General features: G+C 65.5%; 43 protein-coding genes, 2 tRNA genes and 1 riboswitch (1 of these 46 running past the window's edge). Of the genes, 13 read left to right on the top strand and 32 right to left on the bottom strand.

What is annotated here, in order from left to right:
* The first annotated feature begins 83 nt into the window (after window positions 1-83).
* Entirely contained in the window at window positions 84-488 is a 405-nt protein-coding gene (locus tag BM144_RS05750) for a polyhydroxyalkanoate granule-associated phasin (RefSeq protein WP_092950337.1), read from the top strand.
* Window positions 489-570: 82 nt separating this feature from the next.
* Here the strand turns inward: BM144_RS05750 and BM144_RS23090 are convergent, their stop codons facing one another.
* The 6 genes from BM144_RS23090 to BM144_RS22625 form a co-directional block, all read right to left on the bottom strand.
* Entirely contained in the window at window positions 571-732 is a 162-nt protein-coding gene (locus BM144_RS23090; protein ID WP_175525960.1) for a hypothetical protein, read from the bottom strand.
* A gap of 139 nt (window positions 733-871) precedes the next feature.
* Entirely contained in the window at window positions 872-1,351 is a 480-nt protein-coding gene (locus tag BM144_RS05745) for an SgcJ/EcaC family oxidoreductase (protein WP_092950336.1), read from the bottom strand.
* A gap of 193 nt (window positions 1,352-1,544) precedes the next feature.
* Window positions 1,545-2,237, bottom strand: a complete 693-nt coding sequence (locus BM144_RS05740) for a response regulator transcription factor (RefSeq protein ID WP_092950335.1) — start codon at window positions 2,235-2,237, stop codon at window positions 1,545-1,547.
* 61 nt (window positions 2,238-2,298) lie between these two features.
* Window positions 2,299-3,978, bottom strand: coding sequence for a sensor histidine kinase (locus BM144_RS05735; protein ID WP_092950334.1), 1,680 nt, complete (start codon window positions 3,976-3,978; stop codon window positions 2,299-2,301).
* 24 nt (window positions 3,979-4,002) lie between these two features.
* Entirely contained in the window at window positions 4,003-5,049 is a 1,047-nt protein-coding gene (hemH, locus tag BM144_RS05730; RefSeq protein ID WP_092950333.1) for a ferrochelatase, read from the bottom strand.
* A 161-nt stretch (window positions 5,050-5,210) separates the two neighbouring features.
* Entirely contained in the window at window positions 5,211-5,744 is a 534-nt protein-coding gene (locus BM144_RS22625) for a hypothetical protein (protein WP_139225649.1), read from the bottom strand.
* Window positions 5,745-6,149: 405 nt separating this feature from the next.
* On the opposite strand from BM144_RS22625, the gene BM144_RS23580 reads away from it, so the two are divergent.
* The 3 genes from BM144_RS23580 to BM144_RS05720 are packed head-to-tail and all read left to right on the top strand — an operon-like array spanning window position 6,150 to window position 6,666.
* Window positions 6,150-6,284, top strand: a complete 135-nt coding sequence (locus tag BM144_RS23580; protein WP_281246080.1) for a hypothetical protein — start codon at window positions 6,150-6,152, stop codon at window positions 6,282-6,284.
* A gap of 3 nt (window positions 6,285-6,287) precedes the next feature.
* Entirely contained in the window at window positions 6,288-6,452 is a 165-nt protein-coding gene (locus BM144_RS23085) for a hypothetical protein (RefSeq protein WP_175525959.1), read from the top strand.
* The gene (locus BM144_RS05720) at window positions 6,445-6,666 is read left to right on the top strand and encodes a hypothetical protein (RefSeq protein WP_092950332.1); all 222 of its coding nucleotides are present in this window, start codon (window positions 6,445-6,447) and stop codon (window positions 6,664-6,666) included. The genes BM144_RS23085 and BM144_RS05720 overlap by 8 nt, the downstream gene beginning before the upstream one ends.
* On the opposite strand, the gene BM144_RS22620 is transcribed toward BM144_RS05720, so the two are convergent.
* Window positions 6,643-7,446 carry a hypothetical protein gene (locus BM144_RS22620; RefSeq protein WP_139225648.1) on the bottom strand — a complete coding sequence of 268 codons (804 nt, stop codon included), beginning with the start codon at window positions 7,444-7,446 and terminating at the stop codon, window positions 6,643-6,645. The two genes, BM144_RS05720 and BM144_RS22620, sit on opposite strands and share 24 nt — an antisense overlap.
* Window positions 7,447-7,624: 178 nt before the next feature.
* On the opposite strand from BM144_RS22620, the gene BM144_RS05715 reads away from it, so the two are divergent.
* Window positions 7,625-8,380: an HAD family hydrolase gene (locus tag BM144_RS05715; protein WP_092950331.1), complete on the top strand. Its 756-nt coding sequence runs from the start codon at window positions 7,625-7,627 to the stop codon at window positions 8,378-8,380.
* Here BM144_RS05715 and BM144_RS05710 read toward each other — a convergent pair.
* The 3 genes from BM144_RS05710 to BM144_RS05700 form a co-directional block, all read right to left on the bottom strand.
* On the bottom strand, window positions 8,332-9,711 hold the full coding sequence (locus BM144_RS05710; RefSeq protein ID WP_092950330.1) for a CoA transferase: 1,380 nt from the start codon (window positions 9,709-9,711) through the stop codon (window positions 8,332-8,334). The genes BM144_RS05715 and BM144_RS05710 overlap by 49 nt on opposite strands.
* Window positions 9,712-9,893: 182 nt before the next feature.
* Window positions 9,894-10,703, bottom strand: coding sequence for an alpha/beta fold hydrolase (locus BM144_RS05705; protein WP_092950329.1), 810 nt, complete (start codon window positions 10,701-10,703; stop codon window positions 9,894-9,896).
* On the bottom strand, window positions 10,703-12,031 hold the full coding sequence (locus tag BM144_RS05700; protein WP_092950328.1) for an O-acetylhomoserine aminocarboxypropyltransferase: 1,329 nt from the start codon (window positions 12,029-12,031) through the stop codon (window positions 10,703-10,705). Before BM144_RS05700 ends, BM144_RS05705 begins: the two co-directional genes overlap by 1 nt.
* A 112-nt stretch (window positions 12,032-12,143) precedes the next feature.
* Here BM144_RS05700 and BM144_RS05695 point away from each other — a divergent pair, with 112 nt between their 5' ends.
* Both BM144_RS05695 and aroC read left to right on the top strand, forming a co-directional pair.
* Window positions 12,144-12,596 carry a CBS domain-containing protein gene (locus tag BM144_RS05695; RefSeq protein ID WP_092950327.1) on the top strand — a complete coding sequence of 151 codons (453 nt, stop codon included), beginning with the start codon at window positions 12,144-12,146 and terminating at the stop codon, window positions 12,594-12,596.
* 244 nt (window positions 12,597-12,840) lie between these two features.
* Complete coding sequence (gene aroC / locus BM144_RS05690) at window positions 12,841-13,938, top strand: chorismate synthase (RefSeq protein ID WP_092950326.1); 1,098 nt, start codon at window positions 12,841-12,843, stop codon at window positions 13,936-13,938.
* Here aroC and BM144_RS05685 read toward each other — a convergent pair.
* From BM144_RS05685 to BM144_RS05665, 5 genes are all read right to left on the bottom strand, one after another.
* Complete coding sequence (locus BM144_RS05685; RefSeq protein ID WP_175525958.1) at window positions 13,930-14,814, bottom strand: YopJ family acetyltransferase; 885 nt, start codon at window positions 14,812-14,814, stop codon at window positions 13,930-13,932. The genes aroC and BM144_RS05685 overlap by 9 nt on opposite strands.
* A gap of 289 nt (window positions 14,815-15,103) precedes the next feature.
* Window positions 15,104-17,383: a hypothetical protein gene (locus tag BM144_RS05680; protein ID WP_092950324.1), complete on the bottom strand. Its 2,280-nt coding sequence runs from the start codon at window positions 17,381-17,383 to the stop codon at window positions 15,104-15,106.
* A gap of 333 nt (window positions 17,384-17,716) precedes the next feature.
* Window positions 17,717-18,166 (bottom strand): transcriptional regulator NrdR, encoded by a 450-nt coding sequence (gene nrdR, locus BM144_RS05675; protein ID WP_092950323.1) that lies wholly within the window; start codon window positions 18,164-18,166, stop codon window positions 17,717-17,719.
* A gap of 28 nt (window positions 18,167-18,194) precedes the next feature.
* Window positions 18,195-19,439: a serine hydroxymethyltransferase gene (gene glyA / locus BM144_RS05670; RefSeq protein WP_092950322.1), complete on the bottom strand. Its 1,245-nt coding sequence runs from the start codon at window positions 19,437-19,439 to the stop codon at window positions 18,195-18,197.
* Window positions 19,440-19,476: 37 nt separating this feature from the next.
* A riboswitch (ZMP/ZTP riboswitch) is annotated at window positions 19,477-19,635 on the bottom strand.
* A gap of 99 nt (window positions 19,636-19,734) precedes the next feature.
* Window positions 19,735-20,613, bottom strand: coding sequence for a lytic transglycosylase domain-containing protein (locus BM144_RS05665; protein ID WP_092950321.1), 879 nt, complete (start codon window positions 20,611-20,613; stop codon window positions 19,735-19,737).
* A 593-nt stretch (window positions 20,614-21,206) separates the two neighbouring features.
* Between BM144_RS05665 and BM144_RS05655 the strand changes: the two genes are divergently transcribed.
* Both BM144_RS05655 and BM144_RS05650 read left to right on the top strand, forming a co-directional pair.
* Window positions 21,207-25,091 carry a DUF748 domain-containing protein gene (locus BM144_RS05655; RefSeq protein WP_245783553.1) on the top strand — a complete coding sequence of 1,295 codons (3,885 nt, stop codon included), beginning with the start codon at window positions 21,207-21,209 and terminating at the stop codon, window positions 25,089-25,091.
* 242 nt (window positions 25,092-25,333) lie between these two features.
* Complete coding sequence (locus BM144_RS05650) at window positions 25,334-28,027, top strand: DUF349 domain-containing protein (protein WP_092950318.1); 2,694 nt, start codon at window positions 25,334-25,336, stop codon at window positions 28,025-28,027.
* Between the two features lie 331 nt (window positions 28,028-28,358).
* Here BM144_RS05650 and BM144_RS05645 read toward each other — a convergent pair.
* Together BM144_RS05645 and BM144_RS05640 are read right to left on the bottom strand one after the other, a co-directional pair.
* Window positions 28,359-28,443, bottom strand: a tRNA-Leu gene (locus BM144_RS05645).
* Between the two features lie 177 nt (window positions 28,444-28,620).
* A tRNA-Leu gene (locus BM144_RS05640) sits at window positions 28,621-28,705 on the bottom strand.
* Between the two features lie 19 nt (window positions 28,706-28,724).
* On the opposite strand from BM144_RS05640, the gene rnr reads away from it, so the two are divergent.
* Together rnr and BM144_RS05630 are read left to right on the top strand one after the other, a co-directional pair.
* Window positions 28,725-31,055, top strand: coding sequence for a ribonuclease R (rnr, locus tag BM144_RS05635; protein ID WP_092950317.1), 2,331 nt, complete (start codon window positions 28,725-28,727; stop codon window positions 31,053-31,055).
* Between the two features lie 50 nt (window positions 31,056-31,105).
* On the top strand, window positions 31,106-31,870 hold the full coding sequence (locus BM144_RS05630; RefSeq protein ID WP_092950316.1) for an SDR family oxidoreductase: 765 nt from the start codon (window positions 31,106-31,108) through the stop codon (window positions 31,868-31,870).
* 375 nt (window positions 31,871-32,245) lie between these two features.
* On the opposite strand, the gene glgA is transcribed toward BM144_RS05630, so the two are convergent.
* From glgA to BM144_RS05555, 15 genes are all read right to left on the bottom strand, one after another.
* The gene (gene glgA / locus BM144_RS05625; protein WP_092950315.1) at window positions 32,246-33,691 is read right to left on the bottom strand and encodes a glycogen synthase GlgA; all 1,446 of its coding nucleotides are present in this window, start codon (window positions 33,689-33,691) and stop codon (window positions 32,246-32,248) included.
* On the bottom strand, window positions 33,688-38,715 hold the full coding sequence (locus BM144_RS05620) for a malto-oligosyltrehalose synthase (protein ID WP_245783552.1): 5,028 nt from the start codon (window positions 38,713-38,715) through the stop codon (window positions 33,688-33,690). The genes glgA and BM144_RS05620 overlap by 4 nt, the downstream gene beginning before the upstream one ends.
* Window positions 38,667-40,493 (bottom strand): malto-oligosyltrehalose trehalohydrolase, encoded by a 1,827-nt coding sequence (gene treZ / locus BM144_RS05615; RefSeq protein ID WP_092950314.1) that lies wholly within the window; start codon window positions 40,491-40,493, stop codon window positions 38,667-38,669. The genes BM144_RS05620 and treZ overlap by 49 nt, the downstream gene beginning before the upstream one ends.
* On the bottom strand, window positions 40,490-42,649 hold the full coding sequence (gene glgX, locus BM144_RS05610) for a glycogen debranching protein GlgX (protein ID WP_092950313.1): 2,160 nt from the start codon (window positions 42,647-42,649) through the stop codon (window positions 40,490-40,492). Before glgX ends, treZ begins: the two co-directional genes overlap by 4 nt.
* Window positions 42,646-43,950: a glucose-1-phosphate adenylyltransferase gene (gene glgC, locus BM144_RS05605; RefSeq protein WP_092950312.1), complete on the bottom strand. Its 1,305-nt coding sequence runs from the start codon at window positions 43,948-43,950 to the stop codon at window positions 42,646-42,648. The genes glgX and glgC overlap by 4 nt, the downstream gene beginning before the upstream one ends.
* Before the next feature lie 370 nt (window positions 43,951-44,320).
* Window positions 44,321-44,704, bottom strand: a complete 384-nt coding sequence (locus BM144_RS05600; protein WP_092950311.1) for a response regulator — start codon at window positions 44,702-44,704, stop codon at window positions 44,321-44,323.
* A gap of 53 nt (window positions 44,705-44,757) precedes the next feature.
* Complete coding sequence (locus tag BM144_RS05595) at window positions 44,758-46,971, bottom strand: ATP-binding protein (RefSeq protein ID WP_092950310.1); 2,214 nt, start codon at window positions 46,969-46,971, stop codon at window positions 44,758-44,760.
* A gap of 79 nt (window positions 46,972-47,050) precedes the next feature.
* Window positions 47,051-47,755, bottom strand: coding sequence for a biliverdin-producing heme oxygenase (locus BM144_RS05590; RefSeq protein ID WP_092950309.1), 705 nt, complete (start codon window positions 47,753-47,755; stop codon window positions 47,051-47,053).
* 104 nt (window positions 47,756-47,859) lie between these two features.
* Complete coding sequence (locus BM144_RS05585) at window positions 47,860-50,529, bottom strand: ATP-binding protein (protein WP_092950308.1); 2,670 nt, start codon at window positions 50,527-50,529, stop codon at window positions 47,860-47,862.
* A gap of 18 nt (window positions 50,530-50,547) precedes the next feature.
* Complete coding sequence (locus tag BM144_RS05580) at window positions 50,548-52,527, bottom strand: hybrid sensor histidine kinase/response regulator (protein ID WP_092950307.1); 1,980 nt, start codon at window positions 52,525-52,527, stop codon at window positions 50,548-50,550.
* A gap of 5 nt (window positions 52,528-52,532) precedes the next feature.
* The gene (locus BM144_RS05575; RefSeq protein WP_092950306.1) at window positions 52,533-53,447 is read right to left on the bottom strand and encodes a sensor histidine kinase; all 915 of its coding nucleotides are present in this window, start codon (window positions 53,445-53,447) and stop codon (window positions 52,533-52,535) included.
* Window positions 53,448-53,479: 32 nt separating this feature from the next.
* Entirely contained in the window at window positions 53,480-54,547 is a 1,068-nt protein-coding gene (locus BM144_RS05570; RefSeq protein WP_353615067.1) for an ATP-binding SpoIIE family protein phosphatase, read from the bottom strand.
* Window positions 54,547-54,951 (bottom strand): anti-sigma regulatory factor, encoded by a 405-nt coding sequence (locus BM144_RS05565; RefSeq protein WP_092950304.1) that lies wholly within the window; start codon window positions 54,949-54,951, stop codon window positions 54,547-54,549. The genes BM144_RS05570 and BM144_RS05565 overlap by 1 nt, the downstream gene beginning before the upstream one ends.
* Window positions 54,941-55,315, bottom strand: coding sequence for an STAS domain-containing protein (locus BM144_RS05560; protein ID WP_092950303.1), 375 nt, complete (start codon window positions 55,313-55,315; stop codon window positions 54,941-54,943). The genes BM144_RS05565 and BM144_RS05560 overlap by 11 nt, the downstream gene beginning before the upstream one ends.
* A gap of 12 nt (window positions 55,316-55,327) precedes the next feature.
* Complete coding sequence (locus BM144_RS05555) at window positions 55,328-56,188, bottom strand: STAS domain-containing protein (protein WP_092950302.1); 861 nt, start codon at window positions 56,186-56,188, stop codon at window positions 55,328-55,330.
* A gap of 480 nt (window positions 56,189-56,668) precedes the next feature.
* Here BM144_RS05555 and BM144_RS05550 point away from each other — a divergent pair, with 480 nt between their 5' ends.
* Both BM144_RS05550 and BM144_RS05545 read left to right on the top strand, forming a co-directional pair.
* Window positions 56,669-57,634: an ABC transporter substrate-binding protein gene (locus BM144_RS05550; RefSeq protein ID WP_092950490.1), complete on the top strand. Its 966-nt coding sequence runs from the start codon at window positions 56,669-56,671 to the stop codon at window positions 57,632-57,634.
* 8 nt (window positions 57,635-57,642) lie between these two features.
* On the top strand, window positions 57,643-57,671 hold the 5' end (the start) of the coding sequence (locus tag BM144_RS05545; RefSeq protein WP_092950301.1) for an ABC transporter permease. It continues 856 nt past the right edge of the window; only the first 29 of its 885 coding nucleotides appear in the window; it begins with the start codon at window positions 57,643-57,645; its stop codon lies beyond the right edge, outside the window.

Raw genomic sequence — 57,671 nt, 5'->3', positions numbered from 1 at the left:
CACCGCGGCCGGCGCGCCGGCTGACAGCAGGCCGGCAACGGGCAGGGCTAGAGTGGGCTCTCAGTCCACACCAAGGAATGCCCATGCCCATCCGATCTTCCCGCCGCACCCAGGCCCTGGCCTTCCAGGGCGCACAGCTCGCCATGGCCGTGCCCTCGGTGGTGGCGCACCGCGTCGCCCGCATGGCCCTGGCCGGCGGCAACCCCTCGGAGCGCGACCGGCGCGAGTTCGGGCGCATGGTGGCCGAGAAGCAGTGGGCCTTCGTCCAGTCTTGGGCCGCGATGGGCACGCAGGCCCTGCTGGCCCAGCAAACCATGGCCGCCGGCATGGCGCGCCTCTGGTGGACCCCCTGGACGATGGCCATTGGCCCGGCGCTGGCGCGCCAGTGGCAGGACGCGGCGGTGGGCGTGCTCGGCAAGGGCATGGCCCCCGTGCGGCGGGCCGCCGTGGCGAACGCGCGGCGCCTGTCGCACACGCCGCTGGTCTGATCCGGTACGGCCCGTTCCGCCGGGGGCCGCTGCGGCGGCACCCGCCTGTGCGCCGCTTGCCGCCAGCCACGATTCGGTTCCCTCAGCCGGGCGATGGCGCGTCCCCCGCGCCCGGCGGCTGCGGCCGCGCGTGGCGCCGCGCACGCTGCGGCTGGCAGGGGGCATGGTCGTGGAAGAGATGCCGGTAGCGCAGGGCGGCGCACGGCGCGGCCGGGTGCGATGGGCGCGGATTCGGATGGGCCATGGCGATTGCGTTCCTGGACCGCCGGGGCACCAAGGCCCCCGGCTTGGCAGGCAGGGAAAAGGGAAGGGGAAGGAGAAGGCCTGCGGCGCCGTGCCGCGGCGGCGCAATGCACGCCGCCGCACGGTCCGCGCCGGCCCGCTTACTTGGCGGCGACTGTCTCGGGCATGGCCGAGGAGTGGTGGTGGGCGATCTTCCAGTCGCCGCCCACGAACTCGTACACGTAGGTGTAGCGGGCATGCACCTTCTTGCCGTCCTTGAAGGCGAACGTGTAGGTGCCCACGTCCTGCGCCACGTTGCAGCCGATGCGCACCACGCGGCTGTCGATCTTGCCCTCCGGGTGGCTTTTCAGGAACTTCACGAAATAGTCGTGGATCTGCGCCGTGGTCGTGCGCGGCTGGTTGGAGACCGTGGCCAGCAGCACGCCGTCCGGCGCGTAGTTGGCGACCACCTTGTCGGGGTCCAGCGTCTGCAGCGACGCGTTCCAGCGGTCGAACAGGGCCGTCACCTGCTTCTCGGTGATGGGCTGGCAGCCTTGCGCCGCGGCCGGCGCCTGTGCGAAGACAGGGGCCGAGAGGCCGAGCACGGTGGCTGCGATGGAAGCTGCGCGGATCATGGTCATGAGGGTTCCTTGGAGAGTCGAACAAATCACCGTTGTCTGCGGTGCTGCCTTTTCATCGGGGCAGGACTTCATTGTTCGGCGCTCGCATGAACGCAGGCGTGGCTGCGCGATGAAGGTCCGCTGACGGCTTCATGAACGCAGGATGAATGCGCCCGGGGCCGCGCACTGCCCCGGCTCCCCCAGACACACCCCGTCACGCCACGCTGTCGTCCAGGCGGTAGCCCAGCCCGCGCACGGTCTTCAGCAGGGCGACCGGGTGGCCGTCGTCGATCTTGGCGCGCAGGCGGCGCACGTACACGTCCACCACGTTGGTGAGCGGGTCCTCGTGCACGCCCCACACGTTGGAGAGGATGCGCTCGCGGCTGCACAGCCGGCCTGGCGCGCTCATGAGCAGTTCCAGGAAGGCCAGCTCCTTGGCGGTGAGGGCGATGGGCTTGCCCGCGCGGCTGGCCTGCATGCGTTCGAGGTCCAGCACCAGGTCGGCCACCTGCAGCGCGGTGGCCTTGGGCCGCTGCTCGCGGCCGCGCCGCAGCAGTGCCTCGATGCGCGCCAGCAATTCCTCGAAGGCGAAGGGCTTGGTGAGGTAGTCGTCCGCGCCGAGCTTCAGGCCGTTCACCTTGTCCTCGATGGTGCTGAGCGCGGTGAGCATCAGCACCGGCACCTGCAGCCCTTCGGCCCGCAGCGACTGGCAGAGATCGAGCCCCGTCATGCCCGGGAGCATCACGTCGAGGATCAGCAGCCCGTGTTCGCCGGTGCGCGCGAGCGCCAGGCCCTCGGTGCCGGTGCGCGCGAGTTGTACGCCGTAGCCCTCCGCGCGCAGGCCGCGCTGCAGGAAGTCGGAGACGCGCGGATCGTCTTCCACGATCAGGATCGGGGACTGGCTCATCGCGCGGCCTCCCTGCGGCCGCCGCCTGTGCGGTACGGGAAGGAGCGGGGGGGTGTCTGGTTCATGGCTGGAATCCTTCAGGCGCCTGCGCGCCGGCGGGGACCACGCAGGCAGGGGGCAGGTGCAGGCGCACCCGGGTGCCCCCGGGCTGCGCGCTCTCGATGGCAACGTTGCCCTGGTGCGCTTCGACGATGGATCGGGCGATAGACAGGCCGATGCCGGTGCCGTCCGCACGGTGCGCCCGCGCACGGCTGCCACGCATGAAGCGCTGGAACACGAGCGGCAGTTCCTCCGCGTCGATGCCGATGCCTTCGTCGCGCACCTCGATGTCGATGCCGCCGTCGGCGGCCACCTGCCAGCCCAGGCGCACGGTGCCCCCGGCATGCGAGTAGCGCACGGCGTTGTCCAGCACGATCATGAGCGCCTGCCGCAACCGCTCGGCATCCGCGTGCAGCAGGGGCACCTCGCTCAGGCCGTCGTCCGTGGGCGCGGCGCCGTCCGGCGAAAGGGCGGATTCCAGCCGCACGTGCACGCCGTGCAGCGCGCCCAGCGCTTCCGCCTGTTCGGCCGCGTCGCGCAGCAGGGCGCCCAGGCACATGCGGGCGGGCCGCACGACGAGCTGGTCGGCCTCGGCGCGCGCCACGAGCATCAGGTCTTCCACCACGCCGGTGAGCTGCTCCACGGCGCCCACGATGCGCACCAGGGTCTGCCTGTACTCGGCGGGCGGGCGGTCGCCGCCGCGCAGCGCGATCTCGGCCTCGCCGCGGATGGCGGTGGCGGGCGTACGCAGTTCGTGGCTCAGGTCGGCGAACAGCTGGCGGCGGCGCTCGTCGCTGCGCTGCAGCGCTTCGTGGGCCGTGCGCAGTTCGGCGGTGCGGGCCTCGACGGCATCTTCCAGCCGGCGGCGCGCGGCATCGGCCATGCGGCGGTGCTCCTGCAGTTCGGCCGCCATGGCATTGAAGTGTTCGGCCACGCGGTCGAACTCGTCGCGCGAGCCCGTTTCCACGCGGTGGTCGAGCGCGCCGGCCTGCAGCGCGCGCGTGCCGGCCAGCAGGCGGTCCAGCGGGCGCTGCAGGCGGCGCGTGAGGTGGGCTGCCAGCACGATGGCGGTGGCCAGCGTCAGGATGGCCATGGCCACCGCCTGGGTGCGCAGCTCGCGCAGGCCGCGCTCGGTGTCCGCGCGCGCCATGGGCACCGCGCGGCGCTGGCGCTCGATCGCGCCGCCCAGCAGTTCGCGCAGGTCGCGGCCGTCGGCCAGGTCGAACACCTGGTTGAGCTCGTGCCACACCGACGCGAACTCCGCGCCCGGCTGCAGGGGCTGCAGCAGCACGAGGCGCGCCTGCACGGCCGCGATGTTGGTGTCGAACAGCCGCGCCGCGGCGTTCAGCTCGGGCACCTCGGGCGGCGTGGCGATGCCTTCCTCCTCGGCCATTTCGGCCCAGAGGGCGGTGTCGCGCTCGGTGAGCTGGCGCAGCTGGGCCGCGTTCTTCTTCATGCTCGCGAGCAGCCCATCGCGCACCTCCACCGAGGCATCGACGTTCATGAGCCGCTGCGAGGCCCAGACGCGCAGGCGCTGCTTGTTGGCGGCGAGTTCGTTCAGCTCGGTGAGGATGTCGCTCGCGAGCCGGCTGTGCTGCGTGAAGTTGTAGACGCGGTTGGCGCCCCAGTAGACGAAGGCGGCCTGCATGCACACCAGCGCGACCAGCGCGGCAAAGGCCAGGGAAAGGCGGATGCGGAACATGGGACGGTCCGGCCGGTGCGCGCGTCAGGCGGCCGCAGGCACGCGCGCCGGGCCGCTCTCCCAGCCCGCGAGGTGCTGCTGCGCGATCCGGCTGAGCGCGGTGATCCAGGCGCCGTCGCCATTCAGGCACGGGATGTAGCGGAAGTCCGTCCCGCCCGCGTGCAGGAACGCCTCGCGCGCCTCCTGGTTGATTTCCTCCAGCGTTTCGAGGCAGTCGCTGGTGAAGCCGGGGCACATGACATCGACACTGCGCGTGCCCTGCTGCGCCAGGGCGATCAGCGAGGGCTCGGTATAGGGTTCCAGCCATTTCGCCTTGCCGAAGCGCGACTGGAAGGTCACCCGGTAGCGTTCGGGCGGCAGGCCCAGGGCCTGGGCCAGCAGCGAGGCCGTGGCCAGGCACTCCTGCTGGTAGGGATCGCCCAGGCGCACCGCGCGCTCTGGGATGCCGTGGAAGCTCATCACCAGCAGTTCGGCCGGCCCGCCCTCGCGCTGCCAGTGCGCGCGCACGCTCTGCGCCAGCGCGCCGATGTAGCCCGGGTCGTCGTGGTAGCTGTTGACGAAGCGCAGCTCCGGCAGCCGGCGCGTGCGGGTGGCGTAGGCGCAGACGTCGTCCACCACGCTGGCCGTGGTGGTGCCCGAATACTGCGGGTAGAGCGGCAGCACCAGCACGCGGTCCACGCCGCTCGCCTGGAGCTCCTCGAGCTGCGCGGCGATGGCGGGCTGCCCGTAGCGCATGGCGTGGCGCACCTGCACGCGCAGGCCCGCCTCGCCCAGCCAGCCGCGCAGCAGCGTGGCCTGCCGCTCGGTCCAGACGGCGAGCGGCGAGCCCTCGGGCATCCAGATGCTGGCGTACTTGGCGGCCGACTTGGCGGGGCGGATGCGCAGGATGATGCCGTGCAGGATCGGCAGCCACACGGCGCGCGGGATCTCCACGATGCGCGGGTCGGCCAGGAACTGCCCCAGGTAGCGCCGCAGCGCAGGCGCGGTGGGCGCCTCGGGCGTGCCCAGGTTGCACAGGAGCACCGCGGTGCGGGAGGCGGTCGGCGGATGGGCGGCGGCGGGCGCGGGCATGGACGGCATCGGGTCGGTCGTTGAGGGGTGGGCACGGCGGCCGGGTGGGCGCGCCGGGTGAACGGGAGTGAGATAAGGGAAACGAGAGAGGTGCGATAAATCGAGATTTGCCGGGCTTAAGTGGGATGAAACGTCGTGAATTTAGGAAAAGATGTTTTGTGTCAGGAAACGACAGGACGGTCGGCTGATGGCTCCGCGCCCTCATCGAGTGGCACACCTTTTCCTGTGACGAGGAGGCGTTGCATCTCGATGAAGAGCATTCCGACAGTGATCAAGTAGATCAGCCTTCCATCGTCTGGGGCAAAGAGACCGGCGCTTTCAGAATCACGTGGCGGATTTGCAGCCAAGTTAGTAACCCAGTCTTTGGCAGGGCTGGCGCTGAACGACGCCTCTTTTGGATGGTGAGCAAAGTGGTTCCGTATTTTTCTTACGAGGTGGAGTTGGCGACAAACTTTGGGTTGTAGAAAACCAAATGCGTGTGCGAAGTCGATGCGCTGAGAAAACGAGGACAGAGGACCGCTGGCTCCAAAAATCTTGTCACTCATGGATTTGTCAACCATCCGAGACTCCAGATAGGTGCCCAGAAAGTTTTCTAAGTAGCTTCCAGCGAGCACTGCCGCGCCTCTCTGGCTCTCGCTATGGAACATCGCAACCATGTCTTGGTAGTCATCAAGGTCTAGCGAGTGCGGCTTCATTTAAAGGAGATAGGGATGAAATTGAAAATTGTGTCACCCTCGGCCTGCTTCAGGAACCCGATGATCTGTTCCTCGGTGAATTTGCTCTTCCTCATGTCCGTCATCCTGATGAGCGGACTCCTTGCTACTTCACCTTGGTACGGCAGGAAGGGTGCAGGTCATTTGGTGCCGGTGGGCGCCTGGCGCTGCAGGGCACTTACATCGAAGCGATCAACGACATCGCCACAGCCGCACGTCACGGATCCGGTGCTGCGCGTGCTCCTACGCTACGCGTCAGCACCCTAGGCTTGGGGCGGCATCACGCCGGACTTCGAGATCCTGGGCGCCGCCGCCGAGGTGGTCGGCACCGAATATGTGGATCGCCCGGGCTACAACCGGGTGTTTCTCGGGGGCATGAGCGCGGGGGTGTCCGGGCCTTTCAGCCGCGCCGGTACCGCCGGCAACATGCTGGCGCCCCAGGTCACCCACGCTCTGATCACCCACGCCGACGTCCACCGCGCGTGGGGCATCGCCGAGCTGTCGGACACCCGCCGCCAGTAGCACGTGACCCTGCGGATGCAGGTGTTGCCCGAAACTGGCGTGATCGTGCCGGGTCAGTTCGTGCGCTTTCGGGATGCCCAGACGGTGATGGGCATAGTGCGCAGCACGTCCATCGAATGGAGCCGTCCGAGCCTGTGCCAAACCATTGCGGTTGAAACCCATGCGTAACGCCTACCGACAGTTCGTGGATCTGATGTCGGTTCGTCTGCTGCAGGTGGGCGATGTCACAACCGTCGTAGCGGGCGTGGCTACCGTGGCGTTGCCTGGCGGGGGCCTGCTGCAGGCGCGTGGGGACGCCCAGGTGGGGAGCCGGGTTTTTGTGCGCCATGGCGTGATTAAGGAAATAGCGCCGTCACTTCTATTTGTCGAGGGTGAGGCTTGATAGATCGCCCGAGACATCACCAGAGTTTTCCTCAAGACTCAGAGCTTTCCGAACGTGGTCATGAAGAGGTCGCATCCCCAACGCGGATGAAACCGCTTCGGCATATGCGACTACCGCCTTCGTGGCCCATTGGCAACATCCGGCTCCCATCCATGAGTTAGCCTGACTTGTGGAGTCATCTCGAGGGAGAAACTTTCTGGAAATTGCCCGCTTGAGCTTTCCGTCTACGAATGCACCCATACGGTTCATTCCTGTAGTTCCCATATCGAAAAACGCAGCTTTGTAGTGGGTGAGTTCGTTGCGGAGATCAATCACAAGCTCAACGTCTTGGCAAATCGTGGCTCCTTTGTCTAACCTGTCTCTGCCTGCTGCGAGAAGCAAGGCGTCGAATTTCGCGGTGATGGGCGATCGTTGGAGTTGCTTATTCTCGGCTGCAGCAGCGACAGCTGCGATCGCGCCTGCACTTAGGTGCTTCAAATGCCCAGCGTGGGGCACCATGGCATCTGCATAGAGTTCGCTCGCAAGCGCTTCCAAAAAAGCCACAGCAGAAAACAGTGCTGCAGCAACATAAGCTAGTCCAGCAACTCTGTCCTCTTCACTCCACGGGGCACCCTTCAGATTGCTCTCTAAGCTACGGATATTCCGGGTGAACAATGCTGCTGCCTGAACGTGCTGTATGGAGTAATACGTTTGAATTGAAACGGTTACAAAACCATGTGGAACCGTGCCTGCCAGATCGCAGCTCGAAGAGTGGGTCCGGGTCACGTTCGATTCGGTCACTTCCTTCCTCCCATTATGTTCCCGCCACGCATCTATAGAGAATGGCTGTGCTGCCTGCAATTATGTTGCACAGTGTGAAAACGCAGTAGCGCAGGTTTATCTCAGAATCAGACGGCTATTTATCGCGCCGCGCTTCAGCCGGGCATTGTGACAAACGATTGCGCTATTCTCGGCCACCATGCTCGATACCGCCCGCATCCGTGCCGTGACCCTCGATCTCGACGATACCCTCTGGCCGGTGTGGCCCACCATCCACCGGGCCCGCCAGGTGATGAACGACTGGCTCGCTCCGCATGCGCCGGCCGCCGCCGCGCTGCTGGCCGATCCGCAGTCCGACGCCGTGATCCGCGCCGAGGTGGTCCAGGCGCATGCCCATCTGTCGCACGATCTGAGCGCGCTGCGCCGCGAGAGCATCCGCACCGCGCTGCGCCGCGCGGGCGAGGACGAATCCCTCACCGATGGCGCGTTCGATGTGTTCTTCGCCGAGCGCCAGCGCGTGGATCTGTACGACGACGCCATCGCCGCGCTCGAATTCCTGGCCGAGCGCTATCCCGTGCTGGCCCTCACCAACGGCAACGCCAACCTGCGGATCATCGGCATCGACGGCTATTTCCAGGGCAGCGTGACGGCGCGTGAATTCGGCATCGCCAAGCCCGACCCGCGCATCTTCCACGCGGCGGCGGAGCAACTGGGCGTGCCGCCCGAGGCGGTGCTCCACGTGGGCGACGACGCCACGCTCGACGCCCACGGCGCGATGCAGGCGGGCATGCAGGCCGTGTGGATCAACCGGGGCGCGGGTGTCTGGCCGCACGAGGGCGCGGCGCCGGACGCCGTCGAAGACCTCACCGGCCTGTGCCGCCTGCTCACGCCCGCGCTGGGCACCGCTCACCAGCGCAGCGGCGAGCTGCCCGGCGGCTCCGAGCGCCTTTCGTAGCGCGCCGGCGTGCGTTCCAGCACGGCGCTGGGGCGCACGGCCCGCAGCCGGCCGAAACCCGAATCCGTTTCTTCGAGGTAGGGGCCGAAATCCGGCTTCGCGGCCTGCAGCCCGCCCGGCACGCGGCCCAGGCCGCGCAGCCAATGCCCCGTCTGCGCGAGCGACACCTGCACATGCCAGCTGCCGCCCTCCTGCTGCTGGCGGCGCAGCGCGGCCGCCGCGCCGAAGGCCATGAGCCAGCCGCTGGCCTGGTCGAGGATCTGCATCGGCAGCGGGCGCGGCCGGCCGCGGCCGTCGGCCTCGCCCTCGGCGTGGTTGAAGCCCATGGCCGTCTGCACCAGCGAATCGAAGCCCCGGCGGCCGGCCCATGGTCCTTGCGTGCCGTAGGCCGTGAGCGACACGCAGACGATGCCCGGCCGCCGCCCGGCCAGCGCCTGCGGCGAAAACCCGAGCGCGCCCAGGCCGCCGGGCCGGTAGCCCTGCGAGAACACGTGCGCGCCGTCCACCGCCTGCCAGAGCGCTTCGCGCCCCTCGGGCGTGCGCAGGTCGGCGTGCGCCGAACGCTTGCCGCGGCTCGTGTCCGCGATCGCGTCGATGTTGGGCAGGTGCGGAGCATTGACGAGCACCGTGTCCGCGCCCAGCGCGGCCAGCGCGCGCCCGGCGACCGGGCCGGCGAGCACGCGGGTCAGGTCCAGCACGCGCACGCCCGCCAGCGGCCGCGCGCCGCCCACCAGCGGCGGCAGTGCCAGGGGCGGCGCATCGCCGATGCGTTCGATCGCCATCACCGGCTGCGCGGCGATGGCCTGGGCCTGGGGCGTGGCATCCCACCCGGCGAAGGTGCGCAGCGCGGTGGCCACCAGCCCGCGTTCGGCGGCGGCGGTCTCGAAATCCAGTGCGCCCCAGCCGGCCATCGCCCGCTCCGCGTCGGCCCGCGTGGCGGTTTCCGGCGGCAGGCCCAGCAGCCGCAGCGCGCCGTCCCGGTGGTGGGCGAAGTTGGCGTGCACCCGGACGTGGCCGTCCGCGCAGCGGTAGAGGCCCGAAAACGTGTCCCACGGGTCGGGCGCCACGCCGTCCAGCGCGAACCAGCCCGAACACTCCACGGCGGCATGCAGCGCATCGACCGATACGCGCTGGCGCTCGCCGCCGCGCACGTGCCCCAGCTCGCAGGCGGCCAATGCCGCGGCGGCGATGGAGGACTGCGCCGCGGTGCCCACCGCGAACGACGACGGGAACACCGGGTCGCGCCCGGGCAGGTCGAGCCATTCGAGCGCCTGCCCGGGCAGGCCGGCCAGGCGCCACAGTGCGGCGGCGGGGGAATCGGACGAAGGCATGGGTGCGCTCCCGTGAAGCGGCCGGATGGGCCGCGGTTCCACCGCAGGCCCGGCCCCGCCATGCTGGCGAAAGGCCGGGAGGGAGTGGATTGCTATTGAATTAATAGCAAACTATTGAATGGATACGGCGGCATGGGGCATCTTTTGCTTCAGGCATGTATCCGCGTTGGCGCCACCGATCCTCAGGTGCCCAGGAAGGCGCGCAGCGCGGCCAGTGTTTCCTCCGGCGCTTCGGTCATCTGGTGGTGGCCCACGGGCAGCATCTCCACGCGCACCGACAGGCCCGCACCGCGCGCCGCGGCGATCAGCCCCTGCGCGGCGCGGGGCTGCGTCATCTGGTCCTGCGCGCCCAGCGCGAACAGCACCGGGCAGGCGAGGGCGGCGATCGCCGCTTCGGCGCCGGCGTAGCGGTCGCAGGCCACGAAGCCGCGGTGGAACACGTTGACCCGCGGGTTGCTGCGCAGCACGCGCCGCCCGAGCGCCATGCCCGCGCCGAAGGCCCAGAAGCCCGCGCCGGAGGGCGAGGCGAGGCTGCTGCGCGAGAACACGTTCACCATGCGCAGCGCTTTCTCGGGCTCGTTCAGCGCGGCCTCGATGAGCGCGGGCGAGACCTTCATCGGGTAGGCCGTGCCCACGAGCGCGAGGTGCGTGGCGGCGGTCCCGAGGCGCGCGGCCGCCTCCAGCGCGATCAGCGATCCCCAGCTGTGGCCCACGAGCGCCGCGCGCTCCACGCCGAGGGCGTGCAGCAGGTCCACCACGAAGCCGGCGGCCTGCTCCACGCTCTCGGGCGCATCGCCCTGGCTGCGGCCGTGGCCCGGCAGGTCCACGGCCAGCACGTTCCAGCCGTGGTGGGCGAGATGGCGGCTCTGGAAGCCCCACACGCTGTGGTCGTTGAGCACGCCGTGCACCATGACCACGGTGGGCCGGGCCGCGTCGAAGGGCTTGCCGCCCGTGTAGGCATAGGCCGCGTGGCCGTTCACGGTCACCTGCATCACGCACCTGCCTTTCCACTGCCGGCGCCACTGCCCGCCTTCTCGGCCGCCTTGAGCGCGCGCTTGAGGTCGTCGATCAGGTCGTCGGGGTCTTCCAGCCCGATCGAGAGGCGGATGGTCCCCTGCGTGATACCCGCCTGCACGAGCGCCTCGTCGTCCATGCGGAAATGCGTGGTACTGGCCGGATGGATCACCAGGCTGCGGCAGTCGCCCACGTTGGCCAGGTGGCTGAACACCTTCAGCGATTCGATGAAGGCGCGGCCCTGCGCGCGGTCGCCGCGCAGGTCGAAGCTGAACACCGAACCCGCGCCGCGCGGCAGCAGCCGCTGCGCGAGCGCATGGCTCGGATGGGATTCGAGCAGCGGATGGCCCACGCGCGCCACGAACGGGTGCGCTGCCAGGAACTCGACCACGCGCCCGGTGTTGCGCATGTGCCGCTCCATGCGCAGCGGCAGCGTCTCGATGCCCTGCAGGATCAGCCACGCCGTGTGCGGGCTCATGCAGGCGCCGAAATCGCGCAACCCCTCGCGCCGCGCGCGCAGCAGGAAGCCCCCGACGGTGGATTCTTCCGAGAACACCATGCCGTGGAAGCCCGCGTAGGGCGCGGCCAGCTCCGGGAAGCGCCCCGAGGCGTCCCAGTCGAAGCTGCCGCCGTCCACCACCACGCCGCCGATCACGGTGCCATGGCCCGAGAGGAACTTGGTGGCCGAGTGGTAGACCAGGTCGGCCCCGTGTTCGAAGGGCCGGATCAGCCAGGGCGAGGTCAGGGTCGAATCGACCAGCAGCGGCACGCCTGCGGCATGCGCGATCTCGGCCACGGCCGGGATGTCCAGCACGTCGAGGCCCGGGTTGCCCACGGTCTCGCCGAAGAAGAGGCGCGTTTCGGGCCGCACGGCGGCGCGCCAGCCGTCCAGGTCGCCGGGCCGCACGAAGGTGGTCTCGATGCCGAAGCGCCGCAGCGTGTAGTGCAGCAGGTTCTGCGAGCCGCCGTAGAGCGCCGTGCTGGCCACGATGTGCCCGCCCGCGCCCATCAGCGTGCAGATCGCCAGGTGCAGCGCGGCCTGGCCGCTCGCCACCGCGATGGCGCCCACGCCGCCCTCCAGCGCCGCCACGCGCTGCTCCAGCACGGCGTTGGTCGGGTTGCTGATGCGGCTGTAGACATGCCCCGGCCGCTCCAGGTTGAAGAGCGAGGCCGCGTGGTCGCTCGATTCGAAGACGAACGACGTCGTCAGGTGGATGGGCACGGCGCGCGCGCCGGTGGCGGGATCGGGCACGGCGCCTGCGTGCAGCGCCAGCGTGTCGAAGCCGGGGTCGGAATGGCCGGGCATCCGTTGTCTCCTATGTGTGATCGCAGCGCAACATTGTGGGCTATATTGCGCGGGCAACCCCGGCCCCCGCACCCCCCGCGTGCGGCGCGGCGTCCCCTTGGAGACCTCCCCCATGAAAGTCAGCGACATCCTCCGCGTCAAAGGCAATACGCTCTACACCGTCACGGCCGACGAACCCCTGGCGAAAGCCGTCGAGGTTATGGCTGAGAAGGACATCGGCTCGCTGGTGGTGATGGACCATGGCGACCTCGTGGGCATGCTCACCTTCCGCGAAGTCATCCAGGCCGTGGTCAAGAACGGCGGCGGCGTGGGCACGCTGCTGGTGCGCACGGCCATGGACGATGCGCCGCTCACCTGCACGCTCGAGACCGAAATGGACGAGGTGCGCCGCATGATGCTCAACCGCCACGCGCGCTACATGCCGGTGATGGACAAGAAGATGCTCATGGGCGTGGTCAGCTTCTACGACGTCGCCAAGGCCGTGGTGGACAGCCAGAACTTCGAGAACAAGATGCTCAAGGCCTACATCCGGGACTGGCCTGAGGAGAAGGAAGCGACCCCCTGAGCCGCTGCGCGGCTTCCCCCTTCTCTCGACGCGCTGCGCGCGTCGGGAAGGGTGACGACGCCAGCGGCCCGGCGAAGCCGGTTCCGCGGCGCCTGCTGGCTTGGCCTGCTCCGCGGCCTCTCGATGGGCGCGGCCGCAGGTACTTGAAGGCTGCGCACTGTGGATGAAGCACGCTGTCTTTATCCGAGGGCGCGCTACGCTGGTGGCCTCGACCCAGCAAGCGGCTCTGGGATAATCCCGCGCCATGAGCGGCAACACACTCGGCACCTTATTCGCAGTCACCAACTTCGGTGAATCCCATGGACCGGCCATTGGCTGCGTGATCGACGGATGCCCCCCGGGCATGGCGCTGTCCGAGGCCGATATCCAGGGCGACCTCGATCGCCGCCGGCCCGGCACCAGCCGGCACGTCACCCAGCGCAGCGAGCCCGACGCGGTCGAGATCCTCTCGGGCGTGTACGAGGGCCGCACCACCGGCACCCCCATCGCCCTGCTGATCCGCAACACCGACCAGCGCAGCAAGGACTACAGCAACATCGCCCAGAGCTTCCGCCCGGGCCATGCCGACTACACCTACTGGCACAAGTACGGCCTGCGCGACCCGCGCGGCGGCGGGCGTTCGTCCGCGCGCCTCACGGCGCCCACGGTGGCGGCCGGCGCGGTGGCGCGCAAGTGGCTGCACGAGAAATACGGCGTGCAGTTGCGCGCCTGCATGACCCAGCTCGGCGAGCTGGAGATCCCGTTCGAGAGCTGGGACCACGTGCATGCCAACCCCTTCTTCGCGCCCGTGGCCGATGTCGCGCGCTACGAGGAATACATGGACGCATTGCGCAAGGCGGGCGATTCGTGCGGTGCGCGCCTGCGCGTGCAGGCCACCGGCGTGCCCGTGGGCCTGGGCGAGCCGCTCTACGACAAGCTCGATGCCGACATCGCCCACGCGATGATGGGCCTCAATGCCGTGAAGGCCGTGGAGATCGGCGCCGGTTTCGGCAGCGTGGTCCAGCGCGGCACCACGCACGGCGATTCGCTCACGCCGGGTGGCTTCGCCAGCAACAATGCCGGCGGCGTGCTGGGCGGCATCAGCTCGGGCCAGGACATCGAGGTCACCATCGCGATCAAGCCCACCAGTTCGATCATCAGCCCGCGCGAATCCATCGACGTGCACGGCCACAGCACCGAGGTCGTCACCAAGGGCCGGCACGACCCCTGCGTGGGCATCCGCGCCGCGCCCATCGCCGAGGCGCTGCTGGCCATCGTGCTGGCTGACCACGCCCTGCGCCACCGTGCGCAGTGCGGCGACGTGGTGCACGCGGTGGCACCGATCCGTTCGTCGCTACTCTGACGCACGGGAGCCGGCTGCCTCCAGCACCTGCTCCATCATCCGGATGCGCGCCATCTCGATCGAGTTGCTGTAAGCGATCGTCTTTCCCCGCGCGTCCTGGCGTTCCTTCAGGTGTTCTGTGAAGTGCTGCTCGACATGGCGGCGGGTTTCCTGCGGGAGATCGTCCAGAACGTTCTTCGAGGTGGTGTGCTTGAAAAATGCCGGCGGCAGTGATTGTTTGCCATTTTTCACGGCGAATCGAATGCCTTGATCGTTTAGATCCTCGCCTTTGCCGTTTTTGGAGTGCATTTTTTCCATGGCCTTGCCCGAATGCAGCATCTCCTTGGCGACCTCCAGGGCGAATACCGCGCATCCCACGGGGCCTTTCTGCATGCCGGTGTTGATCAGCTCCAGACTCGCATGGGTGCCCTCCAGCGCTTTGGGAAGAATGCGTGAGGTTTCCGCGCAGGCCCAGAGGCTGTCGATGGCCACGACCGAGGGTGCGCCTTTCTTGCCGGAAACTTCCACGGCGACGACGTGTTTGGGTATGCCTGCCCCGAATCCCCGATCTATGTTGAGCAGGGCGCGCCATTTCTCACCCTGCCGGGTGTGGCTGACTGCCTCCTTGAAGCTCGAAGACTCTGTATCCGACAGATCGAATACTTTCAGCTTCAGGCCGGGCTCCAGGGTGTTTTGCACATCCACCATGGAACGCTGCCAGCGTGCGTCCTGCTCGGCGACGGGCGCCTGCTTTCCAGTGATATCGAACTGCCGCAACTGGTCGATGTAGCCGCGGACCTCGGCCAGAGGTGCCGCCAGGTTCGTACTGCGCGATGGCCCCGCGCCTTTTGGACTGGTTGCGCCGGATTTCGGCGACGGCAGACTGGCCCGCAGCATCGCGGTAGGCGAGGTCGACGAGCCTGGGCGAGAAGGCAGCTCCGTGGCACCCCCCGTAGGTCTTGAGGTGCTGCGGCGGGCCGCCGGCCCCTGAGGTGAGGCCCCGCCGGTGGGTGAGTAAATGGACGCGCGTCGGCTAGACGCGTCCGTGGAAAGGCATCCGCCCATGTTTAGACTCCTTCGGACCACATGGTGGGCGTTCGCAGCGGCCGGGTGAGTGCAAAAACGAATAGATGCGCTGTGGAGCGAACAGCCTTGCGTGGTCACGGCTGTGCCGTGGTGGCCGGCGTCAAGGGGTGGATACCGGAGCGACTGGCGATACCGCCGAGCCTGTGGCAGCGGGCGCGGCGGTGTTTGCCACCGCCGGTGCGGGCGCCGGTGCCGCGGGTGCCCGGTGGAACCAGCCCATGCGCCATGCCAGCACGCCCAGCACTACCAGCGCCGCGACCACCAGCGCCACGGCCCAGGCGGGCTTGCGCGATTCGGGGAACGGGTCGTCCAGCATGCGCCGCGCGCCCGGGGGCACGTGGGCCGTCTGCGAGAGCGATCCGCCCAGGCGCGTATTGATGCGCATGCGTCCGTTGATGGCCCAGCCGCTCGCGTCCAGGATCGGTCCGAGGCTGCGCTGGCGCAGCTTGAGCCATGCGATCAGCATGCTCGGGCCCGAGATGGCGAGCACGATGCCCGCCAGCGCGATCGGGATCCAGGCCCCCAGGTCCACGAACTTCGCGAACACGCCCACCACCACCGCGCTGAGGCTGCCCAGCGCCACGCCGATCGCCGCGACGGTGCCCACGTCCACGCGGCGCTGGCCATCGGCGGGCGCGGCGGCGGCGTCCGTGAGCGTCTTGGCGGGCGCCTTCGCCAGGCTGCCGGCCGTGGCACCGAGCGACTTCTCCACGCGCGAATCGCTCGCGGCGGCGCGCTTGGCCACCTGTTCCTCGATCATGCGCAGGAACTTCTTGTACGGCGAGAAGAAGGCCTGGGCGATGCTGGTGGGGTTCTCGATGATCTTGGTGATGGTGGCGTCCCAGTCGAGGCCATCGCGGTCGTAGAACACGCCATTGCGGCCCACGAAGAGGAAATCCACGTCGCCCGCCGTGAAGGCCGCGACGATGCCCATCTTCTTGCCCTTGCGCGTGCAGTCGCAGTACGCCAGATAGGTCTTGGCCAGGCCGGCGAGCTTGGCGTGCCGGCCGGCGTCCGGCACCTGCACGGTGAGGTCGCAACTGCGCGCATCGAGGTAGAGCGTGCCGGCCTGGAAGATCGCGCCCTCGCGCTGGTAGAAGGCCGAGAACGAGACGAAGTTGTTCAGCAGCCGGAGCAGATCGCGCTTGAAGCGCAGCAGCTTCTCCAGCGCCAGCGTGTGGCCGTTGTGCGCCTTTTCGGCCTCGTCCTGCGCGATCAGCGCCATCACCCGCTCGCGCACGCCGCTGCCGTGCAACTGGCGGATGGTGTCGGCATCGAGCTTGTCCAGGTGCGTGGCCGGCCGGGCCGAGAGCTGCTTGAGGCAGGGCTGCAGCGCGGAGAGCACGCGCTTCCAGTCGGCCTCGGCCAGCGTGTCGGCGTGCGTGCCCAGCAGCGGTTCGAGGGCCTTCTCGCGCAGCGCCTGGACGGCGGCCGTCCAGGCCGGGTTGATGCCGCGCGCGAGCGGCAGGTGGCCATCGGGCGTGAAGGGCGCCAGGGGCAGGGCGGCCACCGCGTCCGATCCCGGGGAGAGTTCCTGGCGCGCGAGTGTCGCGTAGTCCTCGTCCGAGGGGTGCATGGCGGAGCGCACGCGCGGGTCGTAGGCGGCCAGCCGCGCACGCGTGAAGAAATCGTCCACCTTGTGGCGCACCGCCTGCACGGCCTGCGCCGCCTGCAGGGTGCGGTCGCCCAGCGGCATGCCCTCGGGGTGGGCCTGCACGCCGTCCGCCCATTTCTGGAGCGCATCCACCTCGGCAAAGAACGCCTCGGCCGTCTTGCGGTCCACGCCCGCCGGCTGGTCCGCCACCGCCGGCACGCTGCCGTGCGTGGCCATGATGCGCTCCAGCGCCTCGCGGGCCTCCTCGTCGCCCTCCGCGGCCTGCGGCGGCACCACGCCGTCCCCATTGAAGCGCTGGGCATTCAACTGCTCGCTGCGCTCCAGCACGTCGGCGAGCGTGAGCGTGTCGGCGCCTTCGCGCCCGGCCAGCGCGAGGATGCGGCGGGCCTGCGCGGCCAGCGCGGCGCCGTCCTCCGTGGCCTCGTCGAGCGCGGCGATCGCCAGCGTGTCGCCGGGATGCGCCAGCTCGTCCGGATCGCGCAACTGGGCGCAGGCCCAGGCGCAGGCGGCCAGCAGCTCGGGCGGTCGGATGCGGCCATCGCCGTCCGCGTCGATCAGATCCAGCGTGCGCGCATCGAACTCCACGCCGCGCGTGGGGCAGGCCAAAGCCACCCAGAGTTTCTGGTCGAGCTCGGCCAGGTGCGCGATGTCGGCGCCTGAGCGGATGGCGACCTGGTCCACGCCCCCGGCCCGGAAGAACTGCCAGGGATGCGCGGAGGCGCGGGATGAAGAGGAGGAAGGAAAGGGCGGTGCGGAATGCGGCATGGATCGGCGGGCGGAATGCGGGGCACAACGGGGCGGCCGGAGGCCGCGCCGGGCCCGCTGGGAGCAAGCCGCGGGGCCGCGGCGGCGCGTCCGGCGATTGTGCCGGGGCCGGACAGTGCTGCGCGTAGGACCATGCCCGGCACACCGCGGCCGCAGCGGCGGGGCCACGTTGCACGCACGAGGCAGGGCCAGGCGGGGCTTCAGGCCGGCTCAGGCATCAAAAGTGCGCCATGCCGCCGGATCCATTCGATTGTTTGCTATTTAATTGATAGCAAATGCCTGCGCTGCGCCACGCCGCCCTCGGAAAAGACGGGGCTTGCACGCCGGCCGGACCTACTTGCGCACTTCGTCCACGAGCGCCCGGAACTCGTCGATGTCCTCGAAGCTGCGGTACACGCTCGCGAAGCGGATGTAGGCCACCTTGTCGAGCTTTTTCAGCTCGCGCATGACCAGCTCTCCGATGCGGCTGGACAGCACCTCGCGCTGGCCCAGGTTGAGGAGCTTTTCCTCGATGCGCTCGATGGCGCTGTCGATCTGCGTGGTGCTCACCGGCCGCTTGCGCAACGCAATGCTGAACGAGCCGATGAGCTTGCTGCGGTCGTATTCGATGCGCCGGCCGTCCTTCTTCACCACGTTGGGGAAGTTGACCTCCGGGCGCTCATACGTGGTGAAGCGCTTGTCGCAGGCGCCGCACTGCCGCCTGCGCCGCACGAAGTCCCCGTCCTCGGCCACGCGCGTTTCGACCACCTGGGTCTCGGGGTGGCTGCAGAAGGGGCACTTCATCGGGGCGGGGCAGGGAGGCGCGCGCCGGTCAGCGGTAGACCGGGAAGCGGCTCGTGAGCGCGTGCACCTTCTCGCGCACGGCGGCCAGATTGGCTTCGTCGCGCGGGTTGTCCAGCACGTCGGCCACGAGGTTCGCCGTGATGCGCGTCTCTTCTTCCTTGAAGCCGCGCGTGGTGATCGCGGGCGTGCCCACGCGGATGCCGCTGGTCACCATCGGCTTCTCGGGGTCGTTCGGGATCGCGTTCTTGTTGATCGTGATGTGGGCCTGGCCCAGGGCGGCTTCGGCTTCCTTGCCGGTGATGCCCTTGGCGCGCAGGTCCACCAGCATCACGTGGCTTTCGGTGCGGCCGCTCACGATGCGCAGGCCGCGCTCGGCCAGCGTTTCTGCGAACACTTTGGCGTTCTTGGCCACCTGTTCCTGGTAGGTCTTGAACTCGGGCGTCAGCGCTTCCTTGAAGGCCACGGCCTTGGCGGCGATCACGTGCTCCAGCGGACCCCCCTGCAGTCCGGGGAAGATGGCGGAATTGATCGCCTTCTCGTGCTCGGCCTTCATGAGAATGATGCCGCCGCGCGGGCCGCGCAGGCTCTTGTGCGTGGTGGACGTCACCACGTCGGCATGCGGCACGGGGTTCGGGTAGACGCCCGCGACCACCAGGCCGGCATAGTGGGCGATGTCCACCCAGAGGATCGCGCCGATTTCCTTGGCGATCTTCGCGAAGCGCTCGAAATCGATGCGCAGGCTGTAGGCCGAAGCCCCCGCGATGATGAGCTTGGGGCGGTGCTCGCGGGCCTTGGCTTCCAGCGCGTCGTAGTCGATCTCTTCCTTGTCGTTCAGGCCGTAGGAGACGATGTTGAACCACTTGCCGCTCATGTTGAGGGGCATGCCGTGCGTGAGGTGGCCGCCTTCGGCGAGGCTCATGCCGAGGATGGTGTCGCCGGGCTTGAGGAAGGCGAGCAGCACGGCCTGGTTGGCCTGCGAGCCCGAGTTGGGCTGCACGTTGGCGGCATCGGCGCCGAAGAGCTTCTTCACGCGGTCGATGGCGAGCTGCTCGACCACGTCCACGTGTTCGCAACCGCCGTAGTAGCGCTTGCCGGGATAGCCTTCGGCGTACTTGTTGGTGAGCTGCGAGCCCTGCGCCGCCATCACGGCGGGGGAGGCGTAGTTCTCGCTGGCGATCAGTTCGATGTGCTGTTCCTGGCGGACGTTCTCGGCCTGGATGGCGGCCCACACTTCGGGATCGGTTTGCTCGACGAGGTTGTTGCGTTGGTACATGGCGTGGCAGTCCTATGAATGGTGTCCCTTGGAAAACAAGGGCTGCCCAGGCGAACGGCGGAACACAGCGGGCCTTGCAGCCCGTGCGGTACGCTTCCCAGTGGTTCACAGGATGAGGTTCCTGCCGGATTCCACGTCAGCGGCGGCATCTGCCCTTGCGGGAGCGCCGCGCCTATCGCCAGTCGCGTACCCCGCGAGTGTAGCGGACGCAAGGGCCGGTGAAGGCGCCGGTCGTGCAACAGCCCTCCAGGGCACTTGGGCCAGCGGCCGGCGTTGCGGCGAGGGAGGCAGGCGGTCAGAGTTCCGGCGACAGCAGGGCGACCTTGTCCTCGGCCGTGGAGGGCGTGGCGTCTGCCGTGCCCGCGGCCTTGGCGGGCAGCGTCTGCAGGGGCGCCTGCGTGGAGAGCATGGGCGGCGCCGAAGGGGCCGCTGGCGCGGGCGGCGTGAGGATGGGCACCGAGCGGCCGTTGGCCACCTGGCGCAGGCGCATGTGCTCGGCCATCACCTTGATGGCATAGCCGCCATCGTCCGGCAGGTTGGCTGCGCCCACGTAGTAGCGCAGGCCACCTTCGAGCGAGCCTGCGCGCGCGATGCATTCCTGCAGCACCTTCACGCCCACGCGCAGGTTGCTCACCGGATCGAACGCAGCGCGGTGGCCGCCGAAGTTCTCGTACTTGTCGGTGTGCACGCGGGTCATCACCTGCATGAGGCCCTGGGCGCCGACGGCGCTCTGCGCGAAAGGATTGAAGCTCGACTCGACGGCCATGATGGCCAGGATCAGCGTGGGATCGAGCTTGGTGCGGCCGCCGATTTCGTAGGCTTCGGTGACCAGCGCGGCCAGAGGCTCGGGGGCGACACGGTATTTCTTGCTGAGCCAGAAGGCCACGGCAGCCTGTTCCTTGGGCAGCTCGGTCGGGTTCACGGCCGTGGCGCGTTCACTGGCGTCGGGCTCCATGGGAATGCCCGTCATGGCCACTTGCCGGGCCTGCAGCCAGCCCATGAGTTTTTCTTCGCCGGCCTGGCGCAGGTCCGGCCGGGCGGTGAGGGTGATGACGCCAAACGCGACCGTAAGTCCCACCAGCGCAAAACCGCTGTGGGTGATTTCAAGGAAACCGTCGATCACGTCGGACGCAAACGTTCGCGCTCCGTCGATCACTGTTCCTGACGCTGTCATAGCTCTTCCTTTCTGAGTCGAGGCCTGTTGCGGGGTCCACCAGGGGGGACTCCGTGCCAGGCATCTCGCCTGGATTGGTACGCCATCCGGTTCCTTGCCCCAACGCCTGCGCGAAGCAGAGAGTGGGGAACCGACTTCGCCGGGTTCGGCAGCGATGGAGAGTGGGTTGAAAGCCTCGGTTTTCAAAGCTCGCGGATTCTAGGAAGGTTCTAAATGCAAGGTCAATACTAAGAAATCAATCCTTTAGATCAATTTATTCTCATATGGGTGGATGCAAACACAGTTTTAGCTCTGTTTTTGCAGGGTGCCTGGACACCACGTGACAAGGTAATGACGGGGGATCTCAAGGATGCCAATCGGCTCCGCCGGGATGATTGCGAATCTCGTTTGGACGGCGGCGCGGGATTCGTTAAATTGGAGGCGTCTGACAGTGATCAGGCATCGCCGGAAGAAGCGAAACCACCAGCCGATGGCATGCAGTGCCGTGGCAGGGCAGGCGGAAACTTCCAAGGCAAACCCCTGGAGGCAATACCTTGCCTCCTGCTCCATGGACCTTCACCCTCCATGGTGCAAATCGATGGCAAAGGACCGTTGTGTCAGCCGTCAAGCCCGGTAGCCGGCCGCGAGGTCCTACCGGGCTTTCTTTTTGCGCTTTGTTACCTTTTGCCCGCTGGCGCTTCTGCTGGAATCCAGGCATGCGCAATATCTCTTCGCAGATCAAAAAGTGGGTGGCGGCAGCGCTGCCGCGACAGGGCCGTGCCCGTTTCGGCAACCCCTGGTTGCGGTGGCTGGCCCGCGGCGTGGCCCTGGTTCTGCTGGCATGGGCGGTGGCCTGGTTGACCGTGCCAACGCTGGTGCGCATGGGGATCGAACACTGGTCGCTGTCGCAGTGGGGCCGCAGTGTGCAGGTGGGCCGTGTGGAGTTCAAGCCCTGGACGCTGGAGTTGGCGGTGAACGATCTCTCCGTGGCGGCGGCGCTTCCAGAAGCGCCGCCATTGCTGGAGATTCGCCGTATCTATATAGATATGGAACTGCAGTCCCTGGTAAGACTGGGGCCGGTGCTCGATGCGGTCGAGGTGGATGCTCCGCGGCTGCGGATCACCCGCGAGGAAGGCGGTCGGTATGACATCGACGACCTGCTGCAGCGTTGGGCAGGACGGTCCGTGCCGCAGGACAAAGACGCAGGCAGCAGCGGGGCGCGTTTTGCTCTCTACAACCTGGTGCTGCGCAATGGCGCTGTGGACTTTTCCGACCGTGCGACGGGGCAGTCGCACACCTTGGACGCGCTGGAGCTGGGCATCCCTTTCCTCAGCAATCTGCCTGCCGACCGGGAGGTCACGGTCACGCCCAGGCTGGCGTTCACGCTCAACGGGAGCGCCTTCGATTCCGGCGCGCAGGCCACGCCGTTCGCCGCCGACCGGCATACCCGGGCGCAGCTGCGCATCCAGGGCCTGGACCTGTCGCCGCTGCACGCGTACTGGCCTTCCGGGGTGCCGCTGCGCCTGCGCACCGGCCGACTGGATGCCGCGCTGGAATTCGACTTCATGCAGGCGGAAGACAAGCCCAGCTTGACGGTCACCGGCAATGCGCGTCTGGCGGACGTGCAGATGGAAGGTCCGCCCGGCGCGGCCCCCGTGGCGTTCGACGCGCTCGAAGTGCGTGCTGCTTCGGTGCGGCCCCTGCAGCGTGTGGTGCATCTTTCCTCTGTGGAGTGGGCGGCTCCGCGCCTCGAAGTGCGGCGCGACGCGCAAGGCCGGCTGGTGTGGCCCGGAGCCTCGCGTGACGGGGCGGCAACTCAGCCCGCCGAGCCTCCGGCCTCGACGCAGCCGTGGCAGGTGATGATCGACCGGGTGACAGTGCAGAAAGGCCGCATCGCATGGCGCGACGAAGCGGCCATGCACCCCGTGGCGCTGGAGTGGAACGATGTCCTGGCGCAGGCTTCATCGGTCGCGTGGCCCTGGGCTGGCGGTGTGCCCTTCGCGTTGCAGGCGCGCATGGCGCGGCAAGACGCCGTGCCCTCGGCGGTGGGGCGGGGGCCGACGCTGCGGGCGGCAGGAACGGCCTGGCCCGATCGGGGGCAGGTGGCTGCGTCGGTTCGCGGCGTGCCGCTCTCGGCTTTCGGGGCCTACGCTGCGGCAGCCTTGGCGCCGCAGGTCGATGCGGTGCTCGACGCCGACGCAGGCTTTGCATGGAACCAGCGCACCGGGGCCACGGTCGCGAAGGTCGCCCATCTGTCGGCCGATGGGGTGGCGGTGGCGTGCCCCTCGCCGGAGCGGTGCGCAGCTCCGAAGGCGGCAGGCGGCACAAATCCCGAGGCCATGCCGGCCTCCGCATGGGCGCAGGCGCAGCGGCTGCAGATCGAGGATGCCTGGATCGATCTGACGGCACGTTCGGTGTCCGTCGCCCGGCTCGCTGCCCAGGCGCCTCGGTTGCGCGCCGAGCGCAGCGCCGACGGGCGATGGATGTTCGATCGGTGGGTGGCCTCGTCTTTCGGATCGGCCGATCCTCCGACCGGCGCCGGTGGGCGGGAATCCGGCGCGCCATGGACGGTCCGACTGGCGGACGTGTCCGTGAACGACGGCGCGCTCGCGTTCCGGGATGCGGTTCCCGCAGTGCCCGTGGAATTGCAGATGTCTGCCATTGCGGTGCATGCCCGGCAACTGGCTTTCCCGCCAGTGCCATCGGGCAAGCAGCCATTCCCCATGCCATTGACGGTGTCCGCGCAGGTGGGGGCCGGGCGGCGGGAGCCAGGACGCCTGGCTTATGACGGCACGCTGTCGATGGCTCCGTTCAGCGTTCAGGGCAGGCTGACTGCGCAGCGCCTTCCTCTGCATGCCCTCGAGCCTTATGTGGCCCCTTGGCTCAATGTCCATGTCGTGCGGGCAGAGGCTGGCTTCGAGGGCGACGTGCAATATGCCGATGCTGCGGCCGGCGCCACGGCATCGGTGCGTGGCAACGCGGCGCTCGACGAAGTGCGGGTGCGCGCTGCCTCCGTGCCGGCACTCGGGGCGGAATCGTCCGCAGTGGTTGAGCGTGGGGAAGAGCTGCTGCGGTGGCGCAATCTTGCCTTTCAGGGCGTTCAGGTGGACATGGCGCCTGGCCGGCCTGTCAGCGTGGACGTGCGCGAAACCGCGCTGCGCGACTTCTTTGCGCGCATCGTGCTCCAGAAGAGCGGACGGCTGAATCTGCAGGATCTGATCCGGGACCGCGGCGAGCCTTCCGCGGCGGCGACGCCCTCGGCTGAGCCGCCGCGGCCTGCAGCCGTGGTCCGTTTCGGGCCGGTGGCGGTGTCCGCCGGGGCTGTGCGTTTCACCGACTATTTCATCGAGCCGAACTATTCTGCGGATCTCAGCGAACTGGCCGGCAGGCTCAGCGCGTTTTCTTCAGAACCTATTCCTGGCGGCACAGCTCCGGAAATGGCAGAGCTCGAATTGAAGGGCCGCGTCCAGGGCACCGCGTCGCTCGACATTTCCGGGCGGCTCAACCCGCTCGCCAAGCCACTCGCTTTGGATGTGCAGGGCCGTGTGCGCGACCTGGAGTTGCCCCCGCTTTCGCCCTATGCCGTCAAATATGCAGGGCACGGCATCGAGCGCGGCAAGCTGAGCATGGATGTGGGCTACAAAGTCTTGCCGGGTGGGCAACTGACCGCCACCAATCGGCTCGTGCTGAATCAACTCGCCTTCGGAGAACCGGTGCAGGGAGCCCCTGCCAGCCTCCCGGTGCGGCTCGCAGTGGCCCTGCTGGCAGACAGCAACGGCGTGATCGATCTCGATCTTCCGATCAGCGGTTCGCTCAACGATCCGCAATTTAGCCTGGGCCCCGTCATCCTGCGGGCCATCGGAAGCATGGTGCTGAAGGCGGTCGCGTCACCGTTTTCCTTGCTGGCGAATGCCTTCGGGGGAAGCTCGGCGGAGCAGGGCACCGTCGCATTTGCTCCTGGCAGTGCATTGCTGGACAGCGCAGCGCGCGAGGGGCTGGGCAAGGTGGCCCGGACACTGCGGGATCGCCCGACCCTGCAGTTGACAGTGACCGGCCATGCGTACGCCGAGGGGGAGGAAGACGGCTGGAAGCGTGAACGCCTGGCGGCGCAGGTGGCCTTGCTGCAGCAGCGGCGCCAAGCCTCGTCGGCGGCCCCGTCTGGCGCGCTGCCCTCCGCGCGCTCTGCCGCCAGCGACCCGCTGCCCTATCCGGAAGCGCTCAAGGAGCTCTACCGCCGATCGGACATTGCCAAGCCCCGCAATCTTCTGGGCCTGCCCCGTGATCTGCCTGTCCCGGAAATGGAGGCGCTGCTGCTGTCGCAGATGAAAGTACCGGCTGCAGCCGCGCGTGATCTTGCGCAGGCGCGTGCCGTGGCGGTGCGCGACCATCTCGCAGGGTTGGGGTTGCCCATGGAGCGTCTATTCGTCGGCGCCCCGCGTGTGGACACGGCCCGGGGCGAAACGGCTCCCCAGGCGGAACTTACACTCTCCACCCGCTGAACCCCGCTTTCCCGGGGCTCGCCTGCATCTGCAGGCAGGCCTCGTTGGAGGAAGGCGGTTGCAGCCTGCCTCAACACCCCTATATGCATCACGGTGGCCGGCTTTTCCCTGCGGCCCGTGCCGGCTCACGGGGATCGGCAAACAAAACCGGGCCAAAATAGCGCCTTTGGCGTTCCGCCCGTCCCCGGGGCCGGTGCCTGGGCATAGGTGCCGCCGGCACCAGGCCCTTCCTGATCAGAACCATGTTTCCTTTTTCTTCTCGCAACAAAATGTCTGACGTCCCTGAAGTGAACCCGGCCCCGGCCAAAGCCTCCGAGCCGCATCCGCTGGACGCGTTGACGGGCGGGGCTTTCTCCGCTGCCACCTCGGGCGAACGCGCCTCGCGCATCCGCGACTGGCTGGCCTCCCAGCCCAGCCCCGAACAACTGCAGGAAGTGTTCAAGGAACTGAGCGGCCGCGACAAGGGCGCGGCCCGTGCTGTGCGCGAGCGCCTCGACGAGATCCGCCGTGCCAAGGGCCAGGAAGCCATCGCGGCGGAATGGGCCGAGAAAGCCACCGCGCTGCTGGAAGGCTCACGGCTCCACATTGCGGACGCGCTTGCATGGCAGCGCGATGCCGCAAAGGCCGGTGCCCCGCTGTCGCGCGAGCCGCTTGCATCGCTCAAGACCCGGCTGGCGGAGCGCATGAAGATCATCGAAGACCTGCAGCACCGCGTACAGGTCCAACGCGAGGCCGCCGTGCTGCTGGCACAGCGCATTGAAGTGCTTTCCACGAAGCCCTGGCGCGATGCCCAGGCAGCACTGGACGCATTGCGTGTCGACGTGGATCGCTGGCAACAGCAGGCCGACGAATTGTCGGGCGATGCTGCATGGCCCAGCGTCGAAGCCCGCTTCCCGCCGCAACTCGACGCCTCCCGGACCCAGTTGCTTGTGGTGTGGAACGCATTCCAGCCCGCCATCGCGCAGGCCGCGGCCGCAGCGGAGAACCCTGCGGCTCCGTTGCCACCGGTTCCCGTGTGGGCTGAGGAGCTCCGTATGGCCCGGGGCGAGGCACCCGTCTCTGAAAGTGCAGCCTCTGAAGCGGCCGCGCCCAAGCCGGCAAGGACTGCCAAGCCCGACCCTGTCGCTCGCGAAAAGGCCGAGCAGGCGGTGCGCGCTGCCTTGGTCAAGCTGCAGGAAGAAACAGCGCAGGGGCATGGCAAGGCGTCCGCTGGAGCGGCAGCGGCGCTGCGCGCCGTGCTGAAGCCGCATGGCCGGCATATCGACGCATCCCTGGAACACGAAGTGCACACCGCGTTGGTGGCCGCTGGCGAATTGCAGGGCTGGCAGCGCTGGAGCGCCGACCAAGTGCGTGAGGACCTGGTAGCCCGCGCCGAGGGGCTTCTTCAGCGCCCCGAGGGGCAGGCCCTCGGTGGCCGCAAGATCCAGGAAAGCCTGCGCCAGTTGCGTGAGCAATGGAAGCAGACCGACCAAGGTGGGCAGGCGAACCACGCCCTGTGGAAAAAGTTTGATGAGGCCTGCAACGCGGCCCACAAGGTGGTGGAAGCCTGGCTTGAGAAAGTGCGTGCCGACGCGGCCGAGCACAAGGCGCAGCGTCTGGCGCTCATCGAGGAACTGCAGGCCTGGACTGCCGCGCAGTCCACTGGCGGCAAGCCCGATTGGAAGCAGATAAATCGTGCGCTTCACCAGTTCTCCGATCGGTGGCGCGAAGGTGGCCATGTCAACGAGAAAGTTTTTGCAGAACTGCAGCCGCAGTGGAAGCAGGCTTTTTCCGCGGCGTCGGCGCCTTTCGAGGCTGCGCAGAAGGAAAGCCTGTCCCGCCGCCACGCGATGATCGAGGAGGCCACTGTGCTGGGAAGTGCCCCGACGCTGCGCATCGATGCGGTGAAGCACCTTCAGCAGCGCTGGCAGGCGGAAGCCCAATCGGTGCCTTTGGATCGCAAGCACGAACAGAAGCTCTGGGATGCTTTCCGTAAGCCGATCGATGAAGCATTCAATCGCAAGACGGCCGACCGCGAGAAAGCTGCGGGGGAAATGAGCGCCCATGACAGGGCCGTCCTCGACGCGTCGAAGGCGGTCGAGCAGGCGAACGCTTCTGGCGATGCCCAGCAGATCCGGGCAGCTCTGGCTGCGCTGGAAGCAGCCGTGCGTGGACAGCGCGCTGCTGAAAAACGCGCTCCCGACCAGAGCACGCCGGTTTCGCAAGAAGCCTTGCCTGAAAAGACAGCCGATGATGACGCGCAAGCCGCAGCTCCTGCTGACGCTGCAGAAGCCGTTGCTTCTGCTCCAAAGCCGCAAGCACGCCCCGTGGTCGCTGTGCGTGGCGACGACAGGCCCGGTGCGCGGCGCGATGTACCTGCACCGGCGTCCACCCGCGGTGGCCGACCTGGCGAGCGCGATCGCAGGGATGCCCGTGGAAGCCGCGATGGCACAGACCGGGCCGGTCGATTTGGAGAGCGGCCTGTGGAGCAGCGTGGTCCACGGCTTGGCGACGCGGCCTTCCGCGCTCAGCGCGATGCTTTGGACCATGCCCAGGCAGCGCTGCGCAAACTGGCCGCCCAGGCGCACGGAGAGGCGCTGACCCACCTGCTTGCAGCTTGGGAGACACGCGATGCCGCCCAATTGCCACCCGCTCAGGAACTGGGTGGGCAGGTCTCTTCCAGCGTGCGGAGCACATGGGCGCAGGCCGTGTCTTCATCTCCCGCAGGAGATGCGTCTGAAGCTCTTTTGCGCCTGGAGATGGCTGCGGAAGTGCCGACCCCGGCGGATCAGTTGCCTGCCCGTCGGGCGTTGCAACTGCAGTTGCTGACCCGCCGCAATGATCCACAGCCAGCCCAGACCTGGACCCAGGACGCCGCGCGTGTTCTTGCGAGCCCAAGCGATGCAGTCAGCGCGCGGCGTTTCCAGCAGGCCCTCAAGGCGCTGCTGAAGAAATGAGCCACTGCGTGATTTGAGGGAGGGCCCGGGATCGGGCTTGGCTAGTTCAAGAAAGCCGCCGCTCAGGGCGGCTTTCTGCTTTCTGGGAGGAAATTTGCCACGGCGGTTTGCGCACCGGGGTTGGATGGATGGGTAGCTACCACAGCACCGTTCAGACTCCGGATCGGTCTGTGGATCGGGGAACGAGCACTGTGGCTGAGAGGGGGAGAGCAGGAAGTCGTCGCCAGCGCCCGGCATTCGGCCTAACGGCTTGCGAATGGCATCGAGCACTTCTGCGAAAGCCATGCCCGGAAAACAAAAAGCCGCTGGCATTGCAGCGGCTTTTGAAATTTGGTGCCCAGAAGAGGACTCGAACCTCCACGATGTTACTCGCTAGTACCTGAAACTAGTGCGTCTACCAATTCCGCCATCTGGGCATCTCAGGAAGCCTCGAATTATAGCGGGATTTTGAGCCTTGCCGAAAAAGTCGAGAAAGAATCATCAACATGAATCCAGCCGATCCGCTCAAGTCCTCGAGGATCTTCAAAAAACAAAAAAGCCGCTTCGTAGGAAGCGGCTTGATTGGCAAAAACCGGTCAGGTTCTCGTTAAACTTGGTGCCCAGGAGAGGACTCGAACCTCCACGATGTTACTCGCTAGTACCTGAAACTAGTGCGTCTACCAATTCCGCCACCTGGGCATTTCAGGAAAGACTCAGATTGTATATCAAAAAAACAAAATCCAGCGCGCCGGTGGCGCCTGCTGACGACGAAATTGAAGGAAGTGTGCAAGGGCACCGTGATGGCCATGGTTTCGTTTTGCGCGACGATGGCGAGGGCGACATCTACATACCCGCGAATGAAATGCGGGCTGTGCTCCACAAGGACCGGGTGCGGGTGCGGGTGGTCCGGCATGACCGCCGGGGGCGTCCCGAGGGGCGCATTGTGGAAATCATCGAGCGTCCGCACCACCCGATCATCGGTCGGCTCTTGCAGGAAAGTGGCGTTTGGCTGGTCGCTCCGGAAGACAAACGCTATGGTCAGGACGTGTTGATTCCGAAAGGTGCAACCGGTTTGGCAAAAACGGGGCAGGTTGTCGTGGTGGAGCTCACGGAACCGCCCGCACTTTTTGGCCAGCCTGTCGGCCGTGTGACCGAAGTTCTTGGCGAGGTCGATGATCCGGGCATGGAGATCGAGATAGCCGTGCGCAAGTACGGTGTCCCACACGAATTCTCTGAAGCTGCGCTGGGGCAAGCCAAAACGCTGCCCGATAAGGTCCGCCCGCAGGACAAGCGCCACCGCATTGATCTCACCGATGTTCCGCTGGTCACCATCGACGGCGAAGACGCCCGCGATTTCGACGATGCGGTGTACTGCGAGCCGGCGAAGATTGGTCGGGCAAAGGGTTGGCGTCTGTTGGTGGCAATTGCCGACGTCAGCCACTACGTGGAAACCGGTAGCTCGATCGACATCGACGCCTATGACCGGGCGACGAGCGTGTATTTTCCTCGGCGCGTAATCCCGATGCTGCCGGAAAAACTCTCCAATGGGTTGTGCTCGCTCAATCCGGAGGTCGAACGCTTGTGCATGGTGTGCGACATGCTGGTAACGGCAAAGGGCGAAGTGCATGCATACCAGTTCTACCCTGCGGTAATGTTCAGCCACGCACGCTTCACCTACACCGAGGTGGCGGCAATTTTGGCCAACACGCGGGGGCCCGAAGCCACCAAGCGTCGGGCCAGAGTGCAGGATCTACTGCATTTGCACGATGCATACCGAGCACTTCTGTCATCGCGTAAATCGCGCGGCGCTGTCGATTTCGAGACCACAGAGACACAGATCGTTTGTGACGACAACGGTCGTATCGAAAAGATCGTGCCACGCACGCGCAACGAAGCTCACAGGTTGATCGAGGAGGCCATGCTTGCAGCCAATGTGTGCAGTGCCGACTTCATCGCCCAAGGTGGGCAGCCTGGACTCTACCGGGTGCACGAGGGACCGACGCCTGAGAAACAGGACATTCTGCGCAACTACCTGAAGGCAATGGGCGTAGGCATGACGATCGGAGACGATCCCAGGCCCGGTGACTTCCAAGCCATCGCAGAAGCCACGAAAGAGCGGCCCGATGCGCAGCAGATACACACCATGTTGCTGCGGTCGATGCAGCAGGCCATTTACACGCCTGTCAACAGCGGCCACTTCGGACTGGCGTATGAGGCCTACACGCATTTCACCAGCCCTATCCGCCGCTATCCAGACTTGCTTGTGCACCGTGTCATCAAGGCAATTCTCGGACAGACAAAATACCGTCTGCCTGCCTTGCCCACGCCGGGAGAGGCGCACGCGAAATTGGCCAAGCGCTTGGCCGCGCGGGTTCCGGCTCCGACGCAGCAACCTCGAAAGCCACTTTCTGCCGCGGCTGTGAAGGAGGTTCAGGCCTGGGAAGCTGCAGGCTTGCACTGCAGCGCCAACGAGCGACGTGCAGACGAGGCGAGTCGCGATGTCGAAGCCTGGCTGAAGTGCAAATACATGCGCGAGCACTTGGGCGAGGAATTCAGCGGCTTGGTGACTGCCGCCACCAGTTTCGGTATTTTCGTCACCCTCGATGCCATGTATGTCGAAGGACTGGTGCACATCACGGAACTGGGAGGCGAGTACTTCAAGTTCGACGAGGCACGGCAGGAGTTGCGTGGGGAGCGCACAGGAATCCGTTATGCCATTGGTACGCGCGTGAGAGTGCAGGTCAGTCGCGTGGATTTGGACGGACGGCGAATCGACTTCCGTTTGGTGCGTGAAGGCGAAGAAGCTCCCGTGACGGCCAAAGCTTCGCGCGGACGAGGTGGGCGGGAAGGCGGACGAGAACCGGCCGCCAAGCACGCAATCTCATCGGAGCCCTCATCAATAGAGTTCGCGGGTCGAAAGTCGAAAAAGAGCAGCCCGAAAGACGCTCGCTCACACGACTCCGCCACGGCCTCCAACAACGCTTCCGCATCCAGAGGGCCTGCCCGTCGTTCAGGGGGAGCGGCCAAGCGAGGAAAATCCAAGCGGTGAACCGCTCGTGACACCGCGGATTTATCAGCCTCTCTCCTAGATCGAAAACGATGACAAAGCCTCTGGATGTTCCCCGTATTGCTGTAATCACCGGCGGTGGATCCGGCATAGGCAAGGCTGTCGCTCTTGCGTTGCTGGACGCCGGTTGGAATGTGGTGCTTGCAGGCCGCAGAGAAGCACAACTAAAAGCGGTTGCAGAAGAAAGCGGAGTGGGCCTGCGCGTGCTTGCCGTGCCGACGGATGTTTCGGAACCACAGGCTGTTGTTCAGTTGTTCGACTTGGCTGTTCAGCGATTCGGGCGTGTAGATCTTCTGTTCAACAATGCTGGCGTTGGCGCTCCAGCTGTTCCTTTGGAAGACCTCCCTCTTGAAGAGTGGAAGCGCGTGGTGGACATCAATCTGAACGGAATGTTTTATTGCCTCCAGCAGGCCTTTCGCGTGATGAAGTCGCAGAGTCCGCGCGGTGGACGCATCATCAATAATGGATCCATCTCCGCGCATGCTCCACGGCCCAACTCCATTGCCTACACTGCTACAAAGCATGCGGTGATGGGGCTCACAAAAACGGCTGCGCTGGACGGCCGCAAATACGATATTGCGGTAGGTCAGATCGATGTGGGTAATGCTGGGACCGAGCTTGCGCAACGCATGACCCAAGGTGTTCCGCAAGCGAACGGTCAAATTGCTGCTGAGCCGTTGATGGACGTGGGTATTGTTGCCCAGTCAGTCTGCTATATGGCCAGCCTGCCTCTGAAGGCGAATGTGTTGTTTCACACTGTAATGGCGACAAAAATGCCGTTTGTAGGAAGAGGTTGAACGTTGCCGATTCAGGCAACGTTCATTTTCTCTTGCTCAACTAGCGCTGTGTGAAGGCTGGGTACGGGCTGAAAACACAGTTTGGCAGTTGAGCGAAGCCATTCGGGAAGCCCGGGCTCCAGCGAGAGGCACCACTCGGCTTGAGTGCGAGGGTGGGGCCACTTCAGGTACCAAAGCTGATACAGGAGACGGTTCAACAGATTCAGTACGTTCCTGGTAGGAAGACAGGAAGGGCCAAGTTTTGCGGACCATGTTGAAACTCCTAGTGGCGATATTTGCTGGGCAGGCGTCGATGCCAAGGCAGTATTGCCAGTAGGTGCCGCGTGGCTTGTAGGACAAGGCATGGGGTGCGTGCGAGCACTTTCTGGGATCTGGCTAAACCTGTTCGTAGACTTGTTGATATGCAAGTGCAGAGGCGCTCCAGCCAAAATCACAGCGCATTCCCGATTGTTGAAGTTGCCGCCATTGATGAGGTAACTTCCAAAATGCCAAGGCTCTGTCCACGGCGCGATCGAATGCTGCTTGGTTGCAGGCCTCCATGACAAAGCCTGTGCCGCGCTCGCCGGGTGCATCCGCATCGACCACTGAGTCTGCCAAACCACCCGTCGGGGAGACTAAAGGAAGGGTGCCGTAGATCTGGCTGTACATCTGATTCAAGCCACAGGGCTCAAAACGCGAAGGCATCAGAAAGCTATCTGCTCCTGCTTCGATTTGATGGGCCAGGGATTCATCAAAGCCGATGGTTACACTCATGTGGAGCCGATGTCGCTGGGCCAGCTTTTGCAGACCTGCTTCCAGCGCAGCATCCCCGCTGCCCAAGACGGCAAGTTGTCCGCCTTGGTTCAGTAGCCGTTCGGCTCCTGCAATAACCCAGTCGATGCCTTTTTGCTGGGTGAGTCGGCTGACCAGGCCGAAGAGCAGCCGCTGCTCGTCATGGGCCAGTCCCAGTCTGTCGCGCAATGCGGTTTTGTTGATTGCCTTGCCTTCCAGGCGCTCTGAAGAAAATGGTGCGGCAATCAGTGGATCCTTGAGCGGATTCCAAAGAGCAGTATCGATGCCGTTCAAGATGCCCCGAAGGACGCCAGACCGGGATCGGAGTACGCCATCCAAACCGAACCCCAGCGCCGGCGTCTGTATTTCACGCGCATAAGTCGGGCTGACAGTCGTAATGGCATCGGCAAATTGCAGGCCGGCTTTCATCGTCGATAGCTGGCCCCAGAATTCGACCCCTTCCACACCAAGATATTCTTCGTGAATTTCAAGTCGGGGAGCCCAATCCATGGGGACCACTCCTTGGAATGCGAGGTTGTGGACCGTCATCACACTTCTGGCAGTCACGGTACCTTGACCTGCCGTTCGCCGATATTGCTGCAGATACAGCGGTGCCAGTGCCGTTGGCCAATCGTTGGCATGAACGATATCCGCGGTCCAGCCGCAAGGGGATCGAGGCGTTGCGATCAAGGCCGCCACACGGCTCAACAACCCGAAACGCAGCGCATTGTCTCCATGCTCCGTGCCACTGGCGTCAGCGTAAGGGGATCCTGCCCGCGCATACAGCTGCGGACACACCAGCAAAAGCAGCGCCACACCGTCGCCGTGCTCCATTCGTAGCAGTTGGGACACTGGCCATGGTCCCTCCGCCGGTACGGTGAAAAGGCCTGTGATCTGACCTTGCGAGGGGATGTCCGGATAAGCCGGCATCAGCACCATGACCTCATGGCCCAGAGATGCTAGGGCTGGCGGTAGCGCGGCACTGACGTCACCCAATCCTCCGGTTTTGATGAACGGTGCGCATTCCGACGTAGCAAAGAGAACTTTCATTCTTCAGATTCTCGCCCTGCGAGCACCGCGAAGGGGAGAGAAGGGCGATCAGGCACTATTTCGCCCAGCAACTCTTCCATGTCCCATCCTTGGTTTTTAGGTGGTTCGAAGGCTCGCCCCGTCAGCCAATTTTCCCAACGTACGGTCTTTGCAAGCGCAGGGTGGGCCGAAGTCACGTGGAGCTGGGTGCCTCGCCACCCCATGGCTGCCAAACCATACAGGAGGCGTGCGCAGACCACCACAATGGCTTTTCCATCCCGGATGCGGGCGAATGCAAATGCGTGGTCTGCACACGGCCCTTCAAGCGAGAGCGGTAGATAAGTGGATTGGCGGAAGAGCTCGGGCAAACATTGCCGCAACTGCAGCAGCCTCCAGGTCACCAGTTGCTTGGCTTCGGGAGAGGGGATCGGCCCCATCAATTTTGCCCAGTCTGAGGGCTTTGGATAGCTGCCGTCATAAAGGCTCTGCAAATTCTTCAGAGAGCTCTCCAGCGACATGAAGTCCACGGGCCGCCGGTTGTCAGGATCCACCAGACTGAAGTTCCACTGTTCGCAGCCTTGATAGATGTCCGGCACACCGGGGACGGTGAGTTTGAGAGCCAATTGGCAAAGACTGTTGCGGAAGCCGTAAGGCGCAATGGATTGCACGAAGCTTTCCAGCTCGCGCACAAACCTTTCGGTCGCCAGGGCTCCATCGATATAGCGTGCCACGGCAGCTTCATAGCTCTCGTTGGGGAATAGCCAGTTCGTCTCCTGCTTTGCCTCGCGCATGGCCTTCACCATGTACTGTTGTATCCGCTCGCGCAGCTCGGCCCGCTCCTGAGGCTGGGTTGCGTGCGTGGGCCAGATCCCTACCAATGCTTGGTAAAGCGCCCACAGGTCGTGGGGTCGAGGTGCCTCTGCTCCATCGACCTCGGAGCAGAAGCGACTTCCCAGTTCCCTGAGTTGCAGGGCGGTGTCTTCCCAGAGCGCAGGGATCTCCGACAGTACGTTCAGCCGCGCGCGAAGGTCCTCCGACCGCTTGCTGTCGTGGGTCGACGTGGCGAGCAGGTCATTTGGAAGATGGCGGGCCCTTTGTTGGTTCGCTTGATGGAATGCGGCGCATGTCAGTCCGAACCGGCGCGGCTCGGAGCCCACTTCATTGAGTGACACTAACCGGACATACCGGTAAAAGACGGTGTCCTCTACCGATTTGGCCATCACCGGAGCTGTGAATTGCTGCCACCGTCGAATGAAGCGTGAGCGCAACTGCGGTGCCGATCCGGCGTTGCCCAACAGCACACTTTGCAGGTATGCAAGAACGCCGCCTTCGCTGGTTCCCATATGGCGACGTGCCGCAGAAATGGCCCATTCGACATGGCGTTTGTCGGTGTCGCTCGCGGCAGTGTCGTCGGGTACCAGATAAGTGCGGTAGACGGGAAAAACGGCTGCCACTTCCGTGAGAGCCAGCCGGAGCTGATTGCGAGTGAAATCAATCGTGCGCCGATCCGCCTGGGCGATGCGGTAGAGCGTGTCTGCAAGCCATCCGAGATCGCTGTACAGAGACGTTTCGATGATGTGCTTCTTGCACTCGTAGACCGCTTCCTCGAACTCTTTGCGGTCACCAGTGAAACTGGTGTAGGCATCGTCGAACGCTGCCTGAGAAGCTGGGTCCACGAAAAGCCCGTTCACGAGACTGCCGAATCGATAACCCGTCGAACCATGCACCGGCCAATCGGGGGGGAGGGGTTCATGGTCTGCCAGAATTTTTTCCACTACGACATACAGAGCCCTGGGTTGCTGGCCTGCGGCCCTTGAAAGCGCGGAGTAGCGCCGCTGCAGGCGCTCGAAATACTGCGCCGGATGTGCCAGGCCATCTGGATGGTCAATGCGCAGGCCGGAAATGCGGCCTTCAGCCAGCCAACGGAAAATGCAGGCGTGTGCAGCTTCAAAAACGGAAGGGTCTTCCATGCGAAGCGCAGCCAGCGAATTCACATCAAAAAATCGGCGGTAATTGATGTCATCCCCGGCCACACGCCAATCTGCGAGCCGGTAGGCTTGGTCTCGCAGCAATTCGTCCAGCGCGTCGAAGCTCTCCGGTTGGCCCTGGTGGCCATTCCACTTTTCCAGGCATGCCGCGATCCACTGGCGCAGCCAAGGATTTGCTGCCACCAAATCCGCGAGCCGAAGCTGGTGGAGCGCGGAGTCACGCAGGCGCACGGTGCGTTCTGCCTCTGACGTGGAATTGCGATCGGGTAGTCGGCCAAAGGCGTCGATCAGCGAGTGGACCTGGGCTGCACTGCCCGCATCCGAATCGCCATCTGGAACCGGGGCGGGTAATGCGGCGAAGATGCGCGCGTAATGGCAGGGGTCGATAGGTAAGCGGTGATCCCAATAGCGCACCACAAATTGCCCCGTGTCGGCATCGAAATCAAGGCGCAATTCGCCTGCTTCGAGGACCTGGCCAAACTGCGCTCCGAGCATCGGCAGAAGCACACGGCCCTGCAGGCTTTCGGAAGCGGGTTCCCACTCGATGTCGAAGTACGTGGCATGGACAGATGCTTTGCCATGCTCCATGACATCCTTCCACCAAGGGTTGGAAGCTTCCATCACCCCCATGTGGTTGGGAACGATGTCGAGCAGCTGACCGAGCCCGGAGGCTTTCAGCGCATCACATAGCGCGGCGTGGCTTTCATCCGTCCCTATTTCAGGATTGAGTTGCGTGGGGTCAACGACGTTGTAACCGTGCATGCTGCCCGGGGCTGCCTTGAGGTAGGGCGAGCTGTAGAGATGGCTGACTCCCAGTGCCTTTAGATATGGCACCGCCCCCGTCATGTGAGCGAACGTGTTGTCCTTATGGAATTGGACACGGTAGGTGGCCAGGGGGATATCTGCCGTTTCCAGCGCAGGCAATTCCTCTGCGGGGTGCTGCATCGCAGGACGACCGCGGTGTTCGCGCATTGCGGCCGCCACCGCTAGAAAACAAGGATTTGTGGCCAGCCGGTCCACAGGTACGGTCAATCGGCGGCGCCAGTTGGGCTGCATGTCTTCTGTGGAGCCTGGCACATTGACCTGCTCCAATTGGCCGATGGCATCCTCGATCTGCACTGCGGCAAGCCAACAGGGTGTCCGTGCCAGGTAGGCATGCACGGCAGCGATGAATTCCGAAGTAGCCTCTGGGACGGACTGGGCGTCTACGGTAGCACCCTCAGGCAAGAGGCCTTCTTCCTGAAGCGCCATCAGAAGCCGCACGCGGTCCTGGGCGCGTTCGATCAAACTGCGCGCATGCGCTTCGGAGTCTTGCAGCCAGCCCAGGCGGCGCTGCACTTCAATATCTTCTCCAGCCCAATAGCCGCGCAGAGTCGGAAGGTCATGCGTGCTGACCACGGCCAGCGCCCGGGCAGGCCACTGCGCCGGCGGGCGGAATGTGCCTCCATCCATACGCTCGAAAATAAGGGGGCGGTACGAGAGCAAATCTCTTTGCGCCATGGCTTCACGCATTTGTGGAGCCACATTGCCCAGATCTTCTCCAATCACCAAGCAGCGGTGCCGGTGGCTCTCGATGGCCAGCACGGCCATGAGGGCCTCCAGGGGATAGGTCACGTAGGTTCCTTCCCCGGCATGGGTCCAGAACAACCGCATCAAAGCCATGACGTGGTCCATGCGCAGGGCGCCTGCGGACTGCATCACTGCGTGCAGCAAGCGCCGGATCGGCATGAACCGGGCCACCGTCAATGCCACCGGATTGAGCGGGGGCAATCCCCAATCCTGGCCCTGCGTATTGAGCGGATCAGGTGGCGCGCCGACATGCATGCCGCGAGCGTAGAGAGCCTGGCTCGTCCACGTTTCGGAGCCGCCATCGTTGGCTCCCACGGCCAGATCGCAATACAGGCCGAGGGGCATCAATGCACGGGCACGTTCGCTGGCTTGGACCAGTTGCGTATGCGCGACCCATTGCAGCCACATGCGATAGGCCACCAGTTCCGCATGCTCTCTCGAAAACTCCTGGGCCCCGGCACCCGCTGGATCCTGCAACGCTTCAGGCCATGCCGGCCAACCCCAGACGTCAGGTGAACTGCGGGAAAGGTGGATCTGGACTGCCTCGAACAGTGCATGGGGGCCCAGCGTTGCGCCATGTTCCTGCATAAACGTCTGGAACGCCAAGCCGCGGGGGCTCAGGGGCTTCCAGTCGTTGTGCAGGAAGTCGGCCCACAGCAAGGAAAGAACTTCTTCCTTCACGGAAGCCACGCCCTCGTAATGCACGGCATCGGCTTCGCGCAAGGCCTGCAGGCGTTGCTGGAAGACGCCATCCGCCCACAATGCCTGTGCTCGGGTGCAGCGCAGGAATTCCGGTGTCGCGGAGACATCAATGAAAAGCGGGTTGAGTGCGAGGCGGCTGGATGGACTGTATGGGCTTGCCTCGTTGGGCCGGTCCATCCGCAGCGCGTGAAGAGGACTCAATCCCAGAAAGGCTGCGCCCTGCGCCGCCGCTGTGGCAATCAGTTCGGCCAGGTCGGTAAAGTCGCCAATACCCCAATTGCGTTCCGAGCGCAGAGCGTAGAGTTGAACGCTCAGTCCCCACCACCGCTCACCATGGCGCAGTGGTTCCGGGGACCAGCAGCGCGACGGTGCAACGATCACGAAGCGCTCAACCGGCGTGCCGGTTAGAAGGTAGTAGCCGGCACGCAAACTTGCAGGCAACTGTGCCGATGGTCCCGAGCCTTCGCAGACTGTCTCCTGGGCCTCCACTTCACTGGTGACGAGCCGCCAGGGGCTGGCATGGCCCAGGTCGATGACCCATGGCTGTCCTTCTTCTACGACGATCGGTGAAGGTATTGCCGAAGCATCTGCATGCGATCCCATCGCCGTTAGGGCCTTTTCGAGCACCTGGTGCGGCACTTCGCGCGACTCTCCCCAGAAACTCGTGTAGTGCAAGGCGATGCCCGCGCGCTCCGCCATCCGCCGAAGGGTGTCGGGGTCTGCATTGTGAAAATCAGTCATGCTGATGCTCTCCGCAAGATCCAGCGAGCCGACCAGGGAGCCCATTTACGGGTGTCATTCCAGCGGTGCAGGAATACAGTCGTGTCGTTATCGCTGCTAGCACCGCCTTCTTCCTCAACTGCAACGGGGTCGCTGCCCAAGTTCACTTCCATCAAGAGCTGCGCTCCATCGTCATAGGCCCAGGTCACGCGAAGGCCTGTCGAACCTATCCGTGTCGAGGCGTGTTCTCCGTTGCGCAACAGGTGCGTGCGCGCAGCGATCCAGTCGCGCCGGGTTGCCAAGCCGGCGCGCACCAGCGCCAAACGTGCCTTTCCGGCGACAGACTCTGTGTCACTCCAGTTCAAGCGACTGCGTTCGAAGGTCTGGAGGTCGCAGGGGTCGGGCAACTCCACTCCGGAGCCGGCTTCGAGCCGGAACTCGCGTTGGCGCCCCTTGCGTACCGCTTCGCGGAGATCACCTTCCCAGTCAGCGAAGTACAGGAACGGTGTTTGCGCTCCGAATTCGTCGCCCATGAAAAGCATGGGCGTTGCCGGTGTGAGCAGGGTGAGTAGCAGTGCGAGGTCCGCTGCCGGCGGCTCGACCAAATGGGCAAGGCGTTCGCCGAACGCGCGGTTTCCGACCTGATCGTGGTTACCGAAGAAGTTCACCAGCGTTTCCTGCGACTGGGCGACAGCGGGTTGGAGTACCAGGCGCTGTCCTTCGCCGTTGCGTGGCGAAGGCGCAAAGACGTAGCCGTTCACGAGACCATTGGCCAGTGCTTCGAGCGGGGATCGGGCATAGTCGGCGTAGTAGCCTTGGCGTTCTCCTGTCAGGCTGGCATGCAAGGCATGGTGGAAATCGTCATTCCACTGCGCTTCATAGCGTCCCGGCTCCGGGCGAGAAGACAGACGCACTGCTTCATTCTTGTCGTTCTCCAGAACAAGATGAATGTGCCGGCCCGTCGTCGCCTCACGAACGCGTCGAGAGATTTCGTCGAGGATGTGCGGAGTGCTGTCGTCCACGATGGCATGAACGGCATCCAGCCTCAAGCCATCCAGACGAAACTCATTGACCCAATAGAGTGCGTTGTTCACGAAGAACTCCCGCACCGGACCGCTGTCCTTTCCATCGAAATTGATGGCAGCGCCCCAGGGGCTATGGTGGGTATCGGAAAAAAACGAAGGCGCGTATCCGCCGAGGTAATTGCCGTCGGGGCCGAAATGGTTGTACACCACGTCAAGGAACACCATCAGCCCATGCGCGTGGGCTGCGGCGACAAACCGCTTCATGTCGTCCGGAGATCCGTACGCAGGATGTGGCGCGAAGTGCAGCACGCCATCGTAGCCCCAGCCATGGCGACCGCCGAAGGTTGCCACAGGCATCAACTCCACTGCCGTGATGCCGATCTCTACCAGCCACTCGAGCCGACCGATGGCTGCGGCAAACGTGCCCTCGGGAGTGAAGGTGCCAACGTGAAGTTCATACAGAACGACCTCGTTCCATGGACGACCGCGCCAGTTCTCGTCGTCCCAATCGAATGCCAGGGGATCCGTGACCTGGCTGGGGCCATGGGGGCCATCCGGATTGCTTCTGGATGCCGGATCTGGGACGAGCGGTCCGCCATCCGGCTGCCACTGGTACAACGTTCCTGCACCGGCCTGCGGCAGCTCTGCAGTCCATTGACCATTTTCACCCCTTTGGGCCTCGACATGCTCAGGTGCCGCACTGGCAGCCGTCCGATATTGAAGAGTCAGTCGCTTGGCTGCTGGAGCCCACAATGTGAATTGGACGCCGCCTTCGGGGCGAAGGCAGGCGCCCATCGGCATGTCGTGCCGGTGTTTCATGGATGAGTGTCTGGTGTGGTTGCAGTAAGGATGGCCATGGAATGCGGCGGCAGCACATACTGCCCGGCGGAGGGGACGGTGGGCGCGTCTGGTGGTGGTACCTCGGCGGTGCGCGTATCTGCCCGTACTGCCCAGGCTCGCGTCTGTTCCTCCTTGGGCAAGGTGAAGGTGGCCTCTTCCCCTGAAGCGTTGAAAAGTACGAGCGCGGCGCCGTGGCCTGCATCGGTGTCCATCAAAGCGGCAACGCATCGGGCCAATGGGTCGTCCCATTCTTCGGGCGTCATCGGAAGCCCCCACACGCTGTGCCAATGCACGCCTACGCACCCGGTCGTGTCGCTGTTGGCGGGGGCTGTGCGCAATGCAGGCAGTTCCCGCCGCAGGGCGATCAGCGACTGTGTGAATCTGCGTTGGTCTGAGTGCCGATTGGCATCGTCCCAGTCGTACCACGACAAGGGGCTGTCCTGGCAATAGCCGTTGTTGTTTCCGTTTTGTGTGCGCGCGTTCTCGTCTCCCCCCAGGAGCAGGGGCGTCCCATGCGACACGAACAATGTCGCAAGGAAATTGCGCATCTGCCGTTGCCTCAGATCGAGGATGCCGGGGTCATCGGTGGGCCCTTCCGCGCCGCAGTTCCAGCTTCGGTTGTGGTTCTCTCCGTCCCGGCTGTCTTCCTGGTTGGCCTCGTTGTGCTTTTCGTTGTAGCTGACCAGGTCTGCCAGCGTGAATCCATCGTGTACGGTGACGATGTTCACGCTGTCCGTGGCGGGGCGGCGGCGAGCCTCCAACAGGTCTGCGCTTCCGCAGAGACATGCGGCAAAGGAGGGCAGGCTGCTGTCGGCACCGCGCCAGTAGTCGCGCACCACGTCGCGGTAGCGGCCGTTCCATTCCATCCAGCCATCCGGAAAGCCGCCCACCTGGTAGCCATCCGGCCCCAGGTCCCAAGGCTCGGCAATCAGCTTGACGCGAGAGAGCACCGGGTCTTGCGCCACCGCCGCAAAGAACGCTGCGCGGTGCGTGAAGGCGCCCGAAACATCACGACCCAGCGCACACGCGAGGTCGAAGCGGAATCCATCCACATGCATTTCCGTGACCCAGTACCGCAGGCTGTCCAGGACCAGCCGCAGGGCGGCAGGGCTGCTGGTGTCCACGGTGTTTCCGGTGCCTGTGTAGTCCACGTAGAAGCGCGGATCTTCCGGGGACAGACGGTAATAGGCTGCGTTGTCGATGCCCTTCAGGCTGAGCGTAGGCCCCAGGTGGTTGCCTTCCGCCGTGTGGTTGTAGACCACGTCCAGGATCACCTCGATGCCGGCCGCATGCAGTGCTTTGACCATCGCTTTGAATTCGTCGGTGCCGCCATCTCCCCGATTGGCTGCATACCTCGGTTCTGGTGCGAAAAATGCGATCGTGTTGTAACCCCAATAATTGGCCAGTCCCGCATCCACGAGCCGCTTGTCGTCGACGAACGCCTGCACAGGCAGCAATTCGATGCTCGTCACGCCCAGCTCTTTCAGGTAGCTGACCGCCGCCTCCGATCCCAAGCCGGCGTAGGTGCCGCGCAGGTGCTCTGGCACACCCTGCAATGTCTGGGTGAACCCCTTCACATGCATCTCATAGAACACAGTCTTCGCTGGCGGGACGCAGGGGTAGGCATCGTCTTCCCAATCAAAGCGCGAGCGCACGACGATGGCCTTGGCTGCGCTTGAGCCGTTGTCGACATCGCTCAAGGCGAAGTCTTCGTCCTCATGGCCAATCTCGTATCCAAACTGCAGGTCATCGCCTAGAACGGGTCGGTCCAGCGCCTTGGCGTAAGGGTCGATCAGCAATTTGGCGGGGTTGAACCGCTGGCCCTTGGCAGGGTCGTAGGGCCCGTGTACGCGGAGTCCATAGCGTTGCCCGGGCTTCAGCCCCTTGACGTGCCCGTGCCATGTCCCCGCCGTGAAGGAGGGGAGGGGCAGGCGTGCGGCTTCCGCATCATCTGCCGCAAACAGACAGACCTCCACCCGCTCGGCGCCGGGCGCATGGACCGCGAAATTCACGCCATGCCTGTCCGCGGAAGCGCCGAGGGGCCATGGCCTGCCGACATCGACGGAGTAGCGGGCTGCGCGAGGGCGGCGTGGGGTGGATGATGTGGTGGATACAGCCTTTGCGCCTTCGCTCATGCAGCCACCTTCATTCCGGAGGCATCGGAAGGCTGGGGCAGGGAAGGACGCGCAAGGCCGATGCTTGCCGTGGGGGCCTGGAGACTTTGGGGCTTGAAGAATTGCCGTGGCACCACGACGATGCCGCTTTCGGTGACATGAAAGCGCTTGCGGTCTTCTTCAAGGTTGAAGCCAATGCGCTCGTGTGCAGGGATATCGTTGTCCTGGTCGATGATGGCCCGCCGTACCTGGGCACCGCGCCCGATGCGCGATCGCTCCATCACGATGCAGTGCTCGAGCCGTGCGTCCCGCTCCACGACGACGGAGCGCCGCAGCATGGCATGGTCCAGCGAAGCTCCATCCACGATGCTGCCCGAGCCCACGACGGAGCGATGGATGACACCGTTCTCGATCTGGGCCGACTCGGCCTGGTCCGGGCTGGCATAGATGGGCCAGTGCCGGTTGGTCATGCGAAAGCGCGGGGTGGCCCCCAGTGTGTCGAAATGGGCGTTGTAGTAGGAGTCGATGGTGCCCACATCACGCCAGTAGCCGTGCTCTTCGTAAGGCTCGGTGCCAGGAATGGTGTTGGTATCGAAGTCATAGGCCATGAGCCGGTGCGACCGCAGCATGGCGGGCAGGATGTGCTTGCCGAAGTCGCTATGCCCGGTTTCATGGGCTTGTCGCAAGGCGTCCAGCAGCACATCTGCATTGAAGAGGTAGTTGCCCATGGAAGCCAGTGCATGGGTGGAGCTGCCAGGCATGGGTTGCGTCGTCTGCGGCTTCTCGACGAAGTCTGTGATGCGGTGGTTGTCGTCCGTCTCCACGATGCCGAACTGGTTGCATTCGGCGAGCTTCACAGGAATGGTGGCCACGCTCACATGCGCGTCGTTCTTGACGTGGAAGTCGATCATCTGGCGCACGTCCATGCGGTAGATGTGGTCCGCCCCGAACACCGCCACGATGTCGGGTCGGAATGACTCGATGAGGTGGATGTTCTGGTACACCGAGTCGGCAGTGCCTTGGAACCACTCCGGTCCATTGCGCATCTGCGGCGGCACTACCGTCACGAAGTGCTGGGGAATGAAGCGCGTCATCGTCCATGACTGCCGGATGTGTTCGATGAGCGACTGCGACTTGTATTGGACGAGCAGGTAGATCGAATAGATCTCGGAATTGACGAGATTCGACAGCACGAAATCGACGATGCGGTGCTTGCCGTTGAAGGGCACTGCCGGCTTGCAACGCTCGGCGGTCAGCGGGTGCAGGCGCGAGCCTTCGCCGCCGGCCATGACGATGGCGAGAACGTTCTTGGTGCTGGACATTTGGGGGACTCCCGGAGGTCGACGTTGAAAGGCGCGGAAACGTGGGTGTGCCGCTGCCATGTGAACGTCCGACGCGCTCAAACCCCATCGGTGACGATGGGGTAGAACGACATCAGGAGTGACATGGCGGGTGGCTTCCTTGCCATGTTCTGTTGCGGCGCAACATCGGGTTGCAGGAAGTTCCTACGTGACCGTGTCAGTGCGCGCCTACGTCGCAGTTCCAGGGGCACTTGGCGTCCACCCTGCGGCTGCCTGGCCAATTTCCAAGGATGAGCTGAGAGGGCGCATGTGGCCTGGATCGGCGCGCCGCAGTCGTGAATTCTGAAAGGGAACCGTGCGCAATGGAGAGCCGGTTCCCGCGCCCTCACTGTCAACCCGAAGCGCGCAGCACTGCGAGCGAGCGCTCGACGAGTGTGTCGAATGTATCGAAGTTCAGAGGCTTGGCGAGCACATGGTCGAACCCGGCGAGGGCTGCCCGTTCTACAGCTCCCACCCCGGTGATTCCGATGGCAATGCACGACCGTCCGCCATCCGACCGCGCGATCTGCCGCAGTTGCGGAACCAGTTCCGCCCCGAGGATGTCCGGCAAATGCTGGTCGACCAGCAGAAGGGGAGAGATGTATTCCTCCATGAGAGACAGCGCTTCGGCACCGCTGTGCGCGACACGCACACTGTGGCCGTTGAGTTCCAGCAGATCACGGAGGAGTTCCGCGGCCTCGTGGTTGTCGTCAACGATGAGTATCTCTGCGTGCATGAAGCGGTACGGCGGCGGCCGACCTGACCGCTTTAGGAGGTTGGCATTGTGCCCTAGCCCGTGGCCGGCAAGTGCACCGAGAAAACGACATTCCCTTTTTCATAGGTATAGACAATCTCGCCGCCATGGCCCTTCACGATCTGGTGCGCGATATAAAGCCCCAGGCCCATGCCGGAGCGATTGCGCACATTGCCCGCAGAAGAAGCCTTGAATGGGCTGAACAGATTGCTTGCGACCGCATCCGGAATGGGTGCAGCCACATTTCGTACGGATATTCCGATGCCGCCGTCTGCCAGGGCGGATGCAGAGATCTCCACGGCATGTCCTGCCTTGCCGTGATGGCGTGCGTTGCTGATGAGGTTGACGACCACCTGCGCGATGCGATCTGCATCCACCGAGCCCTGCAACGTGTCAGGGATCATGGCGCGCAATTCCGTGTCGGGATGGGCGGTGCGCGCCTCATCGATGAGATCGGCAAGTAGCGCTGCCACATCCGCATGGGCGAGCTGCAGGTCCAGGCCCAGCCCGCTCTGCAGGCGCGACATGTCCATCACCTGGCTGACCAGACGCTGCATGCGGCTGCTGGATGACTGGATACGCTGGCCCAGCCGCCCGGCACGGCCGTCGGCGTCACCGCCTTTTTCCAGCACACGCGCGGCCATGCTGATGGAGTGCAGCGGGTCACGAAGATCATGGCCCAGCACGGCCATCAATTGTGTGCGCGTACGGTTCAGTTCGTTGTTGCGGGCATTCTGGGCACGCTGCATTTCGTCGAGCAGTTGCCTCGCAATGTCCAGTTCCACGCCGCTCCAATGCTCGGCCGTGGAACGTACGGTTTCTTTCCAGAGATCGAAAGAGCCGCGGGGCGTGAGCCTCGGGCCGAGTGGGCCGGGACGCACTTCCTTTTCAGGGCGTCCGCCCCAATGGATGGTCTCGATCTGCTCCTTGCGAAGGAAAACAGCCCAGCCACCACGCTCGCGATCGAAGGGCAGGGCCAGCAATCCGCACCAGGGAGTCGCCGCCACCGCGAGTGCCGGAGCCAGAAGCGGCAAGGCATGCGTCTGGAACAGGCGGTCCGCTGGACCCTCGTCCGGCGCGGTACCGAGCCATTCCAGAATGGCCTTTGCGGATTTCTCGGAAATGTCGCCGCGGATATGCACCTTGGCGCCCAGGGAAACGACCGCGGCCTCTGCTTGGAGCGTGACGGCCAGGTCGGACGCGCAGCGGCACAGTGCAGCGAACTCGTCGTCGGAATGCAGGATGTCTTCGATCAGACGGGTGCGTATGGCACCGGCGGCTTGGGCGCGCTCCGTGTGGGCGCGCATCAAAGAATTCTGAACATTGGAAGACAGCACCTGCGCGATGACATCGCAGGCCATGCGCACGCTGTAAGGAACCTGCCGTGCCTGCATGTGGTGGCAGGCCAGCAGTCCCCAGAGCTGCCCGTTGATCACAATGGACACGCTCATCGAGGCACCTACACCCATGTTCGAAAGGTATTCGATGTGGATGGGCGATACGCTGCGCAGGATGCTCGCACTGAGGTCGATCGGCCCCGTGTCGCTTTGCAGCAGGGCTACGGTCGGCGCGCCGACATCCGCGATGAGGCGCAGTGTATTGACCACGTAGAGACGCCGGGCCTGTGCGGGAATGTCGCTGGCCGGATAACGGCGCCCGAGGTAGGGGTCCAAGTCGGGGCCGCACGACTCGGCTACCACGTCGCCGCTGCTGTCGTGCCGGAATCGGTAAGCCATCACCCGATCGAACCCCGTCAGGGCTCTCAGCTCCTGCGTGGCAAGCTGCAGCAGTTCGTTGATGGCCCGGGGGCGGCGCAGCTTTTCCATGGCGCGGTGCGCCTGAACGGCAAACCCTGCGAGTTCGCTGGCGTTGTGGTGGCGGGATTCGAACTCGGCCACCAGCAGCCCATCGCTGATGTGCAACACCACGTCGAAAGTCTGCCCTTTGGCCTGCAATTCGGCGGGCATGGGCAGCTCGGCTTCGCCCCTCAGCGCCAGCAGGCCTTCGCGCACCTTGTCGGCAATGGCCGTGCAAGGGGTCTGCGGCAGCATGGCGATGTTGTCCCCCGGCTGCAGCGCGCAATCGAGCAGATCCAGGGTGTTTTCGCTGGCATAGCGGACGTTGCCTTCGCCATCGAAGGCGAGCAGCACTCCGTGCCCCTGAATGCGCCCTGGGATATGGATGGGTTCGCGGTCACAGTTGTCGAGCGTGGGCGCTGCGGAAGCCGGAGCCTGGAGCGGGATATTCATGGGGCAAGCTCCGGGCATTGGAAAGTCGGTGCGCTTTGCGTGATGGAAGAAGAAAGACAAACGACGGTTTGGCTGGCATTCATGCTGCGAGGCTCCACCGTCCGTATCGGCGTTGCAGGCCTTCGAAAGCCGCCTGTGCGCCAGCGCATGCTGCATCAATATCGCCCGGCGAACGGATCCGCCGGTCCATATCCGCGAGGAAGGTTCTCCACCGCGCGCCTGTCTCGGGACCGGAGCCTTGGAGATAACGCAGGGGGTGTGGGGCCAAAGGCGACAGCAGGCGGCGATAGAGCCATTGTCCGCCGAGTTGCGACCCTTCCACCACATAGCCGATGCCCCAGGCCACGGCGGCTTGTCGGGCGGGGAATCGCGCGACGGCGGTCGTCACCGTGGCCTGCGTATGCGCGCAGGGCTCCGGCCATGCCGTGCCTCCAGCGTCTTCCAGATCCAGGCGCAATGCCTGCAGCCGTTGCGTATCCCTACCGATAAACGAGGCCGACAGCCCCTCGTCGCCCAGTGCGAGATACGGTCCGAGGGCTTGAAGCCATGCGGACAAGGCAACGGCGTGCAATGCATAGTCTTGCAGTGTCGCGCCTGGCCGCCCCACGGGCAGGCCGGCGTCGAGTTGCGCATGTTGCTGCCTAGTGGCCTCCCGCAGTGCAGCCAGGCAGGCTCCGGCCAATCCATCTTCAGGCGCTGCGGATTCCGGTGGTTGCAGGGCTGTCGCTCCGGCGGAATGGGGGGATGCACAAGAGGAGATCACGTGGGGGAATTGTCCGGTCATTCGAAAAGATCTTGCGCAAGGATGGCGCAGCCGCTGCGCCCGTGCCCCATTCGGTCGGCAATAGCCATGGGCGCAGGGGGGCGAAGCGGCCAGCGCGCCGATGGTCACGTGGTCTGCCGGATGAGGGCCTGCACACGGTGTGCAAGGGCATCCAGGGTGAAGGGCTTGGTCAACACGTGCATGCCGCGTTCGAGGTGGCCATTGCCCACGGCGGCGTTTTCTGCGTACCCGGTGATGAAGAGGATCTTCAACTCCGGCCGCGTGAGGCGTCCACCATCGGCCAGTTGCCGCCCGTTCATGCCGCCGGGCAAGCCCACGTCGGTGATCAGAAGGTCCAGGTGCACCTGGGACTGCAGGATCTGCAGTGCGGAGGGGCCATCCCCGGCTTCCAGGGTCTGGTAGCCCATTTCGTGCAGCACTTCGACCACCAGCGATCGCACGCTCGGCTCGTCGTCCACTACCAGCACCACACCAGAGCCTTCCACCGCTTCCAGCGGCCGGGCGACCGGCAGATCCGAATCTTCTGGCGGCGCCTCGTGCCGCGGCAGGTAGATGCACATGGTGGTGCCCATGCCGGGCTCGGAATAGGCCCGCACCTGTCCTCCGGACTGGCGTGCGAATCCGTACACCATGGACAGCCCCAGGCCCGTGCCCATTCCGATGGGCTTGGTCGTGAAGAAGGGCTCGAAGATCCGCTGCATCACCTCGGCCGTCATGCCCGTGCCGGTGTCGGTGACACACAGCGAAACATATTGACCCGGGGGCAGGTCGCGTTCCCGTCCTGCCCGCTCGTCCATCCACGCGTTCGCGCTCTCGATGGTCAGCCGGCCACCGCCGGGCATGGCGTCGCGCGAGTTGATGCACAGGTTGAGCAGGGCGCTTTCGAGCTGGTGCGGATCCACATGGGTGGTCCACAGGCCCACTGCATTCACGACCTCGAGTTCGGTTTCGGGCCCGATCGTGCGGCGGATGAGTTCTTCCATGCCGCGCACCAGGCGGTTGACGTCGGTGGGTTTGGGGTCGAGCGTCTGGCGGCGTGAGAACGCCAGCATGCGATGCGTCAGCGAAGCGGCGCGGCGCGCAGCGCCCTGGCCCACCGTGACGTAGCGGCCGAGGTCGTCGAACCGGCCCTGTGCCACGCGCCTGCTCAGCAGCTCCAGGCTGCCGCTGATGGTGGCCAGGAGGTTGTTGAAGTCGTGCGCGAGGCCTCCGGTGAGCTGACCCACGGCTTCCATCTTCTGCGACTGCCGCAAAGCCTCCTGTACCACTTCCCGCTCACGCGATTCGGCCGTGAGCCGGGCCAGCGCATTCTCCAGGTCGCGCGTGCGTTCGGCCACCCGCGCTTCCAGGTGGCTGTTGAGCGCGCGCAGCTCCTGCTCGGCGAGACGCTGGTCGGTCACGTCGTAGCCTTCGGCGAAGATGCCGTTCACCGCACCCTGGCTGTCCAATGTGGGTTGGTAGATGAAATTGAGGTAGTGCTCCGAGAGCGGCGCGTCGGGCGTCCGCTGCAGCCGTACCTTGAGGTTCTTGCCGATGTAGGGTTTGCCGCTGCGGTAGACCTCATCGAGCAGTTCCCGGATGCCCTGGCCTTCCAGCTCGGGCATGGCTTCATGGACCGTCTTGCCCTCCAGGTTCCGCCGGCCGATCAACTGTTGGTAGGACTCGTTGACGAATTCGAAGACATGGTCCGGGCCGCGCATCACGCACATGAAGCCGGGGGCCATGCGAAAGAGGTCTCTCAGCCGGTCACGCTCCGCCGTGCTCGACTCCAATGCTTCGGCATGCGCAATGGCCGGCGCCACCTGGCCCGCGAGCAGTTGCACGAACGACAGCATCTCGTCGTTGTCATCCGGCCGGTGCGGATTGCCGCCGCACACGAAGAACCCTGCAGATCGGTTGTTTCCCTGGGGAGGCAGCGCCGCCACGAACGCCGTGTGCGGCGACACGCCCCACGCCCCGGTGGGCGCGTCCGCTCGGGCATCCAGGGAGATCGAGAAAGCGGGTTTTCCGGAGGCCAGCCTGTCCAGATGCCACGGATGGGATGCTCCCGGCGGCAGTTCGGACGGAGCGAGAGGATGGCCTGCGGGCATGCCCGCATTGCAGTGCAGCCGTGCGGTACCCTGGGCGTCGTAGAGGTAGATCAGAGAGAACGGCAGGTCGTTCTGGGCGCGGGCCATCACTGAACAGGCGTTGTCCAGAACCTGCTGCCGCGTGCCACCGCGGGCAATGGCGGCCGCCAGGTCATGCAGCAGGCCCAGCCGCCTTTCGCTGATCACCCGGCGCGTCTCTTCCGAGACTGCGCAGAACAGGCCGTTGACCCGGCCGTCATCATCGAGAAGGGGGCTGTACGAGAAGGTGTGGTACGTCTCTTCGAGAGTGCCGGTGCCCGCGCGGTCGATGAGAAGCATGAGGGAGCTGTCCCACGTGGACTCGCCCCGTTCGTAGACCGCATGCATGCGGTCCTTCACATCGTTCCAGATCTCCGCCCATACCTGCGAGGTCGGCCGTCCCAGTGCCTGGGGATGCTTGATGCCCAGGGTGGGCGTATAGGCATCGTTGTAGAAAAAAGCGATGTCGGGTCCCCAGCCCACCCACATCTCGAAGCGCGACGTCAGCAGGATGCGCAGGGCGGCTTTCAGCCCCTGGGGCCAGCGTTCGGGAGGCCCGAGCGGTGTCGCGTCCCAGTCGTGCTGCCGCATGTGGCGCGCCATCTCGCTCTGCCCGATGAAGATGTCCGCATGGCGTTCCGCGAGGGAGGGAGAAGAGGTCGTCATGAGTTCTGTGCGGTGGGCCTAGTGGCTGCCCATCAGACGGGTGATCGTGGCCATCAGGGCATGCGGCTGCAAGGGCTTTCCGAGGTGGGCATCGAAGCCGGCCTCGAGCGCCTTGTCGGCGTCCTGCGGCCGGGAAAATGCGGTCAGCGCGATCGCGACGGGGGGCTTGCGCCCCGCCGGCACCGGCATTTCCCGCAGCGCGCGGGCGAGGTCGTATCCGTCGCGGCCTGGCAGGCCGATGTCGCTCACCACCACGTCCGGCCACTGCTGCTGCAGCGCCTGGACGGCCGCATCGAAATCGCCCGCCTGGCGCGGCCGTGCCCCACCATCGGAGAGGACCACCGCCAGCATCTCGCTGGCATCGGGGTGGTCTTCCACGGTCAGGATGTCCAGTCCCCTCAGGGGGCGGTCCGTGATCGGCAGTTCGGACGCGTCGTCCATCGAGCGGGCCGGCAGGCTCGGCTGCGACCCCCCGTCATAGGCCACCATGAGCGTGGCCGTGATCGTCGTTCCCTCGCCGGGCCCGGCGCTGTAGGCCTCCACGCTGCCGCCATGCAGCTCGGCCAGGTGCTTGACGATGGACAGGCCCAGGCCCAAGCCGCCGTGGCGCCGGTTGTCGGGCGAATCGCTCTGCGTGAAACGGTCGAAGAGGTGCTCCAGGAACTCGCCGGAAATACCGCGTCCGTGATCGCGGACGGACAGGGTGAGCGCGGCACCCGTGCGCGATACGTCCACTTCGATGCGCCCGCTGTCGTTCGAGAATTTGATGGCATTGGTCAGCAGATTCCAGAAGATCTGCTGAAAGCGCGTCGGGTCGAGCCATGCCGGGCCGCCCGCAGCATCGGCACGCACGGTCACGTCGAGGTGCTTCTCGGCGATGGAGGCCTGCAGGGCGTCGATCGCGGACCGCACCACCTCGACGGGCTGGGCCCATTCACGCTCCAGGTGCAGCTTACCGCTGTTGATCCGGGAAACGTCGAGGATGTCCGAAATGATCCGCGCCTGCGCCTTCACGTTGCGGTGGATGGAGTCCAGGCCCTTCAGCAGCTCCGGTGTTCCGCCGCGCCGCTTGAGGATGTGCACCCAGCCGGCAATGGCGTTGAGGGGGGTGCGCAATTCATGCGACAGCACGGCGATGAAGTCGTCTTTGGTGCGGCTCAGGCGCTCGGCCGTCGCACGCGCCGCCTGTTCGCGCTCCAGGATGTCCTGCCGGCGGCTGTCGAGTTCCACCCGCTCGGAAATGTCGGCAGCCAGGGCCATGCGCAGGCCCGGCTCCACGTGGGCGGAAATGCTCCACTCCAGGTAGACCCATTGACCCGTCGGGCGCATGAGCGGGAATTCCCCCCGCCAGGTCCCGGGATGGCGGCCATCCAGGGTGTGCTCTTTCACGAAATCGACCCAGCCGGGCGGGGCGAAGTCGCTCAACGGGCGGCCCATCACTTCTTCGTGCGGCCGGCCGAGCAGTCGCGCCATGGCGGGATTGATGTCGGAGAAGCGTCCGTCGGCTTCGATGAGGCCGATGCCATTGAGCGCCTGGCTGTAGATGGCCCGGAAGCGTCGGTCGCTGCGCCGCAGGCTGTCCTCCGCGGTCCGGGCCCGGATGAGTGCCTGCAGGGTGCCCACGAGCACCGCAGGCTCCACGGGATGGGTGAGGTAGGCGTCCGCGCCCGCGTTGAGACCGGTGACACGGTCCTCCGTATGCACGTGCGCGGCAGACAGATGCATCACCGGCAACTGCGCGGTCTCCCGCTGCGAGCGCAGTGTGCGGCACACGGCGAAGCCGTCGATGTCGGGCAGGTGGACGTCCAGCACCACGGCCGAAACGCCGCTGGAGGCCAGTTGCAGGGCCTGCGTCCCGCTGTCGGCCTCCAGCGCCTGGAACCCCGCGGCGCGCACGATGCGCACGGTCGAGTAGCGCGTGACGGGGTTGTCGTCCACTACCAGCACCGTGTGGGCCGATCGATCGATGGTGGCGTGGATCGCGCTGACGTCCAGCATGGCGTTTACTCCGATGGCCCGGTGGCGGCCGGGATGGAAAGCCGCGTGGGCAGCGTGACGGAGAACACCGACCCCCGGCCGAGCGCGCTCTGCAGTTCCACGTTGCCGCCCAGCAGTTCCGCCAACTGGCGGCTGAGTGCGAGGCCCAGGCCCGTGCCGCGCAGGCGCCGCTGCAGGGGTGAGCCCACCTGGGAGAAATCCTCGAAGACCCGGGCGTGGAATTCGGGGGCGATGCCGATCCCCGTATCGGAGACGGAGAACCGCACGCGGTCGCCATCCAGCGCTGCGGCGGACACGCGTACCTCGCCACGCGGCGTGAACTTGAGCGCGTTGGAGATGAAGTTGCGCAGGATCTGCGACAGCTTGCGATCGTCCGTGAAAAGCGGGGGCATGTTCTCGGGCTCTTCGAACACCAGGTTGAGGTCGGGATTGGTGACCACGGGCTTGAACATTCCGCGCAGTGCCTGGAACAGATCGAGCATCTCGAACCACGCGGGCGATATCTCGACGCGGCCGGCCTCGATCTTCGCCAGATCGAGCAGGTCGTCCACCATGTCGGAAAACTCTGCTGCGGCGGTCTGTATGAAGCCCACCTGCCGCGCCTGCTCGGAGTTGAGCGGGCCGTCCACATGGTCCGTCAGCAGCCGCGCAATGCTGAGGATGGAGCTGATCGGCGTGCGGAATTCATGGCTCATGTAAGCCAGGAACCGGCTCTTCATCTCCGTGGCCTGGCGCAGTTGTTCCGCCTGTGCGTCCAGCTCCGAGTACAGGGCCACCACACCGCGGTTGGTTTCCTCCAGTTCGGCGCGCAGGGCCTGCACCTCCTGCTGGCTGGCAGCCAGGGCTGCCAGCAATGCGTCCGGGGGCAGGGCGCTCTCGCCGCCCTGCGTCGCGCCCGGGACTTCGTTTTCGGGGGTCATCGTGCGTTTCCTGAAGTAGGTGCGGCGCCCACTCATCCGGCCCGCTGCACGACCACCACGGTGGCGTCGTCGCGGGCGCGGTGGTGGTCGCGCAGCAGCACGGCAGCCACCAGGGTGGGGTCACGGCCGAGCAGCGGATGGACCGCGCCGGCGTGCCAGCGGGTCTCGATGCCGTCGGTGTGCATGACCAGCATCGCATAGGCAGGCGCCGCAGTGGCGATCTCCTTCGCCCTGCGGATGTGCAGCCCCACGGTGCCGTGCTGTGCGGGGACGGAACGGTCTTCCAGCCCGGAGACGAGGCGTGCGGACACATTGCCGATGCTGGCACTGTGCACGGCGCTCGCGGCCCCGTCCCACCTCAGGCTGCAGACGGCTGCGCCCCGGGTGCTTTGCAGGCCCAGGTGCATGCGGTCGGCAAGCCCGCCCAATTCGCTGAACGGACCCTGCGCAAATACTTCCAGCGCGCCTCGCGATGCACGGGCGGCCTCCACGCCGTGGCCCAGTCCGTCGGCCATGCATAGCGCGATGCGTTCGCCTTCGATGGCCGCTGCCCAGCCGTCGCCGGACACCGTCTCCCCCCGCAGTGGCAGGCAGATGGCGCCGATGCGGATCGCAGGCGCCGTGCCGGTGCTGCGCGGAGCAGCGTCCGCCGCGGCGAAGCCGTCGTCCTGTTCCAGGGGCCGCTCGTCCACGCGGGCCACGCAGACGGTGCCCTGGGCGGTGGAGTGGATGTCGAAAGTGTCTGCCAGCCGGCGCAAGGCGCCCAGGCCGGTGCCGGGCGAACCGCCGGTGGAGTAACCGTCGCGCATGACCACACGCAGGTCCGGGATGCCCGGGCCGTGGTCCATGGCGATGACTTCCACCTGCCGCCGTTGCGGGATCGATGCGATCAGCAGCCGGCCGTTCCTGGCATGGCGGTGCAGATTGGTGGCAAGCTCCGTGACCACGAGGGAAAGCCGCCCGCAGTCGGTGCCGTTCCAGCCCATGGCCGAACTCTCGTGCGCCGCGAAACGGCGTGCCTCGCCCACCCGGCTCGCATCGTCGATCGGGAAATCCGCATGGGTCCAGCCCTGCAGGACGTCGGGCGGTGCGCAGGCCATCACTTCCATTTCGTGATGGTCACGTCCGTGCCCTGGCCAGGGGCCGAGCGGATGTCGAAGTCGTTCACGAGGCGCCGGCTGCCGGGCAGGCCCAGGCCCATGCCGCCCCCCGAGGTCCAGCCATCGGAGAGCGCCAGTGCCATGTCGGCGATGCCTGGCCCCTCGTCCTCGAAATGCAGGCGCAGCCCGGTGCGTCCGGCCTGTTCGAGCACCTCCCAGCGCATCTGTCCGCCCTTGCCGTGCACCAGGGTGTTGCGCGACAGTTCGCTGGCGGCCGTGATCACCTTGGTCTGGTCCACCAGCGAGAAGCGCAGCCGTGTGCAGAGCGCCCGCACGGTCTGCCGGCAGGCGACGATGTGCTGTTCGGACTCGATGGGCAGCGTGCCCGTGGGTTCATCGGCCAAGAGGGGCCTCCTCGCGGATGCGGCGCAACAGTTGCATACCGCGTTCCACGTTCAGGGCGGTCCGCACACCTTCGAGCGACAGGCCGAGTTCCACGAGCGTGATGGCGACAGCCGGCTGCATGCCGACCACGACCGTGTGGGCCGACAGGATGCGCGCGATGCCCGAGATGCTGCTGAGCATGCGGCCGACGAACGAATCCACGATCTCCAGCCCGGAGATGTCGATCATCACGCCGGTGGCGCCCGTGTTGGCAATGCGCTCTGCAAGATCTTCCTGCAGGGAGAGGGCCGTGCGGTCCTGCATGTCCACCTGGATGGTGACCAGCAGCGTATCGCCCATGCGCAGGACAGGGATGCGTTCCATGTGCTGCTCCTGTCAGGCTTGCTCAGCCTGTGCGCGTGCGATGCGCCAGCCGTTCTTCTGCAGCGCGAGCGCCAGGGCATCCGCGAGCGTGGCACGCGTGTGGATGCCCTGCAGGTCGATGCCCAGGTGCACGATGGTCTGCGCGATCTGCGGGCGGATGCCGCTCACGATGCAGTCGGCACCCATGAGGCGGATCGCCGCCACGGTCTTGAGCAGGTGCTGCGCCACCAGCGTGTCCACGGTGGGCACGCCGGTGATGTCGATGATGGCGATATCGGATTCGGTATCGACGATGCGCTGCAACAGGGTTTCCATCACCACCTGGGTGCGGTTGCTGTCGAGCGTGCCGATCATGGGCACGGCCAGCACGCCGTCCCACAGCTTGATGACGGGGGTGGAGAGTTCGAGCAGTTCCTCCTGCTGCCGGCGAATGATTTCCTCGCGGGCCTGCTGGAACGTATTGACCGTGTGCTGCGCCATGCGGTCCACCAGAGCCGTGGCGGTCCAGAGCGCTGCCTGCAGGGAATCCACGTCCCGCGTTTCCTGCTGCAGCTGGGTGAACAGGGCTTTCTTGAGGGCCAGCACGAACACGCTGGTGGCGCCCGCTGTCTCTCCCCGTGCGGCGCGCGATCGCGACAACGACTCCAGTACGCCGTTGAGCGTGTGCCATGCGGTACCGGGCTGGGGGGTGCCGGTGGACGGAGGGGCGCTGCGCAAAGCCGTGCGCAGGCTCTGGAGGATCTCGCGGGCATCGACCTCGGTGCCGGGGCGCAGGGAGAAGTCGCCTTGTGCCGCCTCGGCCAGCCATTCTCGGAGGACGGCCTCTTCATTGCGGTCCAGGATGGCCAGCAGGGTTTCTTGTTGCGGAGTCATGGCCAAGCGCGCTTTCGACAGGTGATGAATCCGGCAAATTCTAAGGGCCGGGGCCATGCCGCCGAGGGCGCAAACCGTGCTTTCCGGCAATGTCTGACGCGGCGCGTGGCAGGCTGCGCACAACACCGGACACCGTAGTGGCGCGCGGCGGGCCTGTGGCGCACGGCTGGCGGGCATCGGCCACGCTTGAGCCTCCCGCGGACCCGTGGCTCCCGGAGTTCCGAGGGTGTCTTTTTTTGGCGCCTTTTCTGCCGGATGGAACGGTCCTCAGGGTGCGATGCCCCCACGCTGGCCCTTTTCTTGCAGTGGCATTTTCCGTCCGGCGGTATCCCGGCCTTCGAAGGGCTCGCGGAGTCTTCTGCGTAGTAACCCTGTATAGACAGGGTGGGCATTGGGCAAGAATCAGCGGCCGGAGCAAGCAGGTGCGCGTTCCATTGCGGGGCGCGCGCATTAGACGATGCACTCACAAGGAGCAGGATGATGGGCCGATCAGTGGTGGTAGGAATGTCGCGCATGGCGGCGGCGGTATGCATGGCCGGGTTGGCTGTCGCCGCGCACGCGCAGGAAACGAAGATCGTGCTGGGCATGTCGGGCTGGACGGGCTTCGCGCCGCTCACGCTGGCCGACAAGGCCGGGCTCTTCAAGAAGCATGGCCTCGATGTCGAGCTGAAGATGATTCCGCAGAAGGACCGCCACCTGGCGCTGGCCTCCAAGGCCATCCAGTGCGCGGCCACCACGGTGGAGACGCATGTCGCCTGGAATGCCAACGGTGTGCCGATCGTGCAGATCTTCCAGATGGACAAGTCGTACGGCGCCGACGGCCTGGCCGTGCGCAACGACGTGAAGGGCTTTGCCGACCTCAAGGGCAAGACCATCGGCGTGAGTGCACCCGGCACGGCGCCGTATTTCGGGCTGGCCTGGATGCTGTCCAAGAATGGCATGACGCTCAAGGACGTGAAGACCGTTTCGCTGGAGCCCCAGCCTGCGGCGCAGGCCTTCGTGGCCGGGCAGAACGACGCGGCCATGACCTATGAGCCCTATCTCTCCACCGTGCGCGCCAATCCACAGGCGGGCAAGATCCTCGCCACCACCATCGAATACCCGATGGTGATGGACACCGTGGGCTGCGATCCGGTCTGGCTCAAGGCCAATGCGAAAGCCGCGCAGTCGCTGGCAGACGCGTACTTCGATGCCATCGCGCTGATCCAGTCCGATCCCGCCAAGTCGAACGACATCATGGGCGCGGCGGTGAAGCAGACCGGCGAGCAATTCGCCAAGTCGTCCGCATTCCTGCGCTGGCAGGACAAGGCGGCCAACCAGAAGTTCTTCGCGGGCGAGTTGCAGCAGTTCATGAAGGACTCGGTACCGATCCTGCTGGAGGCCGGGGTCATCCGCAAGGCGCCCGCCAACCTGGACGCCACCTACGACGCCAGCTTCATCCGCTGAGCCGGCGAATGGCTGCCTCTTCCAATACGGCCTCCGC

The sequence above is a fragment of the Paracidovorax konjaci genome (assembly GCF_900112675.1).
GTDB classification, from domain to species: Bacteria; Pseudomonadota; Gammaproteobacteria; order Burkholderiales; family Burkholderiaceae_C; genus Paracidovorax; species Paracidovorax konjaci.
This window is presented reverse-complemented; position numbering and strand designations above follow the sequence as displayed.

Bases quoted from the DNA above. Each gene is read 5' to 3' on its own strand.
- BM144_RS05750 (WP_092950337.1), top strand. From the start codon at position 84: ATGCCCATCCGATCTTCCCGCCGCACCCAGGCCCTGGCCTTCCAGGGC.
- BM144_RS23090 (WP_175525960.1), bottom strand. From the start codon at position 732: ATGGCCCATCCGAATCCGCGCCCATCGCACCCGGCCGCGCCGTGCGCC.
- BM144_RS05745 (WP_092950336.1), bottom strand. From the start codon at position 1,351: ATGACCATGATCCGCGCAGCTTCCATCGCAGCCACCGTGCTCGGCCTC.
- BM144_RS05740 (WP_092950335.1), bottom strand. From the start codon at position 2,237: ATGAGCCAGTCCCCGATCCTGATCGTGGAAGACGATCCGCGCGTCTCC.
- BM144_RS05735 (WP_092950334.1), bottom strand. From the start codon at position 3,978: ATGTTCCGCATCCGCCTTTCCCTGGCCTTTGCCGCGCTGGTCGCGCTG.
- hemH (WP_092950333.1), bottom strand. From the start codon at position 5,049: ATGCCCGCGCCCGCCGCCGCCCATCCGCCGACCGCCTCCCGCACCGCG.
- BM144_RS22625 (WP_139225649.1), bottom strand. From the start codon at position 5,744: ATGAAGCCGCACTCGCTAGACCTTGATGACTACCAAGACATGGTTGCG.
- BM144_RS05720 (WP_092950332.1), top strand. From the start codon at position 6,445: ATGCGTAACGCCTACCGACAGTTCGTGGATCTGATGTCGGTTCGTCTG.
- BM144_RS05715 (WP_092950331.1), top strand. From the start codon at position 7,625: ATGCTCGATACCGCCCGCATCCGTGCCGTGACCCTCGATCTCGACGAT.
- BM144_RS05710 (WP_092950330.1), bottom strand. From the start codon at position 9,711: ATGCCTTCGTCCGATTCCCCCGCCGCCGCACTGTGGCGCCTGGCCGGC.
- BM144_RS05705 (WP_092950329.1), bottom strand. From the start codon at position 10,703: ATGCAGGTGACCGTGAACGGCCACGCGGCCTATGCCTACACGGGCGGC.
- BM144_RS05700 (WP_092950328.1), bottom strand. From the start codon at position 12,031: ATGCCCGGCCATTCCGACCCCGGCTTCGACACGCTGGCGCTGCACGCA.
- BM144_RS05695 (WP_092950327.1), top strand. From the start codon at position 12,144: ATGAAAGTCAGCGACATCCTCCGCGTCAAAGGCAATACGCTCTACACC.
- aroC (WP_092950326.1), top strand. From the start codon at position 12,841: ATGAGCGGCAACACACTCGGCACCTTATTCGCAGTCACCAACTTCGGT.
- BM144_RS05685 (WP_175525958.1), bottom strand. From the start codon at position 14,814: ATGCTGCGGGCCAGTCTGCCGTCGCCGAAATCCGGCGCAACCAGTCCA.
- BM144_RS05680 (WP_092950324.1), bottom strand. From the start codon at position 17,383: ATGCCGCATTCCGCACCGCCCTTTCCTTCCTCCTCTTCATCCCGCGCC.
- nrdR (WP_092950323.1), bottom strand. From the start codon at position 18,166: ATGAAGTGCCCCTTCTGCAGCCACCCCGAGACCCAGGTGGTCGAAACG.
- glyA (WP_092950322.1), bottom strand. From the start codon at position 19,439: ATGTACCAACGCAACAACCTCGTCGAGCAAACCGATCCCGAAGTGTGG.
- BM144_RS05665 (WP_092950321.1), bottom strand. From the start codon at position 20,613: ATGACAGCGTCAGGAACAGTGATCGACGGAGCGCGAACGTTTGCGTCC.
- BM144_RS05650 (WP_092950318.1), top strand. From the start codon at position 25,334: ATGTTTCCTTTTTCTTCTCGCAACAAAATGTCTGACGTCCCTGAAGTG.
- BM144_RS05630 (WP_092950316.1), top strand. From the start codon at position 31,106: ATGACAAAGCCTCTGGATGTTCCCCGTATTGCTGTAATCACCGGCGGT.
- glgA (WP_092950315.1), bottom strand. From the start codon at position 33,691: ATGAAAGTTCTCTTTGCTACGTCGGAATGCGCACCGTTCATCAAAACC.
- BM144_RS05620 (WP_245783552.1), bottom strand. From the start codon at position 38,715: ATGGGCTCCCTGGTCGGCTCGCTGGATCTTGCGGAGAGCATCAGCATG.
- treZ (WP_092950314.1), bottom strand. From the start codon at position 40,493: ATGAAACACCGGCACGACATGCCGATGGGCGCCTGCCTTCGCCCCGAA.
- glgX (WP_092950313.1), bottom strand. From the start codon at position 42,649: ATGAGCGAAGGCGCAAAGGCTGTATCCACCACATCATCCACCCCACGC.
- glgC (WP_092950312.1), bottom strand. From the start codon at position 43,950: ATGTCCAGCACCAAGAACGTTCTCGCCATCGTCATGGCCGGCGGCGAA.
- BM144_RS05600 (WP_092950311.1), bottom strand. From the start codon at position 44,704: ATGCACGCAGAGATACTCATCGTTGACGACAACCACGAGGCCGCGGAA.
- BM144_RS05595 (WP_092950310.1), bottom strand. From the start codon at position 46,971: ATGAATATCCCGCTCCAGGCTCCGGCTTCCGCAGCGCCCACGCTCGAC.
- BM144_RS05590 (WP_092950309.1), bottom strand. From the start codon at position 47,755: ATGACCGGACAATTCCCCCACGTGATCTCCTCTTGTGCATCCCCCCAT.
- BM144_RS05585 (WP_092950308.1), bottom strand. From the start codon at position 50,529: ATGACGACCTCTTCTCCCTCCCTCGCGGAACGCCATGCGGACATCTTC.
- BM144_RS05580 (WP_092950307.1), bottom strand. From the start codon at position 52,527: ATGCTGGACGTCAGCGCGATCCACGCCACCATCGATCGATCGGCCCAC.
- BM144_RS05575 (WP_092950306.1), bottom strand. From the start codon at position 53,447: ATGACCCCCGAAAACGAAGTCCCGGGCGCGACGCAGGGCGGCGAGAGC.
- BM144_RS05570 (WP_353615067.1), bottom strand. From the start codon at position 54,547: ATGGCCTGCGCACCGCCCGACGTCCTGCAGGGCTGGACCCATGCGGAT.
- BM144_RS05560 (WP_092950303.1), bottom strand. From the start codon at position 55,315: ATGGAACGCATCCCTGTCCTGCGCATGGGCGATACGCTGCTGGTCACC.
- BM144_RS05555 (WP_092950302.1), bottom strand. From the start codon at position 56,188: ATGACTCCGCAACAAGAAACCCTGCTGGCCATCCTGGACCGCAATGAA.
- BM144_RS05550 (WP_092950490.1), top strand. From the start codon at position 56,669: ATGGGCCGATCAGTGGTGGTAGGAATGTCGCGCATGGCGGCGGCGGTA.